At 40.2% G+C, this 43,058-nt stretch carries 27 protein-coding genes (1 of these 27 only partly in view); 5 read left to right on the top strand and 22 right to left on the bottom strand.

From position 1 onward, the window contains the following. Positions 1-94: 94 nt before the first annotated feature. The 4 genes from AB5062_RS11390 to AB5062_RS11375 form a co-directional block, all read right to left on the bottom strand. Positions 95-2,260, bottom strand: coding sequence for a RagB/SusD family nutrient uptake outer membrane protein (locus AB5062_RS11390; RefSeq protein WP_005849174.1), 2,166 nt, complete (start codon positions 2,258-2,260; stop codon positions 95-97). Between the two features lie 32 nt (positions 2,261-2,292). Continuing rightward, entirely contained in the window at positions 2,293-5,565 is a 3,273-nt protein-coding gene (locus AB5062_RS11385) for a TonB-dependent receptor (RefSeq protein WP_032953506.1), read from the bottom strand. Between the two features lie 218 nt (positions 5,566-5,783). Further along, positions 5,784-6,734 (bottom strand): pectinesterase family protein, encoded by a 951-nt coding sequence (locus AB5062_RS11380; protein ID WP_032953507.1) that lies wholly within the window; start codon positions 6,732-6,734, stop codon positions 5,784-5,786. Between the two features lie 14 nt (positions 6,735-6,748). After that, a complete protein-coding gene (locus tag AB5062_RS11375; RefSeq protein ID WP_008669625.1) occupies positions 6,749-7,978 on the bottom strand; it encodes a glycoside hydrolase family 105 protein in 1,230 nt (409 codons plus the stop codon). A gap of 289 nt (positions 7,979-8,267) precedes the next feature. Here AB5062_RS11375 and AB5062_RS11370 point away from each other — a divergent pair, with 289 nt between their 5' ends. From AB5062_RS11370 to AB5062_RS11360, 3 genes are all read left to right on the top strand, one after another. Next, positions 8,268-9,659, top strand: a complete 1,392-nt coding sequence (locus AB5062_RS11370) for a PTS sugar transporter subunit IIC (protein WP_005842794.1) — start codon at positions 8,268-8,270, stop codon at positions 9,657-9,659. Positions 9,660-9,677: 18 nt separating this feature from the next. Further along, positions 9,678-10,634, top strand: coding sequence for a 5-dehydro-4-deoxy-D-glucuronate isomerase (kduI, locus tag AB5062_RS11365; RefSeq protein ID WP_008782301.1), 957 nt, complete (start codon positions 9,678-9,680; stop codon positions 10,632-10,634). A 219-nt stretch (positions 10,635-10,853) separates the two neighbouring features. Further along, on the top strand, positions 10,854-12,329 hold the full coding sequence (locus AB5062_RS11360) for an MFS transporter (protein ID WP_005842798.1): 1,476 nt from the start codon (positions 10,854-10,856) through the stop codon (positions 12,327-12,329). 53 nt (positions 12,330-12,382) lie between these two features. Here AB5062_RS11360 and AB5062_RS11355 read toward each other — a convergent pair whose 3' ends face one another. The 17 genes from AB5062_RS11355 to AB5062_RS11275 form a co-directional block, all read right to left on the bottom strand. Continuing rightward, entirely contained in the window at positions 12,383-15,709 is a 3,327-nt protein-coding gene (locus AB5062_RS11355; RefSeq protein WP_011965337.1) for a DEAD/DEAH box helicase, read from the bottom strand. 21 nt (positions 15,710-15,730) lie between these two features. Beyond that, positions 15,731-16,471, bottom strand: coding sequence for a hypothetical protein (locus AB5062_RS11350; protein ID WP_011965336.1), 741 nt, complete (start codon positions 16,469-16,471; stop codon positions 15,731-15,733). Positions 16,472-16,567: 96 nt separating this feature from the next. After that, positions 16,568-18,031 (bottom strand): glycoside hydrolase family 140 protein, encoded by a 1,464-nt coding sequence (locus AB5062_RS11345; RefSeq protein WP_005849183.1) that lies wholly within the window; start codon positions 18,029-18,031, stop codon positions 16,568-16,570. 69 nt (positions 18,032-18,100) lie between these two features. Beyond that, positions 18,101-19,105 (bottom strand): glycoside hydrolase family 43 protein, encoded by a 1,005-nt coding sequence (locus AB5062_RS11340; RefSeq protein ID WP_011965335.1) that lies wholly within the window; start codon positions 19,103-19,105, stop codon positions 18,101-18,103. Positions 19,106-19,290: 185 nt separating this feature from the next. Then, positions 19,291-20,727 (bottom strand): aldehyde dehydrogenase, encoded by a 1,437-nt coding sequence (gene aldA, locus AB5062_RS11335; protein ID WP_057249977.1) that lies wholly within the window; start codon positions 20,725-20,727, stop codon positions 19,291-19,293. A gap of 215 nt (positions 20,728-20,942) precedes the next feature. Continuing rightward, complete coding sequence (locus AB5062_RS11330) at positions 20,943-23,729, bottom strand: two-component regulator propeller domain-containing protein (protein ID WP_032946382.1); 2,787 nt, start codon at positions 23,727-23,729, stop codon at positions 20,943-20,945. A 151-nt stretch (positions 23,730-23,880) separates the two neighbouring features. Beyond that, positions 23,881-25,815: a family 78 glycoside hydrolase catalytic domain gene (locus AB5062_RS11325; protein WP_011965332.1), complete on the bottom strand. Its 1,935-nt coding sequence runs from the start codon at positions 25,813-25,815 to the stop codon at positions 23,881-23,883. 46 nt (positions 25,816-25,861) lie between these two features. Next, complete coding sequence (locus AB5062_RS11320) at positions 25,862-26,095, bottom strand: hypothetical protein (RefSeq protein ID WP_011965331.1); 234 nt, start codon at positions 26,093-26,095, stop codon at positions 25,862-25,864. 308 nt (positions 26,096-26,403) lie between these two features. Next, positions 26,404-28,974, bottom strand: a complete 2,571-nt coding sequence (locus tag AB5062_RS11315) for a glycoside hydrolase family 2 TIM barrel-domain containing protein (protein WP_011965330.1) — start codon at positions 28,972-28,974, stop codon at positions 26,404-26,406. Between the two features lie 11 nt (positions 28,975-28,985). After that, the gene (locus AB5062_RS11310; protein ID WP_011965329.1) at positions 28,986-30,248 is read right to left on the bottom strand and encodes a DUF2264 domain-containing protein; all 1,263 of its coding nucleotides are present in this window, start codon (positions 30,246-30,248) and stop codon (positions 28,986-28,988) included. A gap of 13 nt (positions 30,249-30,261) precedes the next feature. Further along, complete coding sequence (locus tag AB5062_RS11305) at positions 30,262-31,383, bottom strand: glycoside hydrolase family 88 protein (RefSeq protein ID WP_011965328.1); 1,122 nt, start codon at positions 31,381-31,383, stop codon at positions 30,262-30,264. 93 nt (positions 31,384-31,476) lie between these two features. Next, positions 31,477-33,417 (bottom strand): RagB/SusD family nutrient uptake outer membrane protein, encoded by a 1,941-nt coding sequence (locus tag AB5062_RS11300; RefSeq protein WP_011965327.1) that lies wholly within the window; start codon positions 33,415-33,417, stop codon positions 31,477-31,479. Between the two features lie 11 nt (positions 33,418-33,428). Then, a complete protein-coding gene (locus tag AB5062_RS11295; protein WP_011965326.1) occupies positions 33,429-36,977 on the bottom strand; it encodes a SusC/RagA family TonB-linked outer membrane protein in 3,549 nt (1,182 codons plus the stop codon). 155 nt (positions 36,978-37,132) lie between these two features. Beyond that, positions 37,133-38,077 (bottom strand): FecR family protein, encoded by a 945-nt coding sequence (locus AB5062_RS11290; RefSeq protein ID WP_011965325.1) that lies wholly within the window; start codon positions 38,075-38,077, stop codon positions 37,133-37,135. Positions 38,078-38,195: 118 nt separating this feature from the next. Beyond that, positions 38,196-38,783 carry an RNA polymerase sigma-70 factor gene (locus tag AB5062_RS11285; protein ID WP_368326883.1) on the bottom strand — a complete coding sequence of 196 codons (588 nt, stop codon included), beginning with the start codon at positions 38,781-38,783 and terminating at the stop codon, positions 38,196-38,198. A 94-nt stretch (positions 38,784-38,877) separates the two neighbouring features. After that, positions 38,878-39,063 (bottom strand): DUF1573 domain-containing protein, encoded by a 186-nt coding sequence (locus AB5062_RS11280; protein ID WP_234209344.1) that lies wholly within the window; start codon positions 39,061-39,063, stop codon positions 38,878-38,880. A gap of 207 nt (positions 39,064-39,270) precedes the next feature. Beyond that, positions 39,271-40,668 carry a DUF3874 domain-containing protein gene (locus AB5062_RS11275; RefSeq protein WP_011965322.1) on the bottom strand — a complete coding sequence of 466 codons (1,398 nt, stop codon included), beginning with the start codon at positions 40,666-40,668 and terminating at the stop codon, positions 39,271-39,273. Positions 40,669-40,996: 328 nt separating this feature from the next. Between AB5062_RS11275 and AB5062_RS11270 the strand changes: the two genes are divergently transcribed. Continuing rightward, complete coding sequence (locus tag AB5062_RS11270) at positions 40,997-41,677, top strand: HU family DNA-binding protein (protein WP_005842814.1); 681 nt, start codon at positions 40,997-40,999, stop codon at positions 41,675-41,677. Between the two features lie 192 nt (positions 41,678-41,869). Here the strand turns inward: AB5062_RS11270 and AB5062_RS11265 are convergent, their stop codons facing one another. Next, positions 41,870-42,436: an RNA polymerase sigma-70 factor gene (locus AB5062_RS11265; RefSeq protein ID WP_011965321.1), complete on the bottom strand. Its 567-nt coding sequence runs from the start codon at positions 42,434-42,436 to the stop codon at positions 41,870-41,872. A 143-nt stretch (positions 42,437-42,579) separates the two neighbouring features. Here AB5062_RS11265 and AB5062_RS11260 point away from each other — a divergent pair, with 143 nt between their 5' ends. After that, positions 42,580-43,058: the start of a FecR family protein gene (locus AB5062_RS11260; protein ID WP_005842818.1), read on the top strand. It continues 535 nt past the right edge of the window; only the first 479 of its 1,014 coding nucleotides appear in the window; it begins with the start codon at positions 42,580-42,582; the stop codon falls past the right edge of the window.

Below are 43,058 nucleotides of genomic sequence, written 5' to 3'. Positions count from 1 at the left end.
GAGAAAAATCCAAATGACTTCAATTGGAGATGAAACAAAAGAGGCCATCTCAACTCTATTTTGAGACAGCCTCTTTTCATTTACTTACGATCTCTTATTCTTGACCAAAACCATATCCATTAGTTAAAACACCGTTTGAATTCTTGATAACATCAGGATGATAAGGAATTAAGTAAATAGGAGCCTCACCTGCAATGTATCCATTAAATACATACGAATTATATTCATTTTCCAATTCTACGATTTTTGCTCCCCATGGTTGTTTAGTATATCCATCAGCTTCTAAAGCTTTAGCCTCACTTCCATTCGGATCGATATATTCAAACAATCCTTTAATAGCAAGATTAGTAACATTCCCAGCTGTAAGATTCTTCGTTGAAGTCCCATTAGAAGCAGCTACAGATGCCCAATCATCGTTCTGACCTCTCCAACCTGGAAAGAGTACCGGATTCGTTTTATCAGTACAGGTCGTAGTCAGTCTATAATTTACTCCAAAATCTGCAGGATTTACTTTTTTAACCCAAATATAGGATGAAATAGTATTACCATTATCAAAAGTATGATAACCTTTAGATTTTAAATCACTAATCATTGCACTAGTACGCTTATGGAAGTTATCAATAGCCATTCCCAATTTATTATTACGGATCAAATCATAACGACGGATACCTTCACCACCAAACTCCAACTTACGTTCTTCAAGGACAGCATCCAATACAGAACCACATTTACTGATAAAGCCATCTACATTAGCTTCTGATGTAGAAGCAAAAGCACGATTACGAACCATAGACAAATATTGCTTGGCAGAAGCGTCATCACCCAATGCTGCTTTTACTTCAGCCAACATCAAAATGATATCCGAAAAACGCATATAAGGAGTATTGATACCAGCCTGACGGCTCTTAATAACCCAAGGATTAGCTTGACGATTCTCGTCCCATTTATTCAAAGCAATACCACCATTATTAGCTACAGAGCCCATAGTAAAAGGAATAATCTTCTCAGAGCCATCACCAGTCGAACCGGTCACCGTACATGTAACGTCACGGCGCATATCATTCGGATCAAAATCACCATAATAATAAACTGCATGGAAACGGCTCTGACCATAGTTCTTACAAGGATAAGCAGCAGAACCGCCACCAGACGACGGACGTCCGAATGCATAAGGACGTTCACCCTGCTTACCACGAGTTTCAGGAATTTCATATACATTTTCATCTGCAATCGTTTCATCCATCATTTGTTGGAATACATACTGATAAGGATTACCAAATGTCTTCTTATCACTGCTTCTAGGGTCATTAACCTGCAAAGCTGTAGTACCAGAATTATTTACAGCAGAAGTAAGATAAGTTTCTGCAATCTTATAAAACTTCTCCCAATCTGTACGGCGACCATAAAAACACTGAGTAGCTGATGTTTCGCCTGCTTTCTCAAAAGACAATACATTACCGTCAAGATCCTTATAATAATCATTTCCAAAATCAGAACGACGAGTCTGATATCCACCTTCCATCAAAGCCATGCGAGCAATCAAGCCTTGTACATAAGTTCTAGTCATGAAAGTCTTATCAATCCCCGAAGATTCTCCCGCTCTAAACATTAAAGGCTCAACCTCTTTCAATTTATTAATATGATATTCCGCAATCACATCACGGGGAGTTATCTCACTGGCCTCTTCACCAGCCTGAAGCTGATGAGGAATATCTCCATAAAAACGAATCAGTTCATGATAACAAGTAGCACGCAAAGCGACAGCCTCACCATAAATCTGACTCAATTCAGATGGTCCGTCCTGAGTCGCAAATCCAGCAAAAGCAGAAGACCCTTCCACAGCAGAAATCAATGTATTTGTTGTAGCAATAATAGCATACAGTGATTCCCAAGTTCCTTTTGCATTACCATATTGAGAAATAGTATAGTTAGAAGGTCCCTTCTTTGTAAAAGTAGCATCTGAATAACCATATAAATTTTCAGGAACATGACGAGCTATTTGTGATGCATAAGCCTCAGGATGACGCTCTGCATCAGAACCACAAACCACCAAGTCATAAAATACGCCATTAGAATGTACCCCTGCATTTCCACGCCACTTTTCATAAGCATTATAAAGTGCGGCACGGGCAGTAGACGCTTCAGAAAATACAAAATCCACATCAGCCTCTGAAGGTGAAGAAGTATCCAAGAAGTCTTCACAAGATGTAGCAGCAAACAGCATTCCTACACCCATCATTGTATATAATATTTTTTTCATCGTTACGTGTTTTTTAATTATTAGACTTCAAATTAAAATTCAACATTCAAACCCACCGTAAATGTACGAGCACGCATGTATGCCCCCCAGTCAAGTCCAAGAGTAGGATAAGACTTGGCTTTATCCGGATCTGAGTTTACTTCAGGATCAAGACCTGAATAACCTGTAATGCAGAATAAATTACCTCCCGTGACATATATACGTACTTTCTGCATGTATGCTTTTGTTGTCCATGCTTTTGGCAAAGTATAACCGACAGTCAATGTATTCAAACGCAAATATGAAGCATCCTCTACATAATCAGATAATATAGGGGCATCTTCATAATAAGGAAGAGCATATTTAGCATTAGCATTTAATTGTTTCAAAGCTGTCGGCTCTATTACCGGTACCAAATTTCCATTCTGTATATCATACAATTGAAAAGCACCTGCCAAATCTTTATACTTATTAAGTCCCAAACCAGTTTCTTTACCACCACTAAGCTGACTCATTGTAGCAACATTATATACTTTTCCTCCAATCTGATAAGTGAAATTAGCTCCAAAATCAATATTTTTATAATTACCATTTAAAGAAAAACCACCTGTATGTTTTGCTTGGACTTCACCCAAATCAACAACATCATCCAAGTCAACAATACCACTTTTATCAACATCCTGTAATTTCAAAGCGCCAGGAAAGGCAATCTGACCATCTGCCACTTGCAGTTCTGATGGTCTACGATAAGTACCAGTAGCTGCAGTTGAGATATCAGGTATACCTGCTTTTAATTTATAAACGCCATCCACATAATCAAAATCATCTACCGTATAGAAACCGGCACTTTTGAAACCTCGAATAACACCTACAGGTTTGCCCTCTGACAGAACATAGTCATATGAAGGATGTTGTGCTGAAGACCCCCATCCACTATTATAGTAAATATCTTTACCACCATCTAACTCATCAATATTATTCTTATTGAAGTTATAAGTCGCCGATACGTTCAAATTAAAATCCTTAGTACGAATCAAATGATAATTCAAAGCCAATTCAACACCTTTGTTAGAAGTCTGACCAATATTTCGATACTGATAGCTATAACCTGTAGAAGAATCAATTTCTTGACGCATCAACAAATCACTTGTTGTATTCCAATACAAATCCAAAGTACCAGACAAACGGCTTCCCCACAATCCAAAATCAAAACCAATATTACGTGAAGTAGTAGTTTCCCATTTCAAGTCTGGATTAGCTTTCATTCCGTTCGGTTCATAAGTGGAGACCACATTACCATTATAAGTAGTAGTTCCTGTTTTCCAAGTTTCACGCCATAAACTAGCATCAATATTATCAGCACCCGCAAGTCCATAAGAAAGACGCAATTTCAAATTATCAACAACTCTTGCCAATGGCTGAAAGAATGGTTCATCAGAAATACGCCATGCAAAAGCACCAGCAGGAAAATATCCCCAACGATGATTGGGACCAAACTTAGAAGAGCCATCAGCACGTAATGTAGCAGTCAATAAATAACGTCCCTTCAACGAATAGTTACCACGTCCAAAGAAAGAAACCGTAGTAGAAGGAGTATTAATTTTATTTGAATAAGAATTATCGGCATGACCAGCTTGATACATATTGAACATACCAAAGACACGATCCATGTCCCAGCTTTCAGCCATCGAATATCCGGCACCAATCATTTCACTTGAAGCACCCGTATTTTTAATGACTTCGTTACCCAACAAGAAAGAAAGATTATGATTATCTCCCAAACCTTGTACTTCATAATTCACTGTAGTAACAGAACGCCAATTTTCAGTATTGCCTTTTGTCAACTTAGCATATTTATATCCTCTAGTAAAATTATCAGCAGAAGAAGCAGAACCATCATCGTAATATTTACCCTCACTCCATCCGTGACCAATCGCAAATTCTGTACGAGCTTTCAAACCTTTAATAATCTCCCAGTTCAAAGCAGCATTTGCACGGATATTTTGGCGATTTGTCAAATCAGTGATAGCATTAGTAAGACCAACAGGATTGGCACCCACCTCAATATTCTTAGATCCCATCTGGAACAAAGCATCGTCACCGTTTCCTAAAGGAGTATCAATCGGACGATACTGATAAGCAGAAGATAAAAGAGAACCACGTCCACTTCTAGCCTCATCTTTACCTTCAACATTAGTGCTGACGTAACGTGCATCCAATTCAAAACTCAGTCCTTTTGCCAACTCTTGTTTCAATTTCAAGTTAGTAGAGAAACGTTCATAGCCTGATTTTATTTTAATACCATCATCATTCAGATAGTTAACAGAAAATGATATTTTCGTTTTTTCACTGCCACCATTTATGGTCACATTGTGATTTTGAGCACTAGCTGTACGAAGCATATCATCAGTCCAATTATGGGAATCCATATTCGCATATTCACTATAATGATTACCATATTTTTCTCCTAAACCAAAATAACTAGCCATCTGATCTCCCATTCCCAATGCAGTTCCATATCCCCAAGTATGTTTTACATAATCCTGAGCAGACATAGGTTCTGGAGTCTTTGCAGCCCATTTACTTTGATAATATCCACTATATGATACAGAAACCCTATCTTTATCCGCACCTTTAGTCGTAACCAAAATCACACCATTTGCACCACGAGCACCATAAATAGCTGTTGAAGAAGCATCTTTCAAGACATCAATTGACACAATCTGATCTGCAGGAATATCAGAAATAGAACTAACCGGGAAACCATCCACTATAAAAAGAGGATCATTGCTTTGTGAAATAGAGCCTCCTCCACGTACACGAATAGAAACGGAAGCTCCAGGACGACCATCTTGAGAAACGACAGAAACACCTGCCAATTTACCTTGTAAAGCCTGAGAAACATCGGCAACCGGGTTGGCAACTAAAGCTTCATTACTTACCGAAGCTACTGAACCTGTCAAGTCACGTTTCTTCACAGTACCGTAACCAATAACCACAACTTCGTCCAAAGTTTCGGTATCTTCTTTCAGTACGACATTAATTGTTTTTTGATTACCCACTTTCACTTCTTGAGTAATATAACCTATATAAGTTACAGACAAAACATCATTGTCTTTAACCCCAGAAAGCGAAAAATTACCATCGAAGTCCGTAATGGTACCATTAGTCGTTCCTTTTACCAAGACGTTTACACCAATCATCGGTTCACCTGCTGCATCTTTAACAGTACCGTTCACCTGACGACCTTGAGCAAAAGCAACCAAACAAAGCATACTCAAAAAAAGAGTTGAGATAGCTTTTCTAGCTAATTCTTTTAGATTCATAAGATGTGTTTTTATAGTTATTAAAATGTTTTTTTAAGGTTTTGACCTTAGCTTCACTGTTGCAAAATTATGAATATAACATTACCTTGATGTGTAGTTTTTATCTTTTTATGTGGATTTATTAGGTATTTTTTACGGGATCCAATTATTCAACACAACAAAAAAAGGAAACCTCCACCAACGTAGAAGTCTCATTTTCAAGCAATTACAAAATCAATCTAGTCTATTGGGTCCCAATCACTTTGAGTACGAAAAATAGCATCGACCGTCACCGCCTCAGCTTCTTTCTTTGTTAACTGTTTGCTCCACGCCACCCTTTCCGAAGCATTTGCACCCTCACCGGTATTTTTATATTCCATATAACGGGCGGTTTCTTCATTAGACTGCTTACCCCAATTGTGCCATCCGGCAAGAACAATATGTTTCCCCAATTCACATTCTATAAATAAAGTATAAGCATATGGACGCCAAGGACGACCTAAATACACTTTATCCACTCCCGGTTCTGCCGTCAGCTTACAGTGCTTAAAGACATATCCATATTTAGCCTCTTTCGGAGTGGAAGCAGCCGTTACATACGAATTGCGTTTACTGTGAATAATACAATCTTCAAATAAAGCGGTGGAAGGACCGAAAATAAAGTCGGTAGTACCATCAATATAACAATCCTTGAAATAAAGACGGGTAAATTTAGCACCGGTATAAATAGTGTCCTGATTGCCCAAGATACGACAATTGATAAATTTCAAACGGTCACCTTCCGTATGTAAAGCTACCGCCTGTCCCAACTGAGCCGCATTGTTCTCAATAGTCAAATTTTTAAAAGTGATATCACTGCCCTCTACCTTCACCGTATAAGTGCGGAAAGTACCCATTTTATTTATATTCGCATGATCATCATAAGTAATAATCGTCTTATCACGATCTTCACCTATAATATCTATATTTTCCACCCATGAAGGAACAATCACTTTCTCCTTGTATACTCCGTTCTTCACATAGATCGTAACAGTATAATCCATGAAAGCCCGCGCACTCTCTATAGCCTCCTGCAAAGTACGAAAATTCCCCGTTCCATCACGTGAGACTACAATTGTATCCTGACGTTCCTGAGCCCATGCTGCGCTTACAACAGACAATAGCAACAATAATCCTAAAACTTTCCTCATCGTATCACCTCCTATTATTCACATGCAGTTCCACAACTGTTTTTCTGAAACAAACGTTCCCATTCCAGACTGGCCATAATAAACGGACCTACTGCCTTCGCATCATTAGAACGTATTTTTTCAGTTATATAATAATTATAATCTCCGGTACGATACACCGGCTTGCCTCCCAAACCTGCAACAGCACAACCTTTAGTAATAGAAACCACACCTTTATCATCCACTTCTATAAATTGGGTCAAAAGCCCTTCATATCCCTTTTTAGCCACTTCCATGTACGAAGGACAAATATATCCCTTACGTAACGCTTTCAACAGAGTATATACAAACATGGTAGAACAAGAGGATTCCAGATAATTCCCCTCATCCCCGCTTCTGTCAATTACCTGATACCATACCCCTGTTGCTGGATCTTGAGTACGTTTAATCTGGGCAGCCAGTTTATTCAATATTTCGATAACAGATTCACGTCCGGCTTCGTGTTCCGGTATAAAATCGAGTACATCCACACAAGCCATTGCATACCATCCCATGGCGCGTCCCCAACAGTGTTGCGACCACCCGGTAGTTTTATCCGCCCACTTTTCACGCTTGCTCACATCACATGCATGACGGTATAGATCAGTCTTCGGATCATAATTATGGCGGGCCACTGTGACAAACTGATTGATAATATCAGCATAATCATTCACACGGTTGTTACGGTAAGCATACTCCGCATAAAATGGTTGCCCCATATAAAGCCCATCCAGCCACATCTGATTCTCATAAATCTTCTTGTGCCAGAAACCGCCATCGGCATTACGAGGATGCGTATCCAACTGACTGCGCAACAAATCCAATGCTTTCTTGTATTTCTCGTCCTTAGTCTGCTCATAAATACGGAAAAGCATCTTGCCGGAATTCAGACGGTCAATATTATATTCCTCCAGTTTATAAGTTTCGATAGAGCCATCCTGATGAATCATTGTATCAGCATAAGCCACAGCATAATCAAAAAACTTTTTATCACCGTATGCATCATATACATCCAGCATAGCTTGAAGTTCCAGGCCATGACAGTAATCCCACTTCAAACGGGTCTGAAAATCCAATTGCCAAGATTCGGGACAACGCACCATTTCTGATTCCGCCATACGTACAGACCAAGGCTTATTACCACAAACCTGCTGAGCCATGCCAATCAAAGGAACAGCCGCAAGCAAACCGGACACAATAATTTTACAAATAGAATTCTTTTTCATGAAGACACTTATTTTTAGTATTAGACCTATTTATTTTATGAAACAAAAGTAGTATTTTCCTCGAAAAGCAGTGTGCACTTTTCAACCTACTAAGTGTATTATTTGGTATTCGTGTGCGAAAACGGTTATTTTTGTGCACGATAACGATAAAAATCGTTCAAAAATTGTCTTTTTACTAATTATTATGTCTTTCAGGTTTGATAAGTTGAGAAAAGGTTTTATTTTTGGGGCAGTTTTTAATTTATACTATTGTAGAAAACACAGTCATTTACTATTAATTCACAAGAGAATGGAACAAGTTTTTAGTTATATCATCGGTTTAGGAGCAGCGGTGATGATGCCTATAATTTTTACAATCTTAGGCGTTTGTATCGGAATCAAATTCAGCAAAGCATTAAAAAGCGGTTTGTTGGTAGGTGTTGGTTTCGTTGGTCTATCAGTGGTTACCGCACTTCTGACCAGCAGTCTGGGTCCGGCCTTAAGCAAAGTGGTCGAAATATATGGCCTGCAACTGAAAGTATTCGATATGGGATGGCCTGCTGCTGCAGCCGTAGCTTATAACACTTCCGTAGGGGCATTCATCATTCCGGTATGTCTGGCCGTTAACATCTTAATGTTATTGACTAAAACCACCCGTACGGTTAATATTGATTTATGGAACTATTGGCATTTCGCTTTTATCGGAGCCGTAGTTTATTTTGCAACAGATAGTATTTTGTGGGGATTCTTCGCTGCTGTTATCTGTTATATCATCACATTAATCTTAGCAGATTACACAGCAGACAAATTTCAAGGTTTCTATGATAAAATGGAAGGTATTTCTATTCCGCAGCCCTTCTGTGCAGGTTTCGTACCATTCGCTCTCATTATAAATAAGGTATTGGACAAAATTCCCGGATTTGAAAAGCTGAACATTGATGCGGAAGGTATGAAAAAGAAATTCGGTTTATTAGGCGAACCTCTCTTCTTGGGTATCCTGGTAGGATGTGGCATCGGTGCATTATCTTGCAAGAACGGACAAGAAATAGTAGACAAGATTCCTTATATTCTAGGTTTAGGTATCAAGATGGGAGCGGTAATGGAGTTGATTCCCCGTATTACCAGCCTGTTCATCGAAGGGTTGAAACCCATTTCGGACGCTACCCGCGAACTGATCGCCAAGAAGTTTAAGGGTGCTGTAGGCTTAAATATCGGTATGAGTCCTGCCTTGGTGATCGGACATCCGGCCACGTTGGTTGTATCATTACTATTAATCCCTGTTACTATCTTATTGGCAGTGGTGCTTCCGGGCAATGAATTCTTGCCATTGGCTTCATTAGCTGGCATGTTCTATGTATTCCCATTGATATTACCTATCACAAAAGGAAATGTAGTAAAGACTTTCATCATTGGTTTTGTTGTGCTGGCCATCGGTCTGTATTTTGTAACAGATCTGGCTCCTTATTTCACCAAAGCAGCACATGATGTATACGCCAAGACACAAGATGCTGCCGTAAACATCCCGTCTGGTTTTGAAGGTGGTGCGTTGGATTTTGCTTCAAGTCCTTTCTCATGGGCTATTTTCCATTTGACTTATTCATTCAAATGGATTGGTTCCGGAATTTTAGTACTGATAACACTATTCTTAATGGTGCTGAACCGTCGTTCTATCATTAAATACCAGAAAACAATGAAAAATTAAAATTTAAAGATAATGATTATGAAAAAATTAGCGATTGCAATGATGCTGAGTGTTTCTGCCTTGGCAGCTTCAGCTCAAGTAAATTACAAAGTACAGACCGCTTGCCATCCGCAAGATGTGAAACACTATGATACAGAACGTCTGCGTAGTTCATTTATGATGGAAAAGGTGATGGCGCCGGATGAGATCAATGTTACATACACCCTTTACGACCGTCTTATTTACGGAGGAGCTATGCCGGTAAACAAAATTTTGAAGCTGGAAACTTTCCGTGAACTGGGTCCGGAAATCACTTACTTCCTTGAACGGCGTGAACTAGGAGTCATCAATGTAGGCGGTGATGGCGTAGTTACTGTAGACGGTAAAGAATATCCTATGAAATACAAGGAAGCCCTCTATGTAGGTTGCGGGAATAAAGAAGTTACTTTTAAAAGTAATGACGCTGCCAAACCGGCTAAATTCTATATCAATTCGGCACCGGCTTACAAGCCATACGTTACTCAATTGATCACTACCGACGCCAAGCTTCAAAAAGCAAATCCTAAACAGTATGCTTTAGCTATCTCAGATCATTATGGAAAAATGGAAGATAGCAACGACCGTATTGTAAACCAGTTAATTGTAAAAGATGTATTGGAAAGAGTGAAAAACGGTGGTACAAACCAATTACAGATGGGACTTACTGAACTGGCTCCGGGTTCTGTATGGAACACCATGCCGGCCCATACACATACCCGTCGTATGGAAGCCTACTTCTATTTCAACCTGCCTGAAGGAAATGCCATTTGCCACCTGATGGGCGAACCGCAAGAAGAGCGTCTGGTATGGTTACACAATGAACAAGCTATCACTTCTCCCGAATGGTCTATCCATGCCGCTGCAGGTACCAGCAACTATACCTTTATTTGGGGTATGGGAGGTGAAAACCTGAAATACAGTGACAAGGATGAAATAAAATACACAGATATGAGATAAGTAGAATGGTACACACCATTACTCATTAACTCTTGTCATTCTGAATGTTGCAAGAAATCAACTCGTTTTCAGTTTTTTTGCGACATTCAGAATGATTTTTTTTAGAAATCTTACCATTGTACCGATTTATACAGGCTTTCCACCAATTTTTGCATAGAGAATAGGTACAGAATGGTTATTTTTGCGTCTAATAAGAAAAACATAATTAAATCTATTATCATGAGTACATTTCAAAAAGTAGGTGAGAAGATGACAAACTTCAGATGGATAATCTGTGGTCTGCTATTCTTTGCCACTACAGTCAATTACCTCGACCGTCAGGTGCTTTCACTAACCTGGAAAGACTTCATTGCTCCGGAATTTCACTGGACGGATTCGAATTACGGAGATATCACAGCTATTTTCTCTATAGTGTATGCCATTGCCAACCTGTTCGCCGGTCGTTTCATTGACTGGATGGGAACTAAAAAAGGTTATCTCTGGGCTATCTTTGTCTGGTCCTTAGGAGCTTGTCTTCATGCATTGTGCGGTTGGGCAACCGAAGAAACATTAGGTATTCATAACGCAGAAGAGATGCTTTCTGCAACAGGAGCCGTCGCTTCAACTATCGCTATTACCAGCGTTTATTACTTTATCGCTGCCCGAATCGTATTAGGTGTAGGTGAGGCAGGAAACTTCCCAGCAGCTATTAAGGTAACAGCCGAATATTTTCCGAAAAAGGACCGTGCATATTCCACTTCCATCTTTAATGCAGGTTCTACAGTAGGTGCTTTAGCCGCTCCGATCACTATTCCTCCTTTGGCACGTTATTTCCAAAGTATTGGTGTGGGCAACGGATGGGAAATGGCTTTCATCGTTATCGGTGGTTTAGGATTCATTTGGATGGGACTTTGGATGTTCCTCTATAAGAAACCCAATGTCAACCCTCGCGTGAATGCTGCCGAACTGGAATATATCGAACAAGACAACAACAATCCTGAAGAATCAGCAGAACAACAAGCTGCTGCCAACGACTTCGACAACAAGAAGATTTCATTCTTGCAATGTTTCAAATTTCCCCAAACATGGGCTGTATTTGTCGGTAAGTTCATGACTGATGGCGTATGGTGGTTCTTCCTGTTCTGGACTCCGGCATATATTTCGGATGTATACGGTTTCGCTTCAGATACGGGTACCGCACAAATGTTGATTTTCGTATTATATGCTATTACCATGTTATCTATTTATGGTGGTAAGTTACCTACTATTATCATTAATAAAACAGGTAAGAATCCATATGCAGCCCGTATGCAGGCTATGCTTATCTTTGCCTTGTTCCCACTGCTGGCATTGTTTGCCCAACCTTTAGGCAATTATTCATATTGGTATCCTATCATTATTATCGGTATTGCAGGTGCTGCACACCAATCATGGTCTGCCAATATTTATTCTGTAGTAGGTGATATGTTCCCCAAAAGCACCATCGCTACTATCGTAGGTATTGGTGGTATGGCAGGTGGTATAGGTTCATTCTGTATTAATATGGGATCTGGCAGACTGTTTGACTATGCAGCAGAAACGAATATGACTTTTATGGGATTCGAAGGAAAACCTGCCGGCTACTTCATCATATTCTGTGTATGTGCCGTAGCTTATTTGGTTGGTTGGATTATCATGAAAGCATTGGTCCCCAAATACAAACCGGTTGATGCCTAATTAAAGAATTCACCACAGACTACACACCTAAGTAGCCTGTGGTATTTTTTTCCCTAATAAATAGTTTTCAGAAGATATTGATAGATAGAATTATGACTTAATATTTCAGGGACTCCTGTGATAAAAAGCTGCTTGCGTGCACGCGTTAAAGCGACATTCAGCTTACGGTCAATCTGTACACCGTCCTCTTCTGTCAGGTTGGGCAGAAACCTTAATTGATAGAGGTGATTCACACAAAAAGAATAAATAATGACATCACGTTCGCTGCCCTGATACCGTTCCACAGTGTCAATGGAAATCCTACTCAAAGCAGGAATAGCCAATGCCTGAAGCTCTTTACGTATCAAAGCAATCTGACTTCGATAAGGAGTAATGACCCCTAACGTTCGATTCGGATCAAATTCCTCTTCATGAGCCAGATACACCTCTTTGGCTAAACCGGCGACAATCTGTGCCTCATATCTGTTTGTTTTTCCGGAAACGCTCTCCAAATCTTGCTTCGAAGGGATAAAACGTACCGGAGCCTCTATGTGCTCCAACTGATGAGGTAATCCCAAAGCCTCCAATTTTCCGGCATAAAATGCTTTATTGGGAAAAAAAGCCACTCCCGGATGCATACGCCCCTGACGGCAAAGCATATCTATCGCTTTAGGAGATTCTTCTTTTAAATGAAAACGATAAAGCCGCTCAAACAGAGAATCTTTTAAATTAAAAAGTCCGGCTTCCCTAAGTCCCTCATCATGCACTTCAGAATGTCCGCTATTCTGCAAAATAACGGCAGGCAACTGTTTATGATCACCTATCAGGATAAATTTACCCACTGCATTTCTTTCATCGGCAAACTTGGCACACAGAATACCCAACAATTGGGGTTCTAATATTTGGGTGGCTTCATCCACTATGGCTACATCAAAACGTTTTAATTTAAAAAGTTCAGCTTTAGCCGCAATAGAGGCCACGGTTCCAACATATACTCTGCAATCTGCCATACGGATATTCACCTCTCTCCTACTGTTACATTCCGCCAATATATTCTCCAACAGATGTCCTCTAAAACGTACATCACAGGAAAGCTCACTTCCCACCCGTATATAATCTATACAGGGGGTGATAGAGGACAGTGACTGACAAATTTCATCAACAGCCCGGTTGGTATAAGCCAGTAACAATATCTGCATAGATGATGCTGCATAGAAATGTTCCACCATTCTACGCAACGCCCTCGAAGTCTTTCCTGTTCCGGGAGGTCCCACCAGAAGAAAATAATCACGGGCCGACTCAGCTTTCAACGCCACCCTCTCAAAATCATCACCGGTCAGCGCTATAGCTTCATCAAAAGACGAATCAAAGCGGGGAGGCCGTTGTCCCAGCAATAATTCCCGTCTTTCCGTATTCGCATCCAGAAAAGCGGAGAGTCCCAAATACATACTGCGAAATGTAGTATCCATCGTATCATGTTCTACAGCATAACGACTGTCCGGAGAAAAAACGGAAGCATTACGTTGGGTAGCACGTAAACGAATACGCAATTCTGTATCTGTAATCTGCTCAATATTACCCTTAAAAACCATTTTATTGGTCGCATTATCCAAGTCATTATTACGCTCATACAACACAACCACATCTCCTGTACGGAAATTGGGAAGAAACATTTCATCATATTGCGGAATAGACAAAAGTATATAAGCCTTATGAGCCTGTGATGCCCTATTTTCCATTATCTGCAAATCATATAATATCTCTCCCGCCTCACGTTTCTCATCCAGTGTACTCAGCCAAAGAGCTGAAGCCCCTGCACGTCCTTCATAATCCACATCTCCCGATTTGGAGGTATAAAGTTCTTTTGTAATGAAATTATAAAGCGTATAAAAATAGGCCTGCTCCAAAGGTTCCAACGCCGACAGCTTCTCCCGGAAACGCGAGATAGAGGGCTTCAAATACTGTTCCCAGAATCTGCCGCTCAGTTTTCTTTCATTCACCACCTCCGGATTGATTTGTGCCAACAAGTTGCGTGTAAAATCAGGATGATTATGGAATTGTACCCCATACTCGGCAGCAACAATACGGTTACGCAAATTGATAACCCGCCTTACCTGAGCCCACGATGCTCTGGCCGGATACAATAAAGGATAACGGGTATAAAGCAAATAGGGATGCATACGCCGCCGGTCCTGTCCCATGCTATATTCCAACACTGCCATATATAGCAGCATCTGAACCTTATTATTTTCCTTGGGTTCCACTTTTCCCTGCATGGAGAATTCATCCGCTTTGCCCGATTTCATTTCTATAAAGCTGCTCATATCCCGCTGCATATAGTCCAGACGTCCCTGAATGCCCAACGCCTCGCAAATATAGGACGGTTCCAGCACAGCCTCCTTTTTATCCAGATTATACCCCGGCTCCAAAAAAGTGTGTTGTACAACGTCCCGTATATGCTCAAAATGCATCCGGCAATCCTTGGCAAACTCTTTCTCTTTGGACGGGTCACGAAGTTCGGCACAAGCAGCCAGTTCAATGGGATACTGCCGGAATGCCTTCTTCATACAGTCTATATAGTCCGGCTCCTCCTCACCTGCATGTATCCATTCATCCAGGAACAGATTGGCTATATTTCCCAATAGCAAAGGGCGGGCATTATCAATCGGCACCAGCCGGCTCAAAAAATAGTTTGCCGGATGGCTGCCATAATCCTTGTAACATTCCGCCAATGAACTGATATCTATCAAATAATCCGGTTCCAATACGATAAAAGAAGGGGTATAAATTCCATCCCTATCTACAGAAACATCCAGCAGATTAAGCTGGGCATATCGCCAAAGTTCCTTTATGGTTTCTTCAAATTCATGATTGATACCGGGTTTATTATAAACAACTCGTATAGGTTCATCAGCTATTACATCTACAGGATGTACATACAAATAGGTATCATCGGCATAATCAAAGCATACACGGATGCGGCGGATGTATTCCATCTTTTCTTTTTTCCCTGAAGATGCTATTTCCTGCTTGGGAAGAACTGAGAACAACTTCAATGGAATATCCTGTGCAAACATCTTCCTATATGCGTATGCCACTGCACGCAAATCACGCAGGAACTCTTCTTTTACAGGAGACTTACGATGGTTCAAAATATCATTGGAAGTCAGACGAAAGGTATGTAACTGATTCTGTTCTTTCAGATCCAGCCCATATTGAGTGGCTACATAATTAATACGGGCGGCCAAATCAGTGGTCTGCAAACTATTCCCTTGTATCTTTTCACGCACCACACGCTCCAATGATTCACGCAATTGCCTGTAACGGCGTTCCAATGGCTGGTTTTCATCTACATAAAGCCTGTATAACTCTTCGTAATATTCTTCTATCTCTTCATTCATGCCGTAAAGATACACAAATTATTATTTATAGAATACTGGCATAATAATAGGATGGGTTTCCCATTTACGGGTCATCGGATTAAATTCCCTCTCTGCTCCCGCTTCAATTCCGAAACTATCCGATATTTTAAATTCCAAAGTGCCTCCGTATGAATTCTGGTTCATAAAAAGCTGTGAAGCGGGAGTCATACCATATCCGTTATACACCGAGTATGTGCCGAACATATTGATCTTCATTCTGTCATTAATGCGAAAAGACAACCTTCCCTTAGCACCTAAATCATTAAAGCGGACTCCATATACATTGTATTTAGCAGCATATACTCCTCCCGTCACGGTTATAAAATCATTGAGACGCTGTGTGTACATCACTCCGGCATTACGTGCCTCACCTATAGAAGGCAACCCTTGAAAGGAATGATAACCACTCAGAATCCCTGTACTATTAATCTGATAAGCACGTCCATCTATATAATCATGTCCGAAAGGATTTCCGGAAAAAGTATAAGGGGATATCTTAGGCATTTCTTCACGGGGAGTAAAATCAAATTTTGGCATCCGCAACGTATCAGATAAAACGGGAGGTGTCAACGTAGGAGGTTCGTTTATAAAATCCATACTTTTATCAGCCTCATTCATCTCATTGATAAACTCATTGATTTTATCTTGCCGGATGATGAGCGTATCCTTGTCATTTTCAACCTGAGCTATGCCATGCAAGGAAAGAATACAAAAGAATAAGAACAAGCCAATGCGTTTCATTTGTAAATGTGTTTTTTCAAAATTACAATTTCCGCATTGACTTTTCCCGTTTCATTAAGACTTAATAAGACTTTTTGGCTGTATTCCTTAAAAATGCTATTGATTTACCATAGGAAGTTCCAGCCATTCGGTAGAAATATAATTCTTGCTTGAATCTATAGCAATTAATACCTGGTCATTATCCCGATTATAACTGCCGTCATAGGTAAAAGGAGTAATTTTACTATCAAATTCTCCTATAAAAGAAAGTTTTCCATCTTTAGGACTATACCACCATACTTTCTTTTTTGCGCCACTGATTTTAGTCAAGTCAACAGACATCGGATTTCCGGAGTAATTGTATACTAACAAATAATCCTTTCCTCGAGTCGCAATGGCTCTGTCATAACGATTCCCATTCGTACCGGCAATTACACTTTGATCCGGTACACGTTCAAAATAAGGGAAAGTTAACATCAGATTCTTCAGATATTTCATCTGATTGAAGCCGGGATCCTGCATTGCTTTATACCAAGGTTTCTCTATTCCATCAGCTCCATACCCACCGGGTGTACCCGGTTTCAAGAACTGCATGATATTATTATGTCCGTATGTATGTCCGCAAGAGCCCGCAAAAACAGACCAATATCCATAGCGTCTCACATCACAGTCACGCCAGCGTGGCTGGGCAGGATCATGCAATCCCTGAGGAATACCTTCATAACTGGGTTCTGCATCCAGAACAGGCTTCAGTGGAGTCATGGACAAAGCCTCTTCTACATAACGCCAATTGTCTTCCTCCAATCCCGTAACAGAAGTATCACCATCTCCTTTTTTCTGGCCATAACGCCTGTGTCCACTTTGGAACATATTCATATCCATCCACTCCTTATTATTCAGATGGGTAGCACTGGATGTACGACCAAACGGATGAAAGGTCATGATATGATTCTCGTCCACAGCAAGAATACTATTCGCCAACGCCTCCCAAATCTCAGTATTCCGGTCAGCATAAGTATCTCCACCGATTACCCAAATAATATTAGGAGCATCTTTATATCGTTCACCTAAAAATCTACCATACGCTTTGGCCTCTTCAACATTCATCTTTCCGGAGCGCACAAGCCCTCCCCAGATACATACCATCGCTATGTAAATGCCGTTCTGCTCAGCTTTCTGAATAATATAATCCATGTGGTCCCAATACCCGTAAACTCCTTTTCTGTCTATATTCTTAAAATTGAAACCATCTATCATGGAATACTGGCCATAGAAATTCATGGCAGGAACTCCATTTATAGTCTGTACCTGCACCACATTGAAACCTGCCTGACGACAATGTTCCAGATAATAAGCAGCCTCATCTCTATTCAGTTTCTCGGGCAACAGCCATCCCGTATCCCCCAACCAGAAAAAAGGAGTTCCGTCCGCATTCATCAGATAACGGTTCTCTTTACTTACTTTCAGTTGTCCATGACTCCAAGGCTTATAAACCGACGATTTGCTCTGTGCTGCTGCCGAAAGCAGCCCTCCTTCCACCATCAGAAGAAGGAATAATAATACTAGATTCTTGTTTTTCATTTGTGCATTCATCTTATAAATTTCAAAAGCCCAAAGTAACTTATTCAAGCAGACAATTCTGGGTAATAACTAGTCTTTTTGAGGGAATCTTTTAGCTTCCTCCGCTTTCAGGTTGAGCAAAACTGATTCGGGAACTTCTATGATAGTACCATGCTTATGTCCTTGCGGAATAGAAATCTGATCGTCAATGGGAGTAAAGTTCTTGAAGTCTTTTGTAGACACGGCTCCAAACCGTCCTTCCCGATAAACATCAAAATAAATCAACCATTCATCACCTACTTTCACGGCACACGGACCTTCAGAGTAAGTCGGTGCAAATTTTACTGACGGATCAGCATAAGGTCCTTCTGCCGATGGCCCGGATACACAGAACAAATCACTGTAACCAGGCTTGCGATTGTCTTTTATAATTAATACATAGTCGTTTTTATCACGCTTTACTATAAATCCGTCAATAGAATTAAATCCCGGATCATAAAACGCCTTTGCAGGAGTAAACGTTTGGAAATCCTTGGTCGTGGTATAATAGGCACGGTGACTTTTATTAGCTCCCAAACTATCGGCTGCCGTATATCTTTCTACAGGAATGGCAGAAGACCAGGCAACGATGAACTGTTCCTTTTCATCATCATAGAAAACTTCCGGTGCCCACACATTGTTAGTCAAAGAGTCTTTCATCACTTTGATTTCGCGTTGTTCACTCCAATGAATCAAGTCTTTAGAACTGGCATAACCAAATCCCTGTTCTCCATTCCAACTGATTGTCCACACTAAATGGAAAGTTCCATCCGGGCCTTGGGTCATGGACGGATCACGCATCATCGAATTGGGAGCATATTTCTGTTCTTCGGTCTGTTTAGTGAAATAATTATAATAAGGAGTCTTATTTCCTATTTCCGGTTTCAACCATGAACCTGCGATACTATCCCAATGATAGCCGTCATAGCTGTAAAGATAATGTAACCCGTCCAATGCCGGCTCACGATGAGAAGTGAAGATATAGACTTCCTTTTCGGGTTTTGTACAAGCTGTAAAAGCCAATAAGGCAAAAACGAAGGAAAAAAACAATTTCATAGCATGCTGTTTTATGATGAATAAACCTTTTCCAACAGGACGAAACAACAAGTATTTTGTACTCTATACTTCTTAAAGTATCAATCTAAATCAATAATAAATATCCATCATATAACAAGATGTATCTCGAGACATAAAATACGAATTATATCCCGAGACAATCCTACATAGAATAATGATGAGAATCAGCCTTTAGTTTCCAAATAAACCAGCTGCGTCTGCAAATACTCTTCCAGCCCATGTTTACCATCCGCGCCGCCGATACCAGATTTACGCCATCCGGCATGGAATCCCTGCATCGCCTCAAAATTCTCACGATTCACATAAGTTTCACCAAATTTCAACGCACGAATCAATTTGAATGTCATATCCAGGTTCTGGGTATAAATAGAAGAAGTCAGCCCATATTCACAATCATTAGCCCAGGCAATGGCGTCTTCCACCTCTGTAAACTCAACAACCGGAAGTACCGGTCCAAAAGTTTCTTCCTGAATAATATCCATCTTTTGGGTACAATTAGTCAAAATCGTCGGTTCAAAGAAATATCCTTTAGTACCGATACGATGACCACCGCATAGCAACTCAGCTCCCTGCTCAATAGCTTTTTTCACTTTCTCTTCTACTGATTTCAGTGCATTGGCATCAATCAACGGACCCATATCGAGGTCTGTATACTGATTCGGATCACCCACTTTCACCTGCTTGAATCCTGCCAACAATTTCTCAAGAAAAGCCTCTTTTATACTAGAATGTACATACACGCGCTCACAGCAATTACATACCTGTCCTGTATTAATAACACGCGAAGCAATAATGGATTTTACAGCTAAATCCAAATCTGCATCCGGCATTACAATACCGGGAGCCTTCCCTCCCAATTCCAAAGAAACCTTCGTCACATTGGTAGAAGCGGCTGCCATAGTCTGTATTCCAGCCTCCACACTTCCAGTCAGACTAACCATACCTACTTTGGGGTTAGCAGCCAATTCATGTCCAATCACCGAACCACGACCGTTCACCAGATTGAATACACCTTTAGGCAACCCAACTTCATCTACAATCTGTGCGAAAACATACGCGTTTTCCGGTGTCAGCTGACTCGGCTTTACCACAATTGTATTCCCCGTCAACAGAGCAGGAGCGGCCTTACGGGCAATCAAGAAAAAAGGAAAATTCCAAGGCAGGATGCCTGTTGTCACCCCAATAGGTTTCTTAAAGACAAATATATTTTCGTGAGGACGGTCACTAGGAATGATTTCCCCTTCATAGCGACGGGCCCATCCGGCCATATAATCAAGGTAATCAGCCGTAAATAACACCTCTACATTAGCTAATCCTCTTGTTTTTCCACCCTCCCGGATAATAATATCAGTCAATTCCTGTTCCCGCTTGCGGATACCTTGTGCAATCCGAGTTAAATAGCCGGCACGTTCAATAGAGGTAAGACTCTCCCAAGAAAGCTGTGCCTTCACGGCAGCATTTATAGCAGCACGTGCATCTTCCGGTGTGCCATCAGGCATTTTAGATATCACTTCTTCCGTAGAAGGGTTCAATACATCAATCCACTTATCGGATTGGTTTTCGATGAATCGCCCATCGATGTACATCTTTAGTTCTTTCATGGTCTTAAATGTAAAATGAGTACCTTATTTCTTTCAATCTGAAATATTCAAGCAGCATTTTACAAATATATCGTTATTTATAAAGCCCAAAAATGTATTTTTGTTCATTAACATGGAAATTTATACACTTTAATTGAACTTTATGAATCATATTTATAATTATTCCTCCATCAACTGCCACAAAAGCTATCTCCTTCTTATCACTAAAACATCACTTATTTATATTGTGTAGGCAACACCCCAAACAGTTTCTTGAATGATTTTGTGAAATAACTAGGTGTATTAAAACCAACCTTATCAGCTATCTCAGCAATGGTAAGCCCTCCCTCTTTCAATAATTCGGCAGCTTTACGAAGACGTACATTCTTCACAAAATCAGAAGGCGAGCTTCCGGTGATGGATGTAATCTTACGATAAAGAGTAGCACGGCTCATGCACATATCCCTACTTAAATCTTCTATGGAATATTCAGGATTACTAAGGTTCTTCTCAACCATATCCAATGCCTTCCTTATTAATTGCTCATCAGATGCTGAAATAGAATTCGCTTCTACTTTTCCTTCTTCCGACAATGGATCTATCTCATGCCTTTGCTCCGGATTTTGTTCCAGTGGCAGAACAGTCTGTGCAACAATGGACTTCCGTAATTTCATATACATCCGGCCCAATCCCCAAACAACCGATAAAACAACAAGCACATAAAACAAATACGCCCAACCTGTTTCATACCAAGCAGGCAAACACTGGATCATGACCGTTAATGTACTCTTACTCCACAGCCCATTCTCATCTGTAACACGGACTTCCAGTTCAAATTCCCCCTTTGACAAATCTGACAATCCGATACTATTTTCCCCTGCCGGCAAGGCCACCCAATTATCGTTTCTTTGTTTATAACGATAAGCATATCTTACCTTATCCGTATTCAAATGGTCAAAAGTAGAAAAAAACAATTTCACATTTCTCTCATGAGGAGACAGGCTTATTTTCTTTTGATTATCCACCCCGATTTCAGAGGTGTTATTCATTTCGACGGATGTCAAATGCACCGTTGGTTCAGGTATCCTCCTCTTTTTTTCATTATAGTGAGGAAAAGTCACAATTCCACCTCGTCCACCCACACTCATTTCTCCCCGAGGATCTTTATACAATGACTGGAAATCTTCCAGATTTATCCAAGAATCAGTACAAGACATCATAGTAAAGATATGTGTTCCGGGATGATAGACCATCACCCGCTGTGATGTAAGAATCCAAAGATTCCCATCGTCATCCGACTTTATATCCAACACAGCATCCCCTGTCAATCCACAATCTTTTGTCCGGGAAATAAAATCATTCGTATCCGGAGAATAACTATACACATTGCCCTGTTTAGTACCCACCCAAAGATTGTTGTCCGGTGCAACAGTCAATACCGAATAATTTTCTCCTGTATCCTTTATTTGCAACCGGCTTTCTCCGGAAATTCTCCACAACCCTCTACTTTCAGTTGCAAAATAAACAACTCCTTCATTAGACGAAACGATAGCATTTATAAAACCAACATCATCACAAACTGTAGTCAATCGGCCTTCCTCCAAGCTATACCGGAATAAATGGTAAGTAGTCCCTATCCAAAGATTCCCACGACGGTCATCATGCAAAGCACGGATACGCTCACCTTGTTTAATGGGTATGGTACATACGATGGATTCAAAAAGCCGGTCCTCCTTATACCGAATTAAAATTACCGAATGATCCCTTACCATATAGATTCCCTCTCTATCCGATGGCCTCTCAAAGAAAAAAGAAAGCTCCCTGTCATTCTTAACAACAGACATACGATCTCTTTGGGGATCATAAGCATACAGCCCCAATTTCTTTTGCCTGATCCAATAATAATTTTTCTCTTGAGAAAACTGCATAGGAGATGCGATTACCCCCAGATTTTGCTTTACCCCTTCCATAGACAAAGGAAGCACTTCATTGGGTAGAAAAGAAATAATGAAAGAAGAAGGATAATAACCTGTCACCCATAAATTTCCGGATTGATCGGAAAGAATCTTTGTGAGGATTTTCCTGTCAGCTGATAATAAACGGGAGAGATCCACCTTATCCAAGGATGCATCGGCCGTTATTTTATAGGCATATAAGTTATCTGCCGCAGTCACCCACAAATATCCCTTAACAGAATCTTGTATGATATGATGAAGCTTTCGGGCATCGGAGTTAGAAGACGCATTATCCACTGTTTGCAATCCAAACATTTTGTCCGTATCCTGTGCCTTGGGGTCAAAACGTACAATTCCTTTTCCCCAAGTAGTAACCCAATAATACGGAGTGTTATGATCTTCCGTCATGCTTGTGGGATACTCATCATAGGGCCAAGGATATGAAATAAAAGAGTCCTTTACCTTATCATAGCAAAAAAGCCCGCCTTTTGCTTGAGTTACCCAAACAGTCTGTTTCTTATCCTCATAAATAGAATTGACGGTATTCTCCCGTCCTTTCCATTTAAGAATGTATTTTCCGGTTCTTTCCCCTGACTCATTGTATCGAAACAAATGCCTGTTAGTCGAAATCCAGATCGTACCATCAGACGTCGCTGTCATTGTAGTTATAGTCCAGCTCTTTATCGTTTCATCAGCAAGCGCCCTTATCTCATAATCTGTTTTTGACAAAATATAGGCGCCACGCTTCGTTCCAAACCATATTTTCCCTTCACCGTCTTCAGTAATACACGTCACACTGTTGTTTTCCAAGATTCCCGGATTTTTGAAATCAGAACGGAACACTTTCACCATATATCCATCATCACGACACAAACCTCCCCCCTCAGTGCCATACCACATATATCCTTCCGAATCCTGGAAGATACAAAGCAATTCTTTGGTCGGCAACTGTTCCGAATTAGGAAGGTTTCTTACTATCATATCAAATGCTTTGACCGGAACGGCATTTATCCGCACAGTCAATAACAAAATAATGATTGGTAATACTATCCTTCCTATGTTTTTCATATTCTTCACGCAAGTACTCCTGTTGAAAACAAACGAATACAAAGCTAGGAAGAAATTCAAGAACTTGCAACTTGTCGGTTTAATCAAGTACATTAAGAATGACTTAATAAAGAATATGGCTATTGAACAGACACTTTTTTCTATTCAACGCTCAGTCCTTCAACCGAAAGCTGTACCCGCCCTGTTCTCTCAGTACCAGTGGCTTCTTTCCGATCTTTTTTATAATTCTGACTGTACATCCTGCCGGAATGTCAATAGTGCTCTCCCCCTCGGCATTCAGTTTCAAGACAATATATCCTTCCTTTACCGGAATTCTGGAATGAATCCACTTCAAATGGAGTAACTCCGGTTTAATGGTATATTCATTCGTCTTCATCGAAGACTGGCTGAAACCGATAAGACCGTTCAATGCGCCTACCACTACCGGGACTCCATTCGCCCCATGACAAAGACTCAGGCCGTACGGACGATTATAAAATACCAGTTGACGGGCCCTGGAGGCATTCATCATAAAGTTCTCCGGGAAACGGGTATGTCCCTGATCCATCCAGTCGCCGAACACACCATAGATATGATCCCATAACTCTTTTATCCGCCCGGCTTTGGCATAAGCCAGAAACTCATAACCCTTCTCATAACTGACCACCTCATAATAGTTCGGCAAATTCGGCAGAACATTTTCAAACAGGTTGTCATAATGTTCTTTGGGAAAGATATCGGCCAGTATTCCCCAATATTGGGCATGATGCGAAATACGCTTGTCCACAGTCACATTGTCATTCATTGTACCGTTGATGAAGACTTTCCGGTCATTATCCCAAAAATGTTCAAAAATCTTCTTTTTCAGATTCCGGGCCAACTTGCGGTATCTGTCCGCCAATGCACTCTCCTTCCACAGATCCGCGAAATAAGCTCCGGTCACATAATTATAATAGAGCATGATCTGGGCATAGGCCGCCACCCCTTTCCGGGCAGGACCGTTATAAGTGGACCATCCGGGGGTATAACCGAACTGTCTGTCTCCATAATTGCCGTGTACAAAACCATTCTCATCCACGATGGAGGCATAAAAATCAAGCAACTGGATGATGCGGTCTTTGTATTGAAGGGAAGTGGTCAAGTCACCGAAACGCAGATAGTTCTGTTTCAGGCCGAACAGGGCATGCAACGGATAATCAGGAATCCCTATATCTGATTTCTGCGGATCAAGCGGCATCAGTGCTATGGAAATTCCGTTTTTTGACACCTGCTGGTCACCGAAAAGATAATCCCCCGCCAGGGTGCTGACCAGCGCATCCATGGACCAGGGAAGAAAATCACGCTTCACCCCGTCCAGATAAAAGCGGTGCATACTAGTATGCAATGTCGCACTGCTCATTTTGAACAGGTTGTTCACATAATCATCATCCGTTTCAAACTGCATCTGGTGCTCTACCGGCCACAATGACGCATCAAAACGAAGGGAGGTAATCTCAGCCCCCTTGTCGCATTCCAGTGAAACATATCGGAGAGCGCGTTCCGGCAAAGTGATGGTGCCTCCTTCTTCTGACAAGGTAACAGGAGCCAATGGATATTGTTCCAGTTTCTTATCATCCCGTTCCAGTGCTTCTTCGGGAGTTTCGCCAACGCGTACGGTTATAGTTCCCTTTCCTTTCGCTTGAAAGGTCAGTGTTCCAATCTCAAGATGGAAAAAGTCGATGAGGACATAACCATTCTTTCCGATACTAATTCCGTCTTTACCTTGCATCTCAGCATTGCGCATGGGGAGTATTTGTGAAGGTTTAATCCGGGCTGTCATATCTTGCGGAGCATCCGGCAGCACGCCCGGTTTATTATACATGACGGCACTCTCGGGTATTGTCCAATGCTCTTTATCCATGCTGACTTGCCATTCATCCGGATTTTCCAGTCCCGCCCCTTTCAGAATGATACAAGGTAATGAGTCATCCGTTGTCACCTCAAACAATAAAGAGGATCTGCCCACGGGTAAAATAACCTGTTTACCGGAAACAGACTGTTTTACACCATTTATATAAAGAACAATATCCGACGGACCCTCCCAGCAAAGACTACTTTCCTTTTTCAATCTTACCTCTTTTCTGAACCAGACATGATTATTCTTTGCAAAAAATTTACCCGGATACATTGACACAACGCTCTTTTGAGATACGGGCACATTGTTGCTGGTAGAAAGCAGCCAGTTGTCCCGGATACCACATATAGCGACTGTTCCATTCCTCCTGAGATTGCCGGCTCACGATGGTTACATTAGGAGCCAGAGAAGGATCGAACTCTTTTGTCTGGGCATAACAACATAGAAATGATACAGTCATCAGAATGCCTAATAACTTAATTTTTTTATTCATGTTTTTCATCTACTATAAATTCCATGCAAATATCGGAACATAAAATTATAGTAACTATGGATTCCTGTTCATTTCTTTGTATTATAGTACAATTCCTTTTTATTATTCATCCAAAGTATTTTCCATTACGGCAATTTATGAGTTCAACATTTTTTCTCTGAAATACTAAACTAGAATAAACAATAACAATACTTTATTATGATCAATAGTACAGTACGGACAATAAATTGCACTATTTAAAAAGAAAGAATCCGTATCAAAAGTGTTTTGAGACAAATTCTTTCTTTTTAAGACTCTTTTGTCACATATCAAAGTTTCCGTACCTTAATACCAGCTAAAAACGGTTCTCCTTTCACTGCCCCTGCACTAATAACAATATGATCATGTTCGTTTCGAATAATATAGCGACGCTTAAAGGCAGTACGATGCTTTCCTCCATCAATTGGAGAAAAATTAGTTTCTACTTGTTTTCCACAAATGGAAATATGAAAACGTGTTTCTCCCGAATGCTTTTCTTCTTTATTCTTATTTAAAAGATTGGCCAACTGAGCAGCAGGTTTAGTAACATCTGCTATAAGCAGTTCTATTTCATACTCTCCTATAGGAGCATCGATTTTATAACTCCAGTTTCCTTCACGCCACGTCTGGTATATTGGCCCATCTAAAGTATTATAAATTTCAGAGGTAGTGCTATGCGCTTTTCCACCTATATATCCCCAACCTCCCGCAGTATAAGGTTGATCAGGTAACCAAGTAAGATTACTGATATCTGACGTAAAGTAACAATTACTTCCTACATTAATTGCCAATTCATCTCCTTCAGCTATATTAGGAAGTGACTTGAACTGAATTGTCATAGCATCTTGAACTGTTTTCCCATTTTTGATTCCTTGCGCCATAAGAACTGATATACCTTCCGGTAAAATTACATTAAAGACAGTGTGACAATTAGCTATCTTTTGACATCCTATTGATTGTCCGTTAATAAACAATTCCACTTCCGGCATATTTGAATAAATTTTAATGGACTGTGGCTTATTTATTTCCCCAGTACGCATTTCCCAATCACGGCTGGCAATTCTTATTACTGGAATATCTTTCCGCCACATAGCCTTAAAATAGTAAGCCACATCCTTCCATATACGGTTATTATAAGCCAATCCCTTATTGTTTACTCTAGGCATTGACTCCTGGCGAGCAGCCACATTAAAATCAATGAAATTCCAATAAGCGCATCCACTAATCCATTCTGTATTCTCTATAAAAGGAAGATAATGTTCTATATACGTTTGTTGATATTCGATACTAAAATCAAAGGCACGTCCTTGAGTGGAATGCAGCCGCTTGTCACTGCCTGCTCCCCATTCACTGATAATCATAGGTTGGTCAGGGTAACGACGATGTTGATCTTCACACCATGCATTAAAATCTTTTAATTTATCAACATACCAACCATGATATAAATTCCAACCTACTACGTCTACTAGATTCAAACCTATTTCATTGTATAGATTGGTCATATTAAATGCCATAACACTGGCTCTTCCTGGATCTTCTTCTTTCAGAACGGCTTCCAGTCGTTGTGCTAGATTTACCGTGCGCTCTTTACATGCTAGCCACTCAGGTTTACCAATGGAAGGAGCAGTAAGAAGAATTTCGTTCATATATCCCCATGTTATAACAGATGAATGATTATAATGCTGGCGAATCATCTCACGCAGATTATATTCACAATTATCATCATATCCAGGTGTATTCGGTACAATATTAATGATAGGAATTTCCTCCCATGCCAATAGTCCCAATTCGTCACACATTTCCAATATTGCATCATCTTGTGGAAAATGTGAAATACGAATAAAGTTACATCCCAACTCTTTCATTAAAAATATGTCTCGTCGATGGGCTTCGTCATCTAAAGCTACCCCTGCCGGAGCTTGATCTTGATGACGATTGAGTCCACGTAATTTATAAGATTTTCCATTAAGGAAAAAACCTTTACTTCCATCAAAGGTAAACCAGCGAAATCCCACCTTATGATTTTTTTCATCCAATAGCTTTCCTGACTTCGGATCTACCAAGGTAGTTTTTACCAAATAAAGTGAAGGAGTTTCTGGACTCCACAAATCAGGACTCTCAATAGCACCAGATGTGTTTTCAAAAATATAGGTTTCGCCACTCTTAAGTTTTTGTTTTTGTTTAATAGTCTGCAAAAGTTTTCCTTGCGGACTATAAATTGCACTTCTGACTTCCAATATAGAACTTTCATGAGAATCATTAGTCACTTCACATTTTACTTTCAATACTCCTCTTTTTTCATTCACTACTGGAGTACTAATAAAAATTCCATCAGATCCCATATTGCTCATATTGAAGTGTTGTTTTGGAGTAGATATGAGCCATACATCTCTGTAGATCCCCCCCCAAAAAGTGAAATCTGCCGATATAGGAGTAATATCTTTTCTCCCATTGTCAACCGTAATCTCTATCAAATTCTCTTTTCTGATATACTCTGTTATATCTACAATACAAGCTGTATAACCACCTACATGACTGCCTACTTCCTTTCCATTCACTCTAATATTAGCAGCCTTACTAGCAGCATCTATTTTCATATAATAACGACGTTCCGCAACAATTTCCGGTAAAACGAGAGTACGCCTGTAGAATCCCTTACCTTGATAATAATTTCGTTGTTGATAAGCATCTATATTAAAAGTATGGGGGAGATTGACAGATTCCCATGATTCATCTATAGATTTCCGAAATTCCCAATTATCATTGATAGTCTTCATTTCCCGCTGCGCTTGTAAAGAGGTAACGACAAACATTACCACTATAGCCAACAAGCATCTCTTGAATAATACTTTATACTGCATACATTATTTTTTTACTGGTAATTCATTGAGTGTTTTTCATAATATGTATGATCTTTAGGAAATTCTTCTCCTTCCCAAGCCTTTTTGGAAGTCCAAGATTCACTAGGGGAAGTCCAAAAAGGATGATCGGCTGACAAGCCCAATGGCAAAAATGCTAAAGATGCTAAATAAAGGCTTCCATTATTAGTATATACATTAGCCGTATGCGGCTGCTTACCGTTAAATCCCAATGTGAGAAATCCTTTTTCATTAAAGTTTTGTCCATCAGCGAACATACGTTTTATAACGGCAGTCATTGCTGTTCTTACTTGACCATTACTAAGTTCTTCTGGTAACAATCCTTTCCAAACTATCAATGCTAAAGGTTGAAGTACCCCTGTGCGATAAGTTATGGAACGACCAAATACAGGAAATGCTCCTTCAGGAGATATGAGATGTTCCAAAATAATACTATAACGTTGGATACGTTTAGTAACATGAGCAAAAGTTGTTCCCGCCCATTCCCGTTTTTTCTTTCCACCATCAGTAAGAACTTCCACGCATTCAAAAAACATAGGATGAATAACAAAACTGTTATAATAATCAAAGGCAAATGAAGGACCATCCGAATACCATCCATCACCAATATACCATTCTGAAATTTTTCGCAAGGCAGAATCTATGCGGTAATAATCTGCTTTCGCTCCTACTTTATGAAGAAATGTTTCTATAGTAGATGAAAACAGCAACCAATTAGTATATAATGGATTAATCCGCCTTAATGCAACAAATTGATTTATATATCGTTCTTTTGTTACCTCATCAAGTGGCATCCAAAGTGAATTATATCCCCTAATAAAACTCTCAGCTATATAAGCCGCATCTACCAATGTTTGGAAATTTTCACTCCAAAGTAAATAATCAGGAGATAAGGGATCCACAGCATTTTTATATCCTTGCAATGCCCAAGTTCTTAACTGTTTTCGCTGAATACCTTCCGCTGTATCATCATCTGGTAGCGAAAGCCATGGTGCAAGACCAGCCATTAAACGTCCGAAACATTCCATATAAGAAACTCGCCGGTCACGTCCATCCCACGTAGGACTTAATTCAAGTTGCATGTTTTTTTGCAATTTTCCTTCACTGATATTACTTAATACCGGTGCAGCCATCCGATACATGACATCACACCATATTTCACGATCAGCCATTTTCTTTGTCTTGTGCTTAGCGCACAAATCGGCAGAGAAAAACAAAAATAATATCGTACATCCAATTAAAATAAACTTATTCATCTTCTTTACCTTTTTATTGTAAGAAACGTACTCGTTCACAAGCAGCTAATAAAAAAGCTCCTATTCCAAAATTGAAACATGAATTAGCATCCACCACCTGCCCTGGTATTGCTTTTTCTCCGACAGGTTGAATATATCCGATTTTTCCATCAGCTTGCAATGCTGTTGTTTTAAGATAGTTCCAAGCCTTTTCTACAATAGGCGAATAAATATCCGCATTTAGCAATCCATTATTAATTCCCCACAGAAAGCCGTAAGTAAAAAGAGCAGTACCACTTGTTTCAGGACCCGGAGCTTGTTCCGGATCTATTAAACTACGTGTCCAATAGCCTTCAGGCTGTTGACAGGCAGCAATAGATTTTGCCATTGTCTGAAAACGAGTTATATATTCTTCACGATACTTATCCTCTGCCGGCAATTGTTTCAGTACTTTAGCAAATGCGGCAAATGCCCATCCATCTCCCCGTGACCAGAAATCTTTTTTTCCGTTTATTGTTTTATGAAACGGATACGGATATTTAGCATCACGATAATAAAGACCAACTTCCCTATCATACATAATGCTGTCTGTTACTGTAAGGTATTGATGTAATTTCTCCAAATATAATGGATTCTTTGTTATATCATACATCTTCACCATGACAGGCATTACCATATATAATGCATCAACCCAATGCCAGTAATCAAGTTTTGAAGTAGACATCTGATATTCCATTACTTCGCGGGCACGCGCTATTTTTATTGTATCAGGGTCAAGTTTATATAGATCGGCATAAGTTTGGAAACAAACTTGCCAATCACCAAAAAGAACATATTCCGGTGATTCTCCATAAGTGCTTCGCCACTCAGCTTTGTTGTTGCTGGTAGCTCCTTTCCATTGATTATAGTCAGCCCAATCAATAGAATATTGCAGATAATCCTTATTTCCAGTCAGTGCACAAACTTCCATATTTCCAGTATGATATACAGCATTGTCCCAAAATGACCGGACTTGTGGCTTATGCATAGACTGATAGCGCTGGTTCACACGATGAATTATTTCCAGTAATTCCTCAGAAGTCTCAGTATTTTCCTTTTTATTACTACAAGATGCTGCAAGCAATAATAATGCAACCATCCCCAATATACATTTCATAAAGTCAATATTTAATTTGTAATTGTTCTGAAGAAGTAAATTGACGCAACAGCCCCAATTGTATCAATTTACTTTCTTCAAATCTATTCTGATTTATTGTTCGTCGGCTACGGCCTCCTCCCATGTGTTCCACTTTTCTACAGTAGGATCATAACCGTCATATCCAGGATTCTGACCGAGTTTCCCTAACAGGTTAGCATCAATTGCACTTTGTGGAATAGGCCAATTTATATTATGACGTCCTATAGTATATTTACGTCCTTTTACTATTGGTGCATCAGGCTTGTTATAATAATTATTATATTTATTAATACGATGCCACCAAAAACTATCTTCATAAAGTTTATCCACATCATATACCTTCCCTTCATTATCAGGTTTACCACTTAAAGCCAAACAATAAGAAATACGACTCAACTCAGTAAATCTCCATTCTTCCATATAAAGTTCACGAGCACGTTCGTCTACAATATCATCAATATTTACTTTTGAATAGAAGATGTCACATTTTGCACGTTGACGTATAATATTAACATCTGCTGTAGCTTCTTCTATATTACCTAAATAATAATTGGCCTCAGCACGAAGTAAATAAGTTTCAGCTAATCGATACAAATAGAAATCACTATATCCACTACCTTGATAATTATTAAGATGAGGAGCCTCATCTTCTGGAGACTCAGACCATGTCTTATAATGAGGCCAATCAAACCAAGTCCGAACAGTATCATTGCAAAGGATCTGTTCTTCTCCATTATCATTAATACAACTGTAGCTCAAATGTTTGCCATAATATACAGAATTGGGATTGTTGTATTTCAAGTCTTCCATATGTACCCAATTACCAACTTTTGAATTGTGCCTCAAGTCCCCATCATCATGGTTACCATTAAGATACCATAATGAGTTTTCTGCAAAATAAGTGGGGCGTACAACTCCTACTCCACGTCCAAACGTTCTATTATAATCCATTGATGCATCATAGGAAGCATGAGTAAGAGCAAAACGGTCTACTGCCAACTTGTTGTCAGGCGTAGAAATAGACGTTGCATTCCACCAAGGTACCAAATTACGCATTGTACGTGTCCGGATACCGGAATCTGAACCATAACGATTAGGCATAACAAGAATTGCTTCTTTATTAGCTGCAATAACTTTGTTATTTCCTTGATGCAAATTCCAAATCACATTATTAGTAATATTCCATGTAGTAGGGTGTGGATTAGAGAAAGTACCAAAGGTTTCCGTCATCAGCTTATACCCAGACTGACTAATTAATATATCAGCTTGTTCTTTGGCTTTCTGAAACTCCCCATTAGCTAAATAACATTTAATAAGTAGCTGGCGACAAGCTCCTTTATTAATCATACCAATGTAAGTCATATCCTTTTGATCAGGCACATGCTGCACTGCAAATTCCATATCTTGCACTAGTTTTTTTATGATAGCCTCTCGTTTTGTACTTTTATAATCCTGTTTTGGTCGATCTATAATTTTTGACACAAAAGGTACATCGCCAAATTGGAAGCACAAATTTAAATAGCGATAAGCACGATGAAAATAGGCTCGTCCTAAATATTCATTCTTTATTGATTCGTCCAGTCCTTCCACTTTATCAATATAACTGATAATCGTATTAGCATATTTAATACCATTATAGGTTTCTCCCCAAAAGATAACCAAACGGTTTTGGTCAAAATTATACCAACCATTATTAGGAGTAAAGCGTTCATTGATGTCACAAAAAATAAGCGCATCGTCTGTTTTTGCTGCTACGGTTAAATCAGAGAACAGGTATTCACTCATTAAAGGAAGCATCAGATCGCACGCTTCGGTATTTGTCCAATAAGCCCGCAATGCTTTATCAGCTGAAGCTAAAGCTGCATTTAACCCTTCTACTGTATTAAAAGTTATTGAAGGTTCATAAAGTGATAGCGGATCGGGGGTTAAGAAGTCGTCAGAACAACCTGTCATAGATAATTGAAAACAAACAGTTCCTATCAATATTCTAAATATATTTTTATAGTTTTTCATATGTCATATTATTAAAATGTTAAGTTAATTCCCAAAGAATAAGTGCGAGGAGCCAAACCACCTGTTTCAGGATCACCATATTCCCATTCTTTACTCCAAGTTGCTACATTACGGACAGTAGTAAATATCTTGGCATTCTGAATCTTATATTTCTCTAAAAATTTCATTGGAATATTGTAAGCCAACGAAATATTCTCTAATCGGATAAATGAGCGATCTATCACACGGGCCGGTGCAGATATGCCAGTTGGACCTTGTGCACTAAGACGCGCATAAGTATTGGAAGGGTTATCTACAGTCCAATATTCTTTAGTGTAGACATTTCTACAGTTAGTTATCTGCGAATAATTATTATCATTATTCAAATAATTAGTATCCAAGCTCTTGTGTCCCATATAAGAATACATATTAAATGAAAAAACCCAATCTTTAAAAATAGTAAAACTATTCCTCAAGGACCAATGTATAGGAGGTGTTGTTTCCCCCATAAACTGTTTATCTTTATTATTATAAACAGGGGTTACGCTTCCATCAGCATTTACTTTATCATCGTCTGTATAAATGTTCTGTACTTTAGGATCACCTGGGCGTTGACTATATTTGGCAGCTTCTTTCACCTCATCTTTTTGCCAAATACCTGTAACTTTATAATCCCAAATAGCACTAACAGGGTGCCCAATAAACCAGCCATTAGTCACATCATCTCGTTCTTTTACTATTGTATTGCCCAATGCATCAACTATGGTTTCATATTCTCCATATAATTTCTTAATAGTATTTTTATTAACTGAAAAAGTAAATCCGGTTTCCCATTGAAAATTTGCCTTTTCAATATTACGTGAATTAATAGACAATTCAAATCCCCGATTCTCTATTCTACCCAAATTAGTTGTAATAGAATTAAATCCTGTAAAGTCAGGCAATGATTGGTTCATAATCATGTCCGTAGTAGGCATTACATAATATTCCATACTTGCATTGATCCTATTGTTAAAAAATCCCACATCAAGACCTACATTCCAAGAAGTAGTCTTTTCCCACTGTAGATTCGGATTAGCCAAACGACTTACAAAAAGATACTTTAGATCCATCAACGCCCCCGAAGCAGAATTTATATATCCTTGTGTATATTTTCCAAGTGACAAGTTTGCTAAAGCAATGTATGAATCAGCCAAACTACGGTTACCATTCTGTCCGAATGACACACGCAGCTTACCAGAACTTAACGGCTTCCAATTCCAAAAATTCTCATTAGTAAAAGTCCATGCCAATGCTCCTGAAAAGAAATTAGCATAAGGATTAGTTGTTCCAAATGCAGAATAACCATCACGACGAAAAGAAAATGTAGCCATATAAGTATCATTGTATGAATAAAATAAACGAGCCAAATAACCACATGCTGTTTCACGCGTATCAGTAGATCTAAATGAGCTCAGATTTTTATCACCATTAGCAGTGCCATGAAATCCTAAAGCTTCAGAAGGTAGAATATTACGCGCCTCAATACGATCTGCCCAAGATTGACGTTCTTCAGCTTCCTGTACCAAAGTCAAAATAGTATGATGCTTTTCTGCAAAAATGTGCTCCCAAGTAATAGTATTATTTAAGGACCAATCAAAACGTTTACTTTGCTCACGGTTTACACGATCATCTGTTTCCGCTTGCCAATCAGGATGTTCTGATGATCGGTAGTAGCGATCATGAAAATACTGTAAACGCGGTGATACGTTAAACGAATAAGTAATTCCTAAGGGTAAAGTTACTTTGGCTGTTAAAATAGAATTTAAAACTGTAAAACCTTTATCCAAGTCAAGATATTGGCGATCGTAATCAAAGTTATATCCTTTCCAATAAGCATTTTCACCCATAGGATGAGGCACTAGTTCCCCATTTTCATTATAAGGAGAAGTAAATGGACTATTATCCAATATTTGGCTTTCCCAATTAGTTGCAATATCCCCATCTGTACGATTCTGAAAATTAATGTTTGCCCCTACATTAAGCCAAGAAGTTATTTGGGCATTAAGTTTCATATTTGAGCGTATTGCACTATACTCATTACCTCTTGCTACCCCTTCGTTAGAAAGATAACCTAATGAAAGATAATAATTCACTTTTTCATTATTACCTGAAATGCTGACGTTATAATCTTGATTCAATCCTGTATGGAAAGAATGATCATACCAATCAAACGTTTTGCCTAATAAAAAATTATTTAATGTTATATCACTAGCTTGTAATCCCAATCTTCTTCCCCAAATCTCCTCTGTACTCATCGAACCATCTTGATTACTTTGAGCTTTCCAAGCTTCCAAAGTAATGCCATACTTATTCAAATTAGTTTCTGTAGGACGACTATAATAACCAACAGGAGTATTTCCTGTCTGATAAGCTTCATAATTTCCTGTTTGAGCATTTATACCATAAGTGTCTGTCGTATAAAAATCTTCACGATATTTTAGATATCCATGAGAGTCATATACTTTCCGGCTATCACCAATAGTAACGAAGCCTATATTTGCACTAAAATTGATAACAGGTTTTTCCGAACGTCCTTTTTTTGTCGTTACAATAATTACTCCATTAGCAGCTTTAGCACCATAAACCGCAGCAGAAGAAGCATCTTTTAGCACATCAATCTGACTGATATCATTCGGATTGATTTCAGACAATTCTCCATAAAAAATCATACCGTCCAATATAATAAGTGGATCGTTATGTCCTCCATCTGAATAAACAGAACGTTGACCACGAACTTGCATGGAGCCACCACCTTTAGCAGACCCATCAAATCCAATCCGCAAGCCAGCAGTACCACGCAAAACATCTTGTACAGTTTTCGGAGCTTCATTAGAAAGTTCAGCCGGACGAATCTGAGAAACTGCACCTGTCAAATCCTTTTTCTTCATTGTACCATAACCTACCACCACCACTTCATCCAACATCTCCGAATCTTCCTTCAATACTACATTAATTTCTCTCTTCCCAGAAACTTTCACTTCTTGAGAAACATACCCGATATACGTAATCTGTAAAACGGCTTCTTTCGGGGCATCCAACACAAACCGCCCATCTATATCTGTTATCGTACCTATTGACTGACCTTTCACCGTGACATTGGCACCGATTATCGGCTCGCCATTCGTATCTTTCACAATACCTGTCACCTTATTTGCCTGTTGGGCAACTTCCCCATCTTTCGCCTTGCTCATCAGCATGATATTCTTACCCTCCATGGCATAATAAATATCAGTACCTTCAAAAACCTTATTCAACACTTCGGCTACAGATTTATTTTGCGCATTCACCTTCACATTGCGCTTCAGATTCACCTCGTTTACATTATATACAAACAGATAATCTGTCTGTTTTTCTATTTCACTGATTACCTTGCCTGTTGACATGTTATCCGCCACAACAGTCACCTTCATTGTCTGAGAATAAGACTCAGTGGCAAAAGCTGTTCCGGCAAAGACAAACAGGGCTAAGAGTGTGTTTCTCATCATACGGAATAAATGTTTAATTTCTACAATAGATTCCTGATACAAAATATTTTTCATATATTTGCATTACTAATTTTAGGTTCAACTTAAGATTATTTGAGAAAAAAATTGTCAATACGTAATTGACGTTTCCATGGGATGGTGTTGCAGCACTATCCCATTTCCTTTTTAGACCATGTGTGTTATTTCATAGGCATATTCTTTTTTAAGGGTTAATTAATTGTTATCACATTCGTCTCATCATCCTTTGTATAAGTAAACTTATTATTGAGTCTCAAAACTTTCAGTACGTGTTCCACCCCATCTTTCGTGCGGAATTTACCTGTATAACGGTTCTTTAAAATCCGGGTATTATTTACCACAATATCCACCCCATAATACAGTTTCAGTTTCTCTATCATATCACGTACGGATATATCATTAAAACAAAGCAAGCCCTCACGCCACAAAAAATAATCGACCTCCTTGATGCGTCCTTTCACCAGTCTGTTGCCTTTCAAGCTGGCCATCATGTTCGGTTCCAGCCTCATTCCACTGTTATTCGAACCGGGCACTAAAATTTCTACAGCACCTTCCAACAAAGAAGTTTCCCATACGCTATCCGCTGCATAAGCCATTACATTGAACTCTGTACCCAGCACCTTCACATTACACTTGTTCGTCTCTACAATAAAAGGCTGTTCCACATTCTTTGTCACCGCAAAGTAACCCTCACCATCCAATTTCACATTTCGGATATTCCCTTTGAAACTTCCCGGGAAAGTCAAGGTACTGCGTGAGTTCAACCAAACCTTCGTACCATCCGCCAACATCAATTCCGCCCGTTGGCCCGCCGGCACATAAATAGACTGCCATGTTTTGTCTTCCGGTACCTGATGTTTTCCTGTCCAATAATGTGTACCCAACAAGACGATCGCCAATACCGCTGCTATCTTGGCAGCTTCCATACATACTCCGCGTAACGAGAAATGTTTCCTTTCCCGGCTATTCTCCTCCGCCACAGGTTCCGTACGCCACAATGCCATGTCATGCAACTTCCGTTGTGCCATATATTCACGCATGTTCTCAGGATTTTCCTGTATCCATTCGGTCACACGCTGCTTTTCGGCTTCAGTAGCATTTCCGGCTATATATTTTTGCAATAATTCAGGATTCATATTCTATGCTGTTTTATTAGAAACGACTCAAGAAGAAACTACCCTAAAAGAAAATGAAGAAAAATATAAAAAAATCATTTTTGTCCTCAAAAACATCCGTATCCCTATCCGGTCAGGCTTAATAATAAAAGAAGAAATAAAATAAAGGAAGATAATCTTTTAAAGTCACCCGCAGTACTTTCAATGCTTTTGATATATGATATTCCACCCCCTTTATAGAGATTTCCATCTCTTCGGCAATCTCTTTATTGGATTTATTTTCAAAACGGCTCAAAATAAATGCCCGTCGGGTCTGTTCCGACAAGGTACTTAAAGTAGCACTGATGATTTTTTCCACTTCTTCCGAAAAAATCTCATCAGGATTGCACGCTTCCAAGGCAGATATACGGATAGACAATTCCTGTTGTTGCCAGTCGACCATCACTTCAAAAGCACTGCGTTTTACCTCCTCGTGCTTTAGATAGTCCAAAGCCTTGTTCTTCAAAATTGTCAGTAACAATGGTAAGATATATTTCTCTTCAACAGGCTCGGCCTTCAACTTTTCCCACAACTTTATTAATGCCTCGGAGGCAATATCTTCTGCCGCCAAATCATTATGAACGTATGATTTGGCAAAGAAAAAAGACTTCTTATAATAAGAGGTATAGATATCATTAAAAGAATTTCCAGACATTTTGCTCATTTGTATATCGGTTGTGCTTTTCATCCATATTACGATGGTAGAGCAAAGTTAGCAATAAACCTTCGATAAAAACAAAATTATCCTGTTAATTCTTTCTCTTATATGCTATGAGCTTGCCTTATATGCAATCGCCCTCCACCGTCAGACCAAGTGGCAAAAAGGAAAAGTTGCCATAGATATGAAATTCACGGACAAACACCCCTATGCTGTCCGACCGGAAGGAAACTTTCAACTGCAAAGTATCTCCCGGAGCAGCATGAAACTTGGAGCATCTCGTTTCCGGACAATCCCAAGAAGAAACAATGCAATAAATATGTAAACTGTCACTTCCATGTTTTTATAGATAAAAACGCCACCACTAAAAAAGTCGAACAAACAAATCGCCAAGCAATATTTTTCATTTATTTCCCCTTATACGATTCCCCCTGAAAAATCCTTCAAAAGCTTCAGCCCTCCCGCAAACCCTTTGCAGGAGGGCGTTCCGGCTGAAGGATCACACCGGGAAAAAGTTTCAGGCCGCGGAAGAATCCTTCAGCTTCACCAGCCGGTACACATTGCCATACTCAGTATGAACACGCTGTATCCCTAATGCAACCATCATCCTGCCCAACCGGTTCGGAGTCACCCCACGCATGGCCGCCGGATAATGTTTCTGCAAATAATTGAACAAATCCGTCGTGGTATAGGGCTTGGACAACTCCCCTTCCTGCGGCATCCGGAAACAACGCAAAAACAATTCCTGTTCGGCAGGCATTTTATAAAAATTCCGGTTGCTGTGCTGTATCTCCTTTTCTTCCTCTTCCGAGAACCAGTAACGCTCTCCTCCGGCCAGCTCCGCTTTCAGCTGGGCGAACAGCTGCGCATGATCGGGCGGTGTGCAGTCAATCTTGCCGTCCACTTCCGCACAAAGGAAACGGCGGCTTCCTGTGGGATCAGTCAGCAGGTCCGTCATATTGGACGTACCGATGAAAGAGGCGATACGGGGCAGATGACTGAATGCCGGACGATGTGCCCTGCGGAAAGTCAGTGTGGTCGTCTGCATCAGATTCTTCAAGGCAGGCATCTGCCCGGCACGGTACTTGTCGAACTCATCCATATTGATCAGTCCGAAAAGCGAAAGTTTCTGTTCACATCCACTCTCGCTCGTCAGGTCGAACTTATCTATATAATAAGGTGTAAGTTCCTTGGGCATCAAAATCTTGCAAAAAGAAGACTTGCGCTTCCCCTGCTCACGACTCACCAACATAGGCGCCACCGCATTGGCGCAATCCTGCGCCTGCCCCAGCCATTGGGCGGCAACACCCAGCATCCAACGGTGAAACCCTTTCACCCACATCGGCTTACGCGATATACGCACGGCCAGCGGAGTAACACGATCCACCCCGTCCCATTGAGGCAAGTGGCTCATATAATGCAGAAAAGGATGATAGTTTTCCACCTTTCTGGAATGGAGCAGACGGCTCACATCCTTATCCCAGCAGTTGATGCCACCGGTACGCGCCTCCAGGCAGAATGTATTCAAATCACGTTGAGCCACCATGGCATACTCTTCATCCGGCATCTCTTTCCCACGATACTCCGTCTGTTCAGTGAGAAGATTGTAACGGAAATCATAGCGTATGGTCAAGAAGCGTTGCAAGGCATCCAGCATATTCTCCGGCTTCTTGCGCCCCGATTTGCCAAAAGCCGCCTTTTCATCGATAGTTTCTACCATGCCAGCTGTTTCGACAGCCGCTGGGAGAACAATTTCATCCACCGTTTCCGTAGCCGTTGAAGGCAACACCCCTTCCGCATTTCCGGTTTGCCCCACCGACTGCCCGGTAACCGGAGCCGTGCTTTTTCCCACGCATCTCCTCATTTTCATACTCTTTTTGCACCAACTCAGTAAATTTTCCACTAATTTTTTCATCCTTTTTCATTATTTGGGGTTGTGTAATATCACAAAGATAACACTCAAAATGCCCTTTTACAAGCATTTACCCCACACTACCGCAAAAAAGTGACTAAGCGAAAATAACTGGGAAATTATTCGTTTTTATCAAGACTATTTCATACTTTTGCACCGTCAAGTTAATCGTTTCACTAGAATGATGAAGTTTCATCACCTAAGTGATACAACTTCATCACTCAAGTGATATTATTTCATCACTAAAGTGAAACGATTAACTTGAAAGGAAGTTGCAGCAAACTCTTCCGTACAAGAAAGCATAAACAACCGGATAAAAACAAATAAGCGAATGGCTATCAAATTTGAATTTTATGAATCACCCAATACGATAGGTACGCGCAAGAAGCGCTATCACGCCCGTGTAGTAAACTGGCAGCGCATCAACACCGACTATCTGGCGCGGGAAATACAGTACGGCTCCTCGCTCACCGTGGCGGACATCAAGGCAACCATTATCTCGCTCAGCGAGAAACTGGCCTACTACTTGAAGGACGGTGCCCGGGTACATATCGAAGGGATAGGATATTTCCATATATCGCTTACCTGCCCCGAGACACGGACACCAAGCTCCACACGTGCCAACAAGGTGAAATTCAAATCGGTGACATTCCGTGCGGACAAATACCTGAAGCATCAGTTGAGCGACGTCAAGACCGAGCGTTCGAAATACAAGCCGCACTCCATGCCGGTAACCAAAGAGAGTATAGACGAAGCACTGACGGAATACTTCCTGACAAACAGCGTGCTGACACGCCGGAAGTTTGAATCGTTATGCGGACTGACACGAGCTACCGCGGGACGTTATATCGCTCAGTTGGCGAAAGATAAAAAACTGCGCAATATCTCCATTCCGCGCAACCCCATCTATGAACCGATGCCGGGATTCTACGGAAAAGAGAAATTGCCCGAACCGGAGAACGAAACGGAAAACGTATCGGCAACAAACGACACGGACCTGACAATAAAGTAAATATACAACGAAACAATATAATAGAAAACTTCTACAAACGAAGCTCAAACCATAAAGAGCTGAAACTTCTACACTAGGCTGAAGGAATTCCGGGAGGAAATTCTTCAGCCGCTTTTCTTTATTGACGGGCGTTTGCGAAGAGGCTGAAGGATTTGAAAGAAAAAACAGGGGAAACTCCGGGGGAGATACTTTTCAGCCCACCAGCCATACCAGCATAGGCAAGTAATCCTTTAAGGAAACACGAAGCAGCTTCAATGCCTGCTGGATGCGGTAAGCCACCGTCTGTGGCGACACATCCAGCACTTCAGCAATTTCTTTATAACTCAGTTCCTTAAAGCGATGCATCACAAAGGCTTCCCGATAACTGTCGGGAAGAGCAGCCATCGCCTCTTTTATTTTCCGGTCCAATTCCTCAAAACGACCATAGTCCACTTCACACAATGCCGCCTGTGTCCGCTCATAAAAGGCAGCTTCCGCCTTGGTTTTCACCTGTTCCCGCGTCAAGTGGTTCAAGACCCTCCGATAAGTCATTTTGAACAAATACTGATTCAATGAAGACTCGATTATCAAATCCCCACGATTCTCCCACAGCCATAACATCACCTCCTGAACAATCTCTTCGGCATCTTCCAGCGACACCAAGCGGTGAGCATAGGCACACAGCATAGGATAGTACCTTCTGAATAAATGGTCAAAAGAATTACCATCCCCCTGTCGGAGAGCATTAAACAAAGACAAGTCTTCCACGGTATGATTCATAGTATAATAACTGTTTTCCTTGTGTACAAAGATAGTTGTTTTTATCGGAAAAAACTTTTTTTTAAAAAAAAGCATTTTTCGTTTAGATACCTTTCATTCTCGCTTGTCTTAATAATATAAAGGAAAACATTAAAGTATAATTCATGGAAAACCATACCGATATAGAAACTTTGTTGACCAAGTATTTCGAAGGAAACACCACTCCGCCGGAGAACGAACAGATAGAAGCCTGGCTGAATGCCGATGAGGAGCATTTGCGTATAGCCAAGCAGCTGAATACGCTCTATCTGGCTGTAGACACACAGCACATCACAAAGAAGATAGATACGGAAAAGGCATTAGACAAGGTAAAAAGCAGAACAAAAGTTAGAAACCTGTCCTGGTGGGGATGGACACAACGCATTGCGGCCATCCTGTCCGTTCCCCTCCTGATAGGTGTATTGGCTCTGTATCCGGACAGACAGCAGCCGGTAGTCACCGCTCAGATGGTGGAAATAAAAACCAATGCAGGCATGACTACCTCCGTCCTGTTACCGGACAGCACGGTAGTTCACCTCAATTCGGAATCCTCCCTCCGCTATCCCACCTTTTTTGCCGGCGATGTGCGCCAAGTGGAATTAAA

The sequence above is a fragment of the Phocaeicola sp. RTP21359st1_B8_RTP21360_211022 genome, from assembly GCF_040911965.1.
Lineage (GTDB): Bacteria > Bacteroidota > Bacteroidia > Bacteroidales > Bacteroidaceae > Phocaeicola > Phocaeicola vulgatus.
Note: the sequence above shows the minus strand (reverse complement) of the source record. Positions and strands in the feature narration are given on the sequence as shown.

Bases quoted from the DNA above. Each gene is read 5' to 3' on its own strand.
- AB5062_RS11390 (WP_005849174.1), bottom strand. From the start codon at position 2,260: ATGAAAAAAATATTATATACAATGATGGGTGTAGGAATGCTGTTTGCT.
- AB5062_RS11385 (WP_032953506.1), bottom strand. From the start codon at position 5,565: ATGAATCTAAAAGAATTAGCTAGAAAAGCTATCTCAACTCTTTTTTTG.
- AB5062_RS11380 (WP_032953507.1), bottom strand. From the start codon at position 6,734: ATGAGGAAAGTTTTAGGATTATTGTTGCTATTGTCTGTTGTAAGCGCA.
- AB5062_RS11375 (WP_008669625.1), bottom strand. From the start codon at position 7,978: ATGAAAAAGAATTCTATTTGTAAAATTATTGTGTCCGGTTTGCTTGCG.
- AB5062_RS11370 (WP_005842794.1), top strand. From the start codon at position 8,268: ATGGAACAAGTTTTTAGTTATATCATCGGTTTAGGAGCAGCGGTGATG.
- kduI (WP_008782301.1), top strand. From the start codon at position 9,678: ATGAAAAAATTAGCGATTGCAATGATGCTGAGTGTTTCTGCCTTGGCA.
- AB5062_RS11360 (WP_005842798.1), top strand. From the start codon at position 10,854: ATGAGTACATTTCAAAAAGTAGGTGAGAAGATGACAAACTTCAGATGG.
- AB5062_RS11355 (WP_011965337.1), bottom strand. From the start codon at position 15,709: ATGAATGAAGAGATAGAAGAATATTACGAAGAGTTATACAGGCTTTAT.
- AB5062_RS11350 (WP_011965336.1), bottom strand. From the start codon at position 16,471: ATGAAACGCATTGGCTTGTTCTTATTCTTTTGTATTCTTTCCTTGCAT.
- AB5062_RS11345 (WP_005849183.1), bottom strand. From the start codon at position 18,031: ATGAAAAACAAGAATCTAGTATTATTATTCCTTCTTCTGATGGTGGAA.
- AB5062_RS11340 (WP_011965335.1), bottom strand. From the start codon at position 19,105: ATGAAATTGTTTTTTTCCTTCGTTTTTGCCTTATTGGCTTTTACAGCT.
- aldA (WP_057249977.1), bottom strand. From the start codon at position 20,727: ATGAAAGAACTAAAGATGTACATCGATGGGCGATTCATCGAAAACCAA.
- AB5062_RS11330 (WP_032946382.1), bottom strand. From the start codon at position 23,729: ATGAAAAACATAGGAAGGATAGTATTACCAATCATTATTTTGTTATTG.
- AB5062_RS11320 (WP_011965331.1), bottom strand. From the start codon at position 26,095: ATGAATAAAAAAATTAAGTTATTAGGCATTCTGATGACTGTATCATTT.
- AB5062_RS11315 (WP_011965330.1), bottom strand. From the start codon at position 28,974: ATGCAGTATAAAGTATTATTCAAGAGATGCTTGTTGGCTATAGTGGTA.
- AB5062_RS11310 (WP_011965329.1), bottom strand. From the start codon at position 30,248: ATGAATAAGTTTATTTTAATTGGATGTACGATATTATTTTTGTTTTTC.
- AB5062_RS11305 (WP_011965328.1), bottom strand. From the start codon at position 31,383: ATGAAATGTATATTGGGGATGGTTGCATTATTATTGCTTGCAGCATCT.
- AB5062_RS11300 (WP_011965327.1), bottom strand. From the start codon at position 33,417: ATGAAAAACTATAAAAATATATTTAGAATATTGATAGGAACTGTTTGT.
- AB5062_RS11295 (WP_011965326.1), bottom strand. From the start codon at position 36,977: ATGAAAAATATTTTGTATCAGGAATCTATTGTAGAAATTAAACATTTA.
- AB5062_RS11290 (WP_011965325.1), bottom strand. From the start codon at position 38,077: ATGAATCCTGAATTATTGCAAAAATATATAGCCGGAAATGCTACTGAA.
- AB5062_RS11285 (WP_368326883.1), bottom strand. From the start codon at position 38,783: ATGAAAAGCACAACCGATATACAAATGAGCAAAATGTCTGGAAATTCT.
- AB5062_RS11275 (WP_011965322.1), bottom strand. From the start codon at position 40,668: ATGAAAAAATTAGTGGAAAATTTACTGAGTTGGTGCAAAAAGAGTATG.
- AB5062_RS11270 (WP_005842814.1), top strand. From the start codon at position 40,997: ATGGCTATCAAATTTGAATTTTATGAATCACCCAATACGATAGGTACG.
- AB5062_RS11265 (WP_011965321.1), bottom strand. From the start codon at position 42,436: ATGAATCATACCGTGGAAGACTTGTCTTTGTTTAATGCTCTCCGACAG.